The following is a 57671-nucleotide window of genomic DNA, read 5'->3' as shown; positions in this document are numbered from 1 at the left end:
GGCTACAGCGAGCCGGACGCCGGGACGGACCTCGCCGCGCTCAAGTGCAAGGCCGTCCGCGAGGGCGACGAGGAGACCGGCACGTACGTGGTCAACGGGCAGAAGATCTGGACCACGAACGGCGACACCGCCGACTGGGTCTGGCTCGCCGTCCGCACCGACCCGGACGCCCCCGCGCACAAGGGCATCACCATGCTCCTCGTGCCGACCGCCGACCCCGGCTACTCCTGCACCCTGATCAACACGCTCGCCTCGCACGACACCACCGCCAGCTACTACGAGGACATCCGGGTCCCCGCGAGCCGCCGCGTCGGCCAGGAGAACAAGGGCTGGCGCCTGATCACCAACCAGCTCAACCACGAGCGCGTCACCCTGGCCGCCCACGGCACCATGGCCATCCGGGCCCTGCACGACGTCCAGCGCTGGGCCGCCGAGACCAAGCTCGCCGACGGCCGCCGCGTCATCGACCTCTCCTGGGTCCGCGGCCGCCTCGCCCGCACCCACGCCCGTCTTGACGCGATGAAGCTGCTCAACTGGCAGATGGTCAACGCGGTCCAGGACGGCACCCTGACCCCGCAGGACGCATCGGCCGTCAAGGTGTACGGATCCGAGGCCCGCAGGGACGCGTACGCCTGGCTGATGGAGGTCGTCGGCGCGGCCGGCTCCCTCAAGGACGGCTCCGCGGGCGCGGTCCTGCACGGCGAACTCGAACGCGGCTACCGCAGCGCGGTCATCTTCACCTTCGGCGGGGGCAACAACGAGATCCAGCGCGAGATCATCTCCTGGATCGGCCTGGGCATGCCCCGAGTCCGCCGCTGAACGTCTGTGACTCGCCGTTGTCGTCACCGGAGACGCGTGCGAACGCCCGGTGGAGTCAGGCGCCCCCGTCCCCCGCCTGAACGCGTTGCTTCGGCGGTCGTGCGTCGGCGCGTTGCGAGTCCCGCGCGAGCGCGCTGACCGGTGCGACACCGTCGAGTCCAGGCCGAGGACGCCCTTGAACCAGATCACCGGTGAACGGGACCACCGGCCGCCTGGACCTCGGCCGCGGCTTCGTTCCGGCCGGCGAGATCGCCAACCCGGTGGGGGTCGACCGCCGCCCCTGACCCGGTACGCACCTCTGCTCCGGGCCGCCGCACCTCGGTAGGCTGGAACGGAGGCGACACGGGAGGTATCGGCATGACCGCGACCCCGGGGACCGCACCGACCCCCTCCGACCCGGAGCCCGAGCCCGAGCCCGAGCCGGCGCCCCGCCCCGACCCCGGGCTCTACGGGCCCGCGTCCGTCACCTGGCAGTGCCACGGCGACCCGATCATGTGGATCGCCGGACTCCGCGCGCTCTACCTCCAGGCCCTGCACCCCCGCGCCGTCCGCGGAGTCGTGGAGAACAGCGACTTCCGCTCCGACGCCTGGGGCCGGCTGCTGCGCACCGCCGACTTCGTCGGCACCGTCACCTACGGCACCACCGAGGCCGCCGAGCGCGCCGGGGACCGCGTCCGCCGGATCCACCGGGCGCTGTCCGCGACCGACCCCGCCACCGGCGAGCGGTTCCCCGTCGACGACCCCGAACTGCTGCTCTGGGTGCACTGCGCGCAGATCGACAGCTTCCTGCACGTCCTGCGCCGCTCCGGAGTGCCCCTCACCCCCGCCCAGGCCGACCGCTACGTGGACGAGAACCGGGTGGGCGCCCGCCTGGTCGGACTCGACCCGGCGCACGTCCCGGCCGACACGGCGGCCCTCGCCGCGTACTTCGAGAAGGTCCGCCCCGAGCTCGCCGCCGGACCCGACGCCCGCGCCGTGATCGCCTTCCTGCGGAGCCCGCCCACCCCTGCCCTCCTGGTCCCTGGCCGAAACCTGCTGTGGCGCCCGATCGCGGAACTGGCCTACGGTTCCCTCCCCGGCTACGCGCACCGGCTCTACGGGCGCGCGGCGCCACCGGCGCCCGTCATCACCCGTCGCCTGCGCCTCACCGGTACCCTGCTGCGCAGCATTCCCGCAGGTCTGCGGTGGCAGCTGCCTCCAGGTCACATCTTGAAAGCGATGCGCCGCATGGGCCCCGGGAGCCGCCCCTCGGCGTACACACTGCGTACACCAGCGGCCATACTGGACCGGCCGGGGAGGGCATAGGACGGAGTACGACAACGGGGGCGGCTTTAAGACATGGCGGAGTCCAGGCTGATCCAGGGCCGGTACCGGTCACTCGATCTGATCGGGCGCGGCGGCATGGGCGAGGTGTGGCGCGCCCGGGACGAGTCGCTGGGCCGGCAGGTCGCCGTCAAATGCCTCAAGCCTCTCGGGCCCGAGCAGGACAACCACTTCACCCAGGTCCTGCGCGAACGCTTCCGGCGCGAGGCCCGCGTGGCCGCCTCCCTCCAGCACCGCGGCGTCACGGTCGTCCACGACTTCGGCGACGACAGCGCCGCGGGCGGCCCCCTCTACCTCGTCATGGAACTCCTCGACGGCCGCAACCTCAGCCAGCTCCTGGACGACAACGAGACGCGCCCGCTCCCCGTGGACGTCGTCGTCGACACGGCCGAACAGCTCGCCGCCGCCCTCGGCTACACCCACGACCAGGGCGTCGTCCACCGCGACCTGAAACCGGCCAACATCATGCGGCTCACCGACGGCACGGTGAAGATCTGCGACTTCGGCATCGCCCGCCTCGCCCACGACATCGGCTTCACCGCCAAACTCACCGGCGGCGCCATGGCCATGGGCACCCCGCACTACATGTCGCCCGAGCAGATCGCGGGCGGCGAGGTCGACCACCGCAGCGACCTCTACTCGCTCGGCTGCGTCCTGTACGAGATCGCCACCGGCGCCCCGCCCTTCGACCTCGGCGACTCCTGGTCGGTGCTGGTCGGCCACCGCGACACCGCGCCCGTACCGCTGCGCGAGCACCGCCCCGAGCTGCCCGAGTACTTCGAGCAGGTGGTCCTGGACCTGCTCGCCAAGCGCCCCGAGGACCGCCCCGGCGACGCCCGCCACCTCCACCGGCGGCTCGTCGAGGGCCGGCTCGGCCCCGCCGGCCTGCCCGGAGCCGGGGCGGCGCCCCTGCCCGCCTGGGCCGAGGGGATGACCGCCGGCCGCAAGGCGGGCCTCGACGCCCGGCCCGCGAGCGGCGCCTGGGCCGTGCTCACCGGCGCCTGGACCGCCGGGCGCCCCAGCGGCGAGCACCGGATCCTGCGCCCCGCCGCGTCCGAAGACCCGCGGCTCACCGCGCCGTACGGGGTCCCGTACATGCGCCCGGGAGCGTCCGGCTCCGACGGCACGGGCCTCGACGGTGCCGGTCCCGACGCGCTCACGGCCGGCCACACCCGGGCGTTCGCCCTCAGCCGCGCGGGTCGGCCCGAAGAGGCCCTGGCCGTGTACGAGGCCGTCGTCGAGGGGCGCACCCGGGTGCTCGGCGCCGACCACCCCGACACCCTCGCGGCGCGCCAGGAGGCGGCGTACGAACTGGGCCGGCTCGGACGCCACCGCGAGGCCAACGACATCTACCGCGCGGTGCTCGCCGCCCGGGAGCGCGCCATGGGCCCGCTCCATCCCGACACGCTGCGCTGCCGCCACAACCTCGCCTGCGAACTCGGGGCGCTGGGCCGCTTCGCCGACGCCCACCGCACCGCAGCCGAGGTCGCCGCCGACCGGGCGGCCGTACTGGGCGCCGAGCACGCGGACACGCTGCTGACCCGGTACGAGGTCGCGTACGCCCTGGGCCGCCAGGGCCGCTGGCAGGAGGCCCTGGACGGGTTCCGCCATGTCGCCGCCGTACGGGAACGGGTGCTCGGCCGGGACCATCCGGACACCCTCGCCGCCCGCTACGAGGCCGGCATCGCGCTCGGCCGCACCGGCCACGCCGCCCAGGCCCTGGACCTGTTCCGGGGCCTGGTCCGCGACCGCACCCGTGCGTACGGGGCCGCGGACCCCGAGACGCTCCGCGCCCGGCACGTCCTCGGCGTCAACCTGGGCCGGCTGGAGCGCTGGGAGGAGGCGGTGGCCGAAGCCCGGCAGGTGGCCGCCGCGCGGGCCAAGGCGCTCGGCGCCGAACACCCCGACACCCTCGTCAGCCGGCGCGAACTCGCCGTCGGGCTGGGCCGGCTGGGCCGCTGGGACGAGGCGCTGCCCGTCTACCGGGAGCTCTCCGGCATCCGCGAGCGCTCCCTCGGCGACGACCATCCGGACACGGTGGCGGCCCACGCCGACGAGGCGCACTGTCTGGAGCGGCTCGGCGAGGTGTGTTACCAAGAGCCATGACGAGCTTCGGGCACGATGTATACGACGACGTGATCGTGGGCGGCGGGCACAACGGACTGGTGGCCGCCGCGTACCTGGCCCGGGCGGGCCGTTCGGTGCTGGTCCTGGAACGCCTCGGGAACACCGGCGGCGCCGCGATCTCCACCCGCCCCTTCGTCGGAGTCGACGCCCGGCTCTCGCGCTACTCGTACCTCGTCTCCCTGCTCCCGGCGAAGATCGTGCGCGACCTGGGGCTGAAGTTCGCCGTGCGCAAGCGCGCGGTGTCCTCGTACACGCCCGTCGAGCGCGACGGGCGGCCCGGCGGGCTCCTCGTCGGCGGCGGGGAGTCCCGCACCCGGGAGTCGTTCGCGCGGCTGACCGGCTCGGAGCGGGAGTACGAGAGCTGGCGCGCCTTCTACGGGCGGACCGGGCGGCTCGCGGAGAAGGTGTTCCCGACGCTGACCGAGCCGCTGCCCACGCGGGCGGAGCTGCGGACCCGGATCGACGACGAGGCGGCCTGGCGGATGCTGTTCGAGGAGCCCCTCGGGCGGGCCGTCGAGGAGCACTTCGCCGACGACCTGGTGCGGGGCGTCGTGCTCACCGACGCCCTGATCGGTACGTTCGCCGACGCGCACGACGCCTCGCTCGTACAGAACCGCTGCTTCCTCTACCACGTCATCGGCGGCGGCACGGGGGACTGGGACGTTCCGGTCGGCGGCATGGGCGCGCTCACCGATGCGCTGGCGGCGGCCGCCCGGGCGGCCGGGGCCGAGATCGCGACCGGGCACGAGGTGCTGCGGATCGAGACGGACGGACGGGCGCCGGCCGAGGTGACGTTCCGTACGGCGACGGGGGAGGGCCGGGTCGTCGCCCGGACGGTGCTGGTCAACGCCTCGCCGCGGGCCTTGGGCGAACTGCTGGGCGAGGCGGAGCCGGCGCCCCCGGTCGAGGGCGCGCAGCTCAAGGTCAACATGCTGCTGCGTCGGCTGCCGCGGCTGCGGGACACCTCGGTGGACCCGCGCGAGGCCTTCGGCGGCACGTTCCACATCGCCGAGGGGTACGCGGAGCTGGCGCGGGCCTACGCCGAGGCGGCCACCGGGGAACTGCCGTCCGTACCGCCCTCGGAGGTCTACTGCCACTCGCTGACCGACCCCTCGATCCTCGGACCGGAGCTCGTGGCGCAGGGGTACCAGACGCTCACCCTGTTCGGCCTGCACACCCCGGCCCGGCTGTTCGAGAAGGACAACCAGGGGGCGCGCGAGGTGCTGCTGACCGGCACGCTGGCACAGCTGGACGCGCACCTGGCCGAGCCGATCACCGACTGCCTGGCCTTCGACGCGGACGGGAGGCCGTGCATCGAGGCGAAGACCCCTCTGGACCTCGAGCGCGAACTGCGGCTGCCGGGCGGGCACATCTTCCACCGGGACCTGTCGTGGCCGTACGGGGACGATCAGCCCGGGGCGGGCCGGTGGGGCGTGGGGACCCCTTACGCCAACGTCCTGCTGTGCGGCGCGGGCGCCGTGCGCGGAGGGGGAGTCAGCGGGGTCCCCGGCCACAATGCGGCGATGGCCGTCCTGGGGCACTGACCGCCGTTACGCGGCGAGTCCGACGGGCTCGATGACGACGACCGGGATCTCGCGGTCGGTCTTGCCCTGGTACTCGTCGTACGCGGGCCAGTGCTTGACCATCACCGGCCAGTACGCGGCGCGCTCCTCGGGGGTCGCCGTGCGGGCCGTGCCCTGCAGGACCTTCGGGCCGACCTGGATGCGGACCTCGGGGTGGGCCGTCAGGTTCTTGTACCAGAGCGGGTGCTCGGGGTCGCCGCCCTTGGAGGCGACGACGAGGTAGCGGCCGTCGGCCTCGCCGTAGATGAGCGGGGTGCGCACGGCGTCGCCGGAGACCCGGCCCACGGTGGTGAGCAGCAGGGTCTGGGTGCCGTTCCACTGGTGGCCCTCGGCGCCGTTGGACGCGACGTACTGCTTGACGTGATCGAGCTGCCAGGTGCCCTGCTTGGGGTCCTTGGGGTGGTCCCAGTCGATGTCGCTGGTCGCCATGTGCCTGTACCTGCCTTCGCTGTCGAGCTGTCGGAGGGGAGTTGAACAGGGAGTCGAACAGGGAGTTGAGCACTCAACGGAACTCAACGAGTGCCAACGGCGGCGGGCACGGTTTTATGCCCCCGGCGCCGGTGCCGGTGCCGGCGCCGGGCCGGGAGGCGCTCGGGGGAGTGTCGTCAAAGTGGCGCCGACCTGACGGGACTTCGACGGCACGGCCTAAGCTCGAGCCATGATCGCCGAACTTCAGTGTGTGGTGCTGGACTGCCCCGATCCGCTGCGACTCGCCGAGTTCTACCGGGAGGTGGTGGGCGGGACCGTCAACCGGCCGGACCCGCGCTGGTCGGTCGACGAGCACTGGGCGACGCTGCACGTCCCGTCGGGTCAGGTGCTCGCGTTCCAGCGGGTGGCGGGCCACCGGCCGCCGCGCTGGCCGGACCCCGCGCATCCGCAGCAGTTCCACCTGGACTTCGCCGTGCCGGACCTGGACCGGGCACAGGAGCAGGTGCTGGCCGTCGGAGCCACCCTCCTGGACGCCCGCACCGGCGCCGTCCCCGACGACTGGCGCGTGTACGCGGACCCGGCCGGCCACCCGTTCTGCCTGGTCCGCGAGGGCTGACACGCGCACGCTGCCGCCCCGGGCGCTGCCGTACGCCGGGGCCGGCTCAGTCCGCCGAGCGGGTCCAGCCCGTGGCCCGGATGCGGGACGCGTCGGCCGGGCGGTCTTCCGCGAAGAGGAGCCGGGCCGGTTCCGCCACCCGTACGACGTCCACGTACACCCCGCGGCCCACGTAGCGGCCGGTCGCGGCGTGCCGGAAGCGCAGGTGGACCGGGCGCTCAGCCCAGGCGGTGAGGGGGGCCTCCAGGCGGTGCCAGATGCGGCCGGACCAGCCGCCGGCGCTGCCCTGCGGCCACTGCTCGGGAGCGCCGCCCGTCGACCTCAGCGTGCTGAACGGCAGCGGCTCCCAGCTCCGCCCGTCGGCCGAGGCCTCCAGGTGGAAGGCCCCCTCGCCGGGCACGGTGTCCCACCACACGGCGCAGCGCAGCCGGGCCGCGGCCGTGGCCGGGGTCAGCGGCGGCAGGGTGAGGGTGCCGGAGCCTCCCGTCTCCATGCCGGAGTACCAGGCCGGGCCGCCGTGCTTCGTACGGACCGGGACGGCGCGCGCGAAGCGGTTGCCGACCGCGACGCGCGGTGCGCTGCCCGCCCGCCAGGTGCGGACGGGGTGGACGGAGTTGCCGAGCAGGATGAGGAAGGAGTCGGTGGAGGGGTCCAGGACCAGGGAGGTGCCGGTGAAGCCGGTGTGGCCGGCGGAGTGCGGGGTGGCCATGGCGCCCATGTACCAGTGCTGGTAGAGCTCGAAGCCGAGGCCGTGGTCATCGCCCGGGAAGGCGGTGTTGAAGTCGGTGAAGAGCAGCTCGACGGAGGCGGGGCGCAGGATGCGCCTGCCCGCGTAGACGCCCCCGTCGAGGAGGGTGCGGGCGAGGACGGCCAGGTCCCAGGCGGTGCCGAAGACGCCGGCGTGGCCGGCGACGCCGCCGAGGGCGTACGCGTTCTCGTCGTGGACCTCGCCCCAGACCAGTCCGCGGTCCAGGCCGGACCAGGGGGGCCGCTGCACTTCGGTGGCGGCGATGGTGCGGCGCCAGGAGAGCGGCGGGTTGTAACGAGTGCGGTGCATCCCGAGCGGAGCGGTGATCTCGTCGTGGAGCAGGAGATCCAAAGGGTGACCGGTGATCCGTTCAAGGAGCAGCTGTAGTGCGATCAGGTTGAGGTCCGAGTACCGGTACACCGTCCCGGGCGTGTCCTGCGGGCGCACTGCGCACAGCATTCTCAACTGCCCCGCGCGGTGCGGCTGCTGGTAGAAGGGGGCCCACGAGCGCAGCCCCGAGGTGTGCGTCAGCAACTGGCGTACGGTGATCAGCTCTTTGCCGCCGCCGGTGAACTCGGGCAGGTAGTGGTCCACCGGAGCCTCCAGCTCCAACCGCCCGCGCTCCATCTGCTGCACGGCCAGGAGCGAGGTGAACAGCTTGGTCAGTGACGCCAGGTCGAAGACGGTGTCCTCGGCCATCGGGATGCGCTGCGCCGCCGGGAACTCCCGGGCCCGGTCGGTGCGGCCGTCGTAGTCCGCGTACCGCACGGCCTCGCCCATCGCGCGGTGCAGGGCGACCGTGCGGCCCCGGCCGGCGAGGACCACGGCCCCGGCGTAGTAGGGGTGCTCGGGGGAGGGGCCGAGGAACCGGCGGGCCTCGTCGGCCGCCGCCTCCAGGTGCCTCTCGATCAGTCCCGCCTGCCGTGCTGACCCGTACCGGAGGCGCAGCCCCTGCAGGGCCCGCCGCTCGGCCGGATTGCCCGCGGCCCCCGCGGGCCCGGGCAGCGCGGCGTGCAGGAGCAGCACCCCGCCCAGCGCCAACAGCCGCCCTCCGAGCCGCCGCCGGCTCAGCACCGCACCGGCGGGGTTTCCGCGGCGCGCTTCCCCGTCCCCCGTGTGCTCCTCCACCACCGGCCTCCTGTTCGCCGAACCGCCCTCCCGAAGTATCTGCCCGCAGGCGCGGCGGGCCCCGCACCGACCGGCCCGCAAAGAATCTGACGAGCCATCAGAAAACCTCTTCCCTCGGCCGCCGAGCTGCGGCATGCTGCCGCCCATGGAGACGGAGCTGAGCAAGAAACTGGGAGTCGAGCACGCCATCTTCGGCTTCACGCCCTTCCCGGCGGTCGCCGCTGCCATCACCCGCGCCGGCGGCTTCGGCGTCCTCGGCGCCGTCCGCTACACCGCCCCCGACGACCTCAGACGCGACCTCGACTGGATGCAGGAGCACACCGACGGCAAGCCGTACGGCCTCGACGTCGTGATGCCCGCCAAGAAGGCCGTCGACGGCATCAGCGAGGCCGACATCGAGGCGATGATCCCCGCGGGGCACCGCGAGTTCGTCCGCGACACCCTCGCCAAGCACCACGTGCCCGAGCTCGACGAGGGCGAGGCCTCCGGCTGGCGGATCACCGGATGGATGGAACAGGTCGCCCGCAACCAGCTCGACGTCGCCTTCGACTACCCCGTCAAACTCCTGGCGAACGCCCTCGGTTCCCCGCCCGCCGACGTCATCGCGCGCGCCCACGACCACGGGGTCCTCGTCGCCGCCCTCGCCGGCAGCGCCAAGCACGCCCGCCGCCACGCCGAAGCCGGCATCGACATCGTCGTCGCCCAGGGCTACGAGGCCGGCGGCCACACCGGCGACATCGCCACGATGGTCCTGGTCCCCGAGATCGCCGAGGCCGTCGCCCCGCTCCCCGTCCTCGCCGCGGGCGGCATCGGCAGCGGCGAGCAGATCGCCGCCGGCCTGGCCCTCGGCGCCCAGGGCGCCTGGCTCGGCTCCCTCTGGCTCACGACCACCGAGGCCGACCTGCACTCCCGCGCCCTCACCGAGAAGCTGCTGGCCGCCGGCTCCGGCGACACCGTGCGCTCCCGTGCCCTCACCGGCAAGCCCGCCCGCCAGCTCCGTACCGAGTGGACCGACGCCTGGGACGACCCGGCCGGCCCCGGCGCCCTCCCGATGCCGCTCCAGGGCCTGCTCGTCGCCGAGGCCGTCTCCCGCATCCAGAAGTACGAGGTCCGGCCGCTGCTCGGCACCCCCGTCGGCCAGATCGTCGGCCGGATGAACTCCGAACGCAGCGTCCAGGCCGTCTTCGACGACCTCACCGGCGGCTTCGAGCGCGCCATCGACCGCATCAACCGCATCGCCGGCCGGGCTTGAGAGGTGTGACCAGCATGAGTGCCACGAGCGACCAGCCTCCGAACGGATTCTGGGCCCAGGCGGCCGCGGACCCCGGGCGCACGGTACTGATCACCCCCGAGGGCGAGGAGTGGAGCGCCGGCCGGCTGCACGCCGACGTCAACCGCCTCGTCCACGGACTGCGCGCCGCCGGTATGGAGAAGGGCGACGTCTTCGCCGTCGTCCTCCCCAACGGCGTCGAGTTCCTCACCGCCTACCTCGCCGCCTCCCAGGCCGGCTTCTACCTGGTCCCGGTCAACCACCACCTCGTCGGCCCCGAGATCGCCTGGATCGTCTCCGACTCCGGCGCCAAGGTCCTCATCGCCCACGAGCGCTTCGCCGAAGCCGCCACCGCCGCGGCCGACGAAGCCGGCCTTCCCGCGAGCCACCGCTACGCCGTCGGAGCGGTCGCGGGCTTCCACCCGTACGCCCGGCTCCTGGACGGACAGCCCGCCACACCGCCCGAGGGGCGCACCCTCGGCTGGGTCATGAACTACACCTCCGGCACCACCGGGCGCCCGCGGGGCATCCGCCGCCCGCTGCCGGGCAAGCTCCCGGAGGAGACGTACCTCGGAGGTTTCCTCGCCATCTTCGGCATCCGGCCCTTCGACGGAAACGTCCACCTGGTCTGCTCGCCGCTCTACCACACCGCCGTCCTCCAATTCGCGGGCGCCGCCCTGCACATCGGGCACCCGCTGGTACTGATGGACCGCTGGACCCCGCAGGAGATGCTGCGGCTCATCGACGGCCACGCCTGCACGCACACCCATATGGTCCCGACCCAGTTCCACCGGCTCCTCGCGCTCCCTCAGGAAACGAAGGACGCGTACGACGTCTCCTCGATGCGGCACGCGATCCACGGGGCCGCGCCCTGCCCGGACCACGTCAAGCGGGCGATGATCGACTGGTGGGGCACCTGTGTGGAGGAGTACTACGCGGCCAGCGAGGGCGGCGGCGCGTTCGCCACCGCCGAGGACTGGCTGAAGAAGCCGGGAACGGTCGGCAAGGCCTGGCCGATCAGCGAGCTCGCCGTCTTCGACGACGACGGCAACCGGCTGGGGCCCGGCGAACTCGGCACCGTCTACCTGAAGATGAACACGGGCGGCTTCAGCTACCACAAGGACGAGGGCAAGACGAAGAAGAACCGCATCGGCGACTTCTTCACGGTGGGCGACCTCGGGCTGATCGACGAGGACGGGTACCTCTTCCTGCGCGACCGCAAGATCGACATGATCATCTCGGGCGGGGTGAACATCTACCCCGCGGAGATCGAGTCGGCCCTGCTCACCCACCCGGCGGTCGCGGACGCCGCCGCCTTCGGGATCCCGCACGCCGACTGGGGCGAGGAGGTCAAGGCGGTCGTCGAACCGGCCGAGGGCTTCGTCGCCGGGGACGCCCTCGCCGCGGAGATCCTGCACCATTGCGAGCGGCAGCTCGCCGGTTTCAAACGGCCGAAGTCGGTCGACTTCATCGAGACGATGCCCCGCGATCCGAACGGCAAGCTGTACAAGAGGCGGCTGCGCGATCCGTACTGGGAGGGCCGCGAGCGCGCGATGTGAGCGCCCGCGCGCGGCGCACGGTATCCGGGTCCTGGTATCCGAGCCCGGGAACCCGGGCGTCGGGAGCCCAGCCCCGGGAGCCCAGCCCCGGGATCCCACCCCCGGGATCCCACCCCCGGGATCCAAGCCCCGGGATCCGAGCTCCGGGTTCCGGTCCGCCACGCCCGACATTCCGTGAGAAGTGCCACGTCAGCGCCCCGGACGCGTCCCCTGAGCCGCATTCGGGGGACAGTTCTGGCAAGTTGGCTGATATGAGTACGGCACCCCGCAGAATGACCCTGACCGACTGGACCGTCGTGGTTCCCGTGGTGGCGCTCCTCGCGGTCGTCTTCAGCTGGGGACGCGATCTGCCCGGATACGCCGTGGGCCTGGTCGCCCTGTGCCTGGGGGGTGCGGTGGTGGCGGCCGTGCACCACGCCGAGGTCGTTGCACACCGGGTGGGCGAGCCGTTCGGCTCGCTCGTCCTGGCCGTCGCCGTCACCGTCATCGAAGTGGCCCTCATCGTCACCCTGATGGCCGACGGCGGCGACAAGACCGCCTCCCTCGCCCGGGACACCGTCTTCGCCGCCGTCATGATCACCTGCAACGGCATCGTCGGCCTGTCCCTGCTCGTCGGCGCCCTGCGCAACCGGGTCGCCGTCTTCAACGCCGAGGGGTCGGGGGCGGCCCTGGCCACCGTGGCGACCCTGGCCGTCCTCAGCCTGGTCCTGCCGACGTTCACCACCAGCAAGCCGGGGCCGGAGTTCTCCTCCGCCCAGCTGGCGTTCGCCGCCGTCACCTCGCTCGCCCTGTACGGTCTGTTCATCGCGGTCCAGACGGTCCGCCACCGGGACTACTTCCTGCCCGTGGCCACCGGGGCCGGTACGGGGAACGCGGCCGGGGCCGCTGCCGCGGCACCCGGCGGCGGCGAGGGGGACGGGGACGCGGACGGCGACGGGGAGCACGCCGCGCCGCCCACCTCCCGCGCGGCGCTGGTCAGCCTCGGCCTGCTGCTGATCGCGCTCGTCGCCGTGGTCGGCGACGCCAAGGCCGTCTCGCCCACCATCGAGGCGGGCGTCGCCAGCGCGGGCCTCCCCAACGCCGTCGTCGGTGTCATCATCGCCCTGCTCGTCCTGGCCCCCGAGACGCTCGCCGCCGTCCGCGCCGCCCGCCGCGACCGCGTCCAGACCAGCCTCAACCTGGCCTACGGCTCCGCCATCGCGAGCATCGGACTCACCATCCCCGCCATCGCCCTGGCCACCATCTGGCTGTCGGGCCCGCTCCTGCTGGGCCTCGGGCCGATCCACATGGTGCTGCTCGCCCTGACCGTCGTGGTCAGCGCCCTCACCATCGCGCCCGGCCGGGCCACGCTGCTCCAGGGCGGCGTGCACCTCGTCCTGCTGGCGGCGTACCTGTTCCTCGCCGTCAGCCCCTGAGCCTGCGGGCGGGGCCGAACGGTCCGGCCCCGCCCGGGAAGGCTCAGGTCAGCGCCGCTCGCGCGGCCAGACCACCTTCAGCTTCGGCGAGGTGAGGATGTCCCGCTCGCAGAAGCGCGAGGTCACCCACCGCTCCTGGGAGAACAGCCGGGTCTGGTCGGCGTAGTACGGCGAGCCCGGGTCCGACGACTGGCCGTACGTCAGCAGCGTGCGCGCCACCGGGCAGCGGCCGCCGTCCCAGCCGACCGCCTGGATGTGGCTGGAGCCGTGCACGACCTCCGGGTAGCCGCCGGCCGCCGCGTTCCACGGCGCCTCGATCTTGTTCCACACGCCCAGTGCCTCGGTGCCGCCCGGCACCGGCAGCTTCTGCCCGCCGCGCACCACGAACTGGTGCTCGCCGAGCGGCGCGTCCGGCGCGATTCCGGCGGCCCGCAGTTCCGCGACCGCGTCCGCGAGCGCCCGTCCGATCCCGGGCGCCGCCTGGTTGAGCGTACGGGGGGTGCGTACGGGGTCGGCCGCCGAGAACGGGACCAGCCACAGGTCCTTGGCCGGCGTGCTCGCGGTCAGCTTGCGCCAGAACCGGTCGAAGAGCAGCGCGCCGCGGCTGCCGGTGTCGGCCCGGTGGTCCCAGCCCGCGAGCACCGGACAGGCCGCCGAGACGTCCACCGGCCGCCCGTCGCTCGCGGTGGCCGCGCCGCCGGGCAGGGCGGCGCAGGCCTTCGCCGCGTCGGCCGCCGCCAGATCGCCGGCCGGTACCCGGTTCGCGAACTGCTGCTTCTGCAGGTCCGCCACGGTCAGCCCGCCCTTGGCGGCCATCGCCGAGACGTCCTCCACCGCGCCCCGGGTCCGCAGCGAGCGCGGGGTGCCGAGGCTGCCCCAGATCCGCTCGTAGCCGGTCACCGGAGTCTCGGCATTGGCCAGCCAGGCGCTGTCGTTGGAGTTCTCGGCGTACGGGGCGTCGCGCAGCGTCGGCGCCTTCCCCGGTCCGAACACCCCCGGCTGCACCGCGTCCGGGTCCGAGCCGAGCGCGCAGTCGCCGCGCGCACCGTCGAGGACGGCGAGCCCGGACGCCGGGTACGTGGCCCTGCCGAGCGGGGTGGAGCAGCGGGCGGCGAGCTCGTCGGTGATCCGGGGGAGCACCTGGGACTGGGTGAACAGCGTGCCGCCGGCCGAGTCCGCGGCGACCGTGTTGACCCAGGGCAGGCCCTGGGTGCGCCGGAGCGCGTCCTGGATCCCGGCGACGGAGCGGGCCTTGCCCATGGCGAGGGCGGTGTCGGAGCCGCGCAGGTTGGCCGCGTTCGGGTCGTTCAGCGCGTACGCCGTCCCGGCCGTCCAGGGCAGCGGCAGGCCCGGACCGAGGCCGGTGACCACGGGCCCGTAGCGGGTCCACCACTGGGTGCGGCCGACCGGGGCGCCGCCCGACACCTGGACGGTCACCTGGCGCTGCGTCATCTTCTCCGGCTTGCCGTCGACCAGGTAGACGGTGGGGTCGGCCGGGTCCAGGGTGAGCTGGTGCAGGTTGACGGGGGTGCCGGTGGCCACGGTGTGGCTCCAGGCCACCTTCTCGTTGAACCCGATGTTCACGACGGGCGTGCCCAGCAGGGAGCCGCCGGAGACGTTCAGCTCGCCGGGTATGGTCTGCTGCGACTGCCAGAACCGGCGGCCGCCCTTCCAGGGGTAGTGCGGGTTCCCGAGCAGCAGGCCGCTGCCGTTCGCGGTGGTGGAGCCGCTGAAGGCCACCGCGTTGGAGCCCATGTCGTAGCGGCCGGTGTCGAAGAAGGCCCGGGCGGCCTCGGCGGCGGCCGCGGGGTCGACGGCCGGGGCGGTCGCCGGGCCCGCTGCGAGGGGGGCCGCCCGGCCCGGCGGCTGCGCCGCCGCGATGTCGTCGACGGCGCGCCCCTGGCCGCCGATCACCGAGATGGCGAAGGCGCGGGCGGCCACGTCGAGGGCGGTGACGGGGTGCACCCAGGCGGCGCCCTTGCAGGCCGGGTCCGTGATCTTGTTCTGGGCCAGCCAGGCGTTGTACCCGGCGGCCCAGCCGCGCATCAGCTCCTTGAGGTCCCGGCTGGGACCGGCCGGGGCGGGCGCGGCGAGGAGCTTCTCGACGGTCCCGGACTCCCGGACCCCCTTGAAGTACAGGTCGCTGGTGAGGTTCCTGCTCGCGGAGGACAGCGAGCCGTCGGTCGCCGCGTCGGCGCCGAACCAGCGCGAGCGCTCGCCGGCCACGGTCACGAACCCGTCGGCGAGCACACAGGCCTGGTCGGCGGCCTGGGCCCAGCCGCTGCCGAAGCCGAGGTGCGCGTAGTCCCGGGCCAGGATGTGCGGGATGCCGTTCTCGGTGTAGCGGATGACGGCGGACAGGCCGCCGCCGGAGGGCGCGCGGTCGGCGCCGGCCGTCGGGGCGGACGCGGCCGTGGCGTGCGGGGCCGCTGCGGCGGCGGCGAGCAGAGCGGCGCCGACGAGCGCGGCGCGCCGGAGCAGCGGGCGGGTGCGGAGATGCAACGTGCCTCCCAAGTAGCCTGCGGATGGGCGGGGTTGCCCGCGGTACAGGCGGTGCTTGTGTGCCCCCACACTCATGCAGGCGACCTGATGCTCTGTCAACATCCCGTTTGGTATCCCGGCTGTCCGGGTCATTGACCCCGGGTGCGCTCGGAGACGAGGATCACGCCATGACGGCAGCGCGGGCGGTGCGGCAGAACACGGTCGACGGGCTGGTGCGCGACAGCGCACTGCGGGTCCCCGACCGGCCGGCGGTCCGCTACCGCGAACGGACGTGGACGTACGCGGAGCTCGACGCAGCCGTCTCCACCGGAGCCGCCGTCCTGCGGGAGCGGTACGGACTGGCCGACGGCGACCGGGTCGCGACGTTCGCCCACAACTCCGACGCCTACCTGCTCGCCTTCCTCGCCTGCGCCCGCGCCGGGCTCACGCACGTCCCGGTCAACCAGAACCTCACCGGCGAGGACCTCGCGTACATCCTGGACGACTGCACGAGCGCGCTGGTCCTCGCCGATCCGGACCTGGCCGCGCGGATCCCCGAGGGCCATGCCGTACGGCCGCTGCGCGACGCGCCCGGCTCGTTCCTGGGGGAACTCGCCGACCCGCTGCCGTTCGTGCCGGACCGCGACCCGTACGCCGTGGTGCAGCTGCTCTACACCTCGGGGACCACCGCGCTGCCCAAGGGCGCGATGATGACGCACAAGGCACTGGTCCACGAGTACGAGAGCGCGATCGAGGCGCTGGACCTGGACGAGGCCGACCGGCCGCTGCACTCCCTGCCGCTCTACCACTCGGCGCAGACGCACGTGTTCCTGCTGCCCTACCTGGCGGTGGGCGCGCAGAACACGATCCTGGACGCGCCGGTCGCCGAGGAGGTCTTCGCCCTGGTGGAGTCGGGACGGGCGGACAGCCTGTTCGCGCCGCCCACGGTGTGGATCGGGCTGGCCGGCCACCCGGACTTCGGGCGCCGCGAACTGGGCGGACTGCGCAAGGCGTACTACGGCGCCTCGATCATGCCGGTGCCCGTGCTGGAGCGGCTGCGGGCCCGGCTGCCCGGGCTCCGCTTCTACAACTGCTTCGGGCAGAGCGAGATCGGCCCGCTGGCCACCGTCCTGGGACCGGAAGAGCACGAGGGGCGGATGGACTCCTGCGGGCGGCCGGTCCGCCACGTCGAGGCGAAGGTCGTCGACGAGGACGGCGCGGACGTGCCGGACGGCACGGCGGGCGAGGTGGTGTACCGCTCGCCCCAGCTCTGCCTGGGGTACTGGAACGCCCCGGAGGCGACGAAGAAGGCCTTCCGGGACGGCTGGTTCCGCTCCGGGGACCTCGCGGTACGGGACGCGGAGGGGTACTTCACGGTCGTCGACCGGGTGAAGGACGTCATCAACTCGGGCGGCGTGCTGGTGGCCTCGCGGCAGGTCGAGGACGCGCTGTACACCCACCCGGGGGTGGCCGAGGCGGCGGTGGTGGGCCTGCCCGACGAGCGGTGGATCGAGGCGGTCACGGCGGTCGTGGTGCCGCGCGGGGAGGTGACGGAGGCGGAGCTGCTGGCGTACGCGCGGGAGAAGCTCGCCCACTTCAAGGCCCCGAAGCGGGTGCTGTTCGTGGACGCCCTCCCGCGCAACGCGAGCGGCAAGATCCTCAAGCGCGAACTCCGCGACCGCTTCGGGCAGGAGGACCGGTAGGGCCGGTGTACCGGTAGGGCCCCGGTGGACCGGTAGCGCGGTAGGCCCGGCCGGGGCCTCATCCGGTCGGCAGGCCGCTGTCCCGGAGGCGGCGGAGGGTGAGGCGTTCGTGGGCCAGGCGCCCGACCAGGGCGCCGCCGTAGACCACGAAACCGACGCCGACCAGCCAGGACTGGACGACCAGCAGCGTGCCGAAGGGGCCGTAGGTGACGGCGTTGGAGGCGATCAGCGGGGAGAACACCAGCTGGGAGAAGAGCCGCAGGCCGAGCAGGCCCAGGCTGGTCGCCACCGCCCCCGGCAGCAGCGCCCGCCAGCGGACCCGGCCGCCGAGCAGCAGCCGCTGGGAGCCCCAGAAGAAGAGGATGGTGCCGAGCAGGTCGCCGGTGGTGCCGAGGACCGTGCCGACGGCGTCGTTCGACGGCGCGGGGATCTCGACGAGCAGACCGAGGTAGCAGACCAGCAGGGCCAGCCAGACGACGTGCCGCCACATGGTGTGCCAGCGGGCGGTCGGCAGGTCCCAGACCTTCTCGTACCCGGTCTGCACGGCCGAGCCGAAGGTCAGGCCGAAGACGGCGAGGGCCGCGAGCCCGAACGCGGTGGTCCGCTCAAGCGCCAGGTCCGCGGCGCCGAACAGCATCTCGACCCGGGACCGCGAGGACTCGGTGACCCCGAGGGCCTGGCCGAGCCAGCGGCCGAATCCGGAGCCGCTGCCGGGGGCGGCGGCCGCGACGACCACCAGCAGCGGCACCAGGGTCAGGAAGCCGAGGGCGGCGAAGCCCATGGCCCGGTGCATGAGCTCCATCTCCCGCCCCCGGCTCCACGCCAGCCCGGCCGGGGAGGCCTGGAGCCGGTCGTGGAGCTGGCGGAGGATCGAGGTCACGCCTCATGGACTACCCGGACGGACCCGCCGGCTCTCGGAGGCACCCCGGAAGTGGGCCCGAAGGGGTGGTTTCGGGGCCCGGCCGAGGTCGCGCCGGACGGCCTCCCTCCTCCCCTCTCCTCCCTTCCCCTCCCCGCACGACCCGGTCGGCTACCGCGGCTCGCGGAGGTCCGTCAGGCGCTTGATCTTGCCCGCCGAGCGCTCCAGGGTCTCCGGGTCCACCACCTCGACGGCCACCGAGACCCCGATGCCGTCCTTGACCGCGCGGACCACGGAGGAGGCCGCGGACTGCCGCTGGGCGGCATCAGCCTCCCGGCGTGCCTCCACCCGTACGGTCAGGGCGTCCATCCGGCCCTCCCGGGTCAGCCGCAGCTGGAAATGCGGGGCGAGACCGGGGGTACGGAGCAGGATCTCCTCGATCTGCGTCGGGTAGAGGTTGACCCCGCGCAGGATGATCATGTCGTCGCTGCGGCCGGTCACCTTCTCCATCCGCCGGAACGCCGGCCGGGCCGTACCGGGCAGCAGCCGGGTCAGGTCCCGGGTCCGGTAGCGGATGACCGGCATGGCCTCCTTGGTGAGCGAGGTGAACACCAGCTCTCCGGAGGAGCCCTCCGGCAGCACCTCGCCGGTGAACGGGTCCACGACCTCCGGATAGAAGTGGTCCTCCCAGATGTGCAGGCCGTCCTTGGTCTCGACGCACTCCTGCGCCACGCCCGGGCCCATCACCTCGGACAGGCCGTAGATGTCCACCGCGTCGATGTCGAGCCGCTGCTCGATCTCGCGGCGCATCTCCTCCGTCCACGGCTCCGCGCCGAATATCCCCGTGCGGAGCGAGGTGCTGCGCGGGTCGACGCCCTGGCGCTCCATCTCGTCCAGCAGCGTGAGCATGTACGAGGGGGTCACCATGATGACCTCCGGCCGGAAGTCCTGGATCAGCCGGACCTGCCGGTCGGTCATCCCGCCGGACGCGGGGACGACCGTACAGCCGAGCCGCTCCGCGCCGTAGTGCGCGCCGAGGCCGCCGGTGAACAGGCCGTACCCGTACGCGATGTGCACCAGCTGGCCCGGTCTGCCGCCCGCCGCCCGGATGGACCGGGCGACCACGTCCGCCCAGGTGGAGAGGTCCCCGTCGGTGTACCCGACGACGGTGGGGCGGCCTGTGGTGCCGCTGGAGGCGTGGATGCGGCGCACCTCGGAGCGCGGCACGGCGAACATGCCGAAGGGGTACTGCTCGCGCAGGTCGGCCTTGGTGGTGAAGGGGAAGAGGGCGAGATCGGAGAGGGAACGGCAGTCGTCGGGGTGCACACCGGCCTTGTCGAAGGCCTGCCGGTAGTGCGGCACGCGCTCGTAGGCAAGGCTCAAGGTGGCGCGCAGCCGCCGCAGCTGGAGCGCGGCCAGCTCATCGCCGCTCAGCCGCTCGCCGTCGTCGTGGAGATCCGCTTGCGCCGTCATGCCGTCACCTCGTCTTGAACCGTGAACCGGAGCTTCGCTTCGAGTCAACCGACCGATCATTCGGTAGATTGCCCCAGCCCGGCGGCTAAAGCAATGACTCGAACGAGTGATCGCATGACGGGGTGGGTCCATGTCGACCGCCGGGTGACGCCCTCGCATACGGGCGCTGGGACGAGGCGGCGCGCCCCCGCGTCGGGGTGGGCGACCGTGAGGAGAACGGGGCGGCGGCCGCCGCCTACGGCCTCCGTGCCTCCGGCCGCCGCGGCGGCCCCGCGGAGCGCACGCCGGGGGCGGGACCCGATGAGCCCCGCCCCCCGCCCCCGCCCGCCTGGACCCCTCGGGTCAGCTCGCCGCGTCCGCCTCCTCCGCCACCGACTTCGCCCAGCGGTAGTCCGCCTTGCCGCTCGGCGAGCGCTGGATGGCGGGCGTCACGACCAGTTGGCGCGGGATCTTGTACCCCGCCAGCCTGGTCCGGCAGTGCCGCTGTATCTCGTCCAGGCTCGGCTCGGGCGCGCCGGTCCGCAGCTGCACGACCGCCGCCACGTGACTGCCCCACTTCGCGTCCGGCACCCCGGCGACCAGTGCGTCGTACACGTCCGGATGGGACTTCAGCGCCTGCTCGACCTCCTCCGGGTAGACCTTTTCGCCGCCCGTGTTGATGCACTGCGAGCCGCGCCCGAGGACCGTGACGATGCCCTCCTCGTCCACCGTCGCCATGTCCCCGAGCAGCACCCACCGCTCGGAGCCCTTCCGGAAGAAGGTCTCGGCGGTCTTCGCCGCGTCGTTGTAGTAGCCGAGCGGGACGTGGCCGCGCTGTGCGAGCCGCCCCGGTACGCCCACCGGCACCGGCTCGTGCGTCACCGGGTCCACCACCTGCGTACGGTCGTTGACCACGAGCCGGAAGCCCCTCTCGGGGCCGGAGTCGTCGGCGGCCCTGCCGTTCGACCCGGACTCCGAGGACCCGAAGTTGTTCAGCAGCAGCACGTTCGGCACCAGCCGCCGGAACTCGGCCCGCACCGTCTCGGACATGATCGCCCCGGACGAGGAGACGCTGAACAGCGAGGAGAGGTCGGTCCCCTTGAGCGGCCCCTTGAGGGCGTCGATGAGCGGCCGGAGCATCGCGTCGCCCACCAGGGAGACGCTCGACACCTTCTCCTTCTCGATCGTACGGAGCACCTCCTCCGGCGCGTACTTGCGGTGGATGACCACCCGCTGGCCGTAGTTGAAGGCGATGAACGAGGTCAGCGTCGAGGTGCCGTGCATCAGCGGGGGAGCCGGGAAGAAGGTCAGCCCGGCGCCCTTCAACGCGACCCGCTCGGCGAGCTCCTCGGGCCGCTTCACCGGCTCGCCCGAGGGCTCGCCGCCGAAGAGCCCCGCGAAGAACAGGTCCTCCGCGCGCCACATGACGCCCTTGGGCATACCGGTCGTGCCGCCCGTGTAGATGATGAAGAGGTCGTCGGGGGAGCGGGGTGCGAAGCCGCGCGCGGGCGAGCCGGCCGCCTCCGCGTCCGCGTAGGCGACCGGCGCGATCGAGGGCTCCGGCGCGCCCTCGGGGGCGGACCCGACCCGGATCAGGTGGCGCAGTTTCGGCGTCTGCGGGAGGGCGGCGGCCACGCGCCCGGTGAACTCGCCCTCGAAGACGAGCGCGGCGAGGTCGGCGTCGTTGTAGAGGTAGACCAGCTCCTCCTCCACGTACCGGTAGTTGACGTTCACCGGCACGAGTCGGGCCTTGAGGCAGGCCAGGACGGTCTGGAGGTACTCGATGCCGTTGTAGAGGTGCAGCCCCAGGTGCTCGCCGGCCCGCAGGCCGCTGTCCAGCAGGTGGTGCGCGATGCGGTTCGCCGCGGCGTCCAGCTCCGCGTACGTGAGGCGGCGCTCCGCGCCGGTGCCGGGGTGGTCCACGTACACAAGGGCCTCGCGGTCCGGAACCACGTCGACGACCGACTCGAACAGGTCGGCAAGGTTGTACTCCACCGTTCCTCCTCACCCCCGAGGTTTCCCGTTGCCGGGCCGTGGCTGTTGCCCGCGGCGGTCATTAGAGCGCCGCTCAGCCCAAGTGGGAAGGGCGTGGTCCAAAGAAAACTGACTGGGCGTCAGAAAACTATTGAACTGCACCCGGCCCTCCTGCAACCTGTTCTAGGTCTTGAGACGGGAGGACGGCAATGGGTGGGACCGAACACCTGACCGTGGAGCGCCACGGCGCCACGCTGGTGCTCACCATGAACCGGCCGGAGGCGAAGAACGCGCTTTCGCTGCCGCTGCTGGTGGGGCTGTACGACGGCTGGCTGGAGGCGGACGCCGACGAGACGATCCGCTCGGTGGTCCTGACGGGGGCGGGCGGGGACTTCTGCGCGGGGATGGACCTCAAGGCGCTGGCCGGGAAGGGGATGGCGGGAGACCAGTACCGGGACCGGCTCAAGGCCGACCCCGACCTGCACTGGAAGGCGATGCTCCGCCACCACCGGCCGCGCAAGCCCGTGATCGCGGCCGTGGAGGGGTACTGCGTGGCCGGCGGGACCGAGATCCTGCAGGGCACGGACATCCGGGTCGCGGGCGCGGGCGCCACCTTCGGGCTCTTCGAGGTCAAGCGGGGCCTGTTCCCGATCGGCGGCTCGACGGTGCGCCTGCCCCGGCAGATCCCGCGCACGCACGCCCTGGAGATGCTGCTGACCGGCCGCCCGTACTCGGCGCAGGAGGCGGCGCGGATCGGACTGGTCGGGCAGGTCGTCCCCGAGGGGACCGCCCTGGCCAAGGCCCTGGAGATCGCCGAGCAGGTCAACGCGTGCGGGCCGCTGGCCGTCGAGGCCGTGAAGGCCTCGGTCTACGAGACCGCCGGACTGACGGAGACGGAGGGCCTGGCCTCGGAGCTGCTGCGCGGCTGGCCGGTCTTCGACACCGCGGACGCCAAGGAGGGGGCGCGGGCCTTCGCCGAGAAGCGGCCCGCCGTGTACCGGCGGGAGTAGCCGCCCGCCGGCCGTCCGGAAGCGGCCCACTGCGTGATCCCCGCCCCCAGCCGTTCGGAACATCAGAACATCGGAGAGACAGCCATGACACCCGCCGCGTCCCCGCCAGAGGTGCTGCGCGCGCCCCTCGTCGTCGAGTTCCCCTTCACCCGCTCCCTCGGGCCCGTCCAGAGCGCCTTCCTCACCGGGCTGCGCGAGCGCGTCGTCCTCGGCGTCAAGACCGCCGAAGGCAAGGTGGTGGTCCCGCCCGTCGAGTACGACCCCGTCACCGCCGAGGAGATCCGCGAACTCGTCGAGGTCGGCACCACCGGAACCGTCACCACCTGGGCCTGGAACGGCTCCCCGCGCCCGAACCAGCCCCTGGGCACCCCCTTCGCCTGGGTCCTGGTCCGCCTCGACGGCGCCGACACCGCGATCCTGCACGCCCTCGACGCCCCCGGCCCCGACGCCGTCCGCACCGGCATGCGGGTACGGATCCGCTGGGCGGACGAGCGCGGCGGAGCCATCACCGACATCGCCTGCTTCGAACCCCACGACGGACCGGAAGGCGCGGAAGCCGCGCAAGCAGCCCCGCACGACGGGCAGTTCGCCGACGCCGTCACCGGCATCGTCGCCTCCGCCCGCCTCGACTACACCTACAGCCCCGGCCGCGCCCAGACCGCGTACATCAACGCGCTCGCCGAGCGGCGGACCGTCGGCGAGCGCTGCCCCTCCTGCCACAAGGTGTACGTCCCGCCGCGCGGCGCCTGCCCCACCTGCGGGGTGGCCACCACCGAACAGGTCGAGGTCGGCCCGGCCGGCACCGTCACGACGTACTGCATCGTCAACATCAAGGCGAAGAACCTGGACATCGAGGTCCCGTACGTCTACGCCCACATCGCCCTCGACGGCGCCGACCTCGCCCTGCACGGCCGGATCGGCGGCATCCCGTACGACCAGGTCCGCATGGGCCTGCGCGTCGAACCCGTGTGGACCGAGGGCGGACGCCACCCCGACCACTACCGCCCCACCGGCGAGCCGGACGCCGACTACGACGCGTACAAGGAGCTCATCTGATGCCCACGACGAGCAGGTACGCGCGGGACGTGGCCGTCGTGGCCTTCGCGCAGAGCGACCACCTGCGCCGCAGCGACGAACTCAGCGAAGTCGAGATGGTCATGCCGGTCCTGCACCGGGTGCTCGCCCAGACCGGCCTGAAGGCCGGCGAGATCGGCTTCACCTGCTCCGGATCCAGCGACTACCTCGCCGGCCGGGCCTTCTCCTTCACCATGACCCTCGACGGGGTCGGCGCCTGGCCGCCGATCTCCGAATCGCACGTCGAGATGGACGGCGCCTGGGCCCTGTACGAGGCCTGGGTCAAGATCCAGACCGGTGAGGCCGACACCGCGCTGGTCTACTCGTACGGGAAGTCCTCCCCGGGATCCGTACGGGACGTCCTGACCCGGCAGCTCGACCCCTACTACCTGGCACCGCTGTGGCCCGACTCGGTGGCCCTGGCCGCCCTGCAGGCCCAGGCGCTGATCGACGCGGGCGAGACCGACGAGGGCGCCCTCGCGGCCATCGGCGCCCGCAGCCGGGCCGCCGCCGAGGCCAACCCGCACGCCCAGCTCCGCGGCGCCGTCCCGCAGGGCGACTACCAGGTCCGCCCGCTGCGTACGGGCGACTGCCCGCCCATCGGCGACGGCGCGGCCGCCGTCGTCCTCGCCGCGGGGGACACCGCGCGGCGGCTGTGCGCACGCCCCGCCTGGATCACCGGCATCGACCACCGCATCGAGGCGCACGGCCCGGGCCTGCGCGACCTCACCGACTCCCCGTCCACCCGGACGGCCGCCGAGCACGCGGGCGTGTTCGAGGCCCCGGTGGACACCGCAGAACTGCACGCGCCGTTCTCCTCCCAGGAGGTCGTGCTCCGCAAGGCGCTGGGACTCGGCGGGGACGACATCGTCGTCAACCCCTCCGGCGGGGCGCTCGCCGCGAACCCGGTCATGGCCGCCGGCCTCATCCGGATCGGCGAGGCAGCCGCCCGGATCCACCGCGGCGAGTCCGACCGGGCCGTCGCGCACGCCACCTCCGGCCCCTGCCTCCAGCAGAACCTGGTCGCCGTCCTCGAAGGGGAACCCGCATGACGCGTACCGGAAAGGAGCCGGTCGCCGTCGTCGGCATCGGCCAGACCAAGCACGTCGCCGCCCGCCACGACGTCTCCATCGCGGGGCTCGTGCGCGAGGCCGCGGTGCGCGCCCTCGCCGACGCCGAGCTGACCTGGGCGGACATCGACGCCGTCGTCATCGGCAAGGCCCCCGACTTCTTCGAGGGCGTGATGATGCCGGAGCTGTACCTGGCGGACGCCCTCGGGGCGGTCGGCAAGCCCATGCTCCGCGTCCACACGGCCGGTTCGGTCGGCGGCTCCACCGCGCTGGTCGCCTCCAACCTCGTCGCCGCCCGGGTCCACCGCACCGTCCTGACCGTGGCGTTCGAGAAGCAGTCCGAGTCCAACGCCATGTGGGGCCTGTCGCTGCCCGTTCCGTTCCAGCAGCCGCTGCTGGCGGGGGCGGGCGGGTTCTTCGCCCCGCACGTGCGCGCGTACATGCGGCGCACCGGCGCGCCGGACACGGTCGGCTCGCTCGTCGCGTACAAGGACCGCCGCAACGCGCTGAAGAACCCGTACGCGCACCTGCACGAGCACGACATCACCCTGGAGAAGGTCCAGGCCTCGCCGATGCTCTGGGACCCGATCCGGTACTCAGAGACCTGCCCCTCCTCGGACGGGGCCTGCGCGATGGTCCTCACCGACCGTGCGGGCGCGGCCCGTTCGCCGCGGCGGCCGGCCTGGGTGCACGGCGGGGCGATGCGCAGCGAGCCGACGCTCTTCGCGGGCAAGGACTTCGTGTCTCCGCAGGCGGGCAAGGACTGCGCGGCCGACGTCTACCGGCAGGCCGGGATCAGCGATCCGCGGCGGGAGATCGACGCCGTGGAGATGTACGTGCCGTTCTCCTGGTACGAGCCGATGTGGCTGGAGAACCTCGGCTTCGCGGCGGAGGGGGAGGGCTGGAAGCTCACCGAGGCGGGGGTCACCGAACTCGACGGCGACCTCCCGGTGAACCCGTCGGGCGGGGTGCTGTCCACCAATCCGATCGGCGCCTCGGGCATGATCCGCTTCGCGGAGGCGGCGCTCCAGGTCCGCGGCCAGGCCGGCGAGCACCAGGTCCCGCAAGCCCGCCGGGCCATGGGCCACGCGTACGGCGGCGGGGCGCAGTTCTTCGCGATGTGGCTGGTGGGAGCCGAACCGCCGGCCTCCTGAACGGACTCGGACCTCGAAGGCGGCCGCGGGGCGTGGTGCCGGACCGGCCACGGGTGACTCACGGTGGCCTGTGCGGCACCCGCTGCGATGGTTACTCTGGCCCCCGGACGACGTACCGGGAGTACCGGGAGGAGCACGCACGTGGCCGAGAGCATGACTTCACAGCCTCTGGCAGCCGGCTGGGGCAAGCCGGACCTCGATCTCAGCGGGGCGGACTGGCAGTCGAGCAGCCGGGGAGCGGGCGACGTCCAGATCGCCTTCGTCGAGGGGTTCATCGCGATGCGCAACAGCGAGCGCCCCGAGAGCCCCTCGCTGATCTTCGCGCCCGACGAGTGGCGCAAGTTCGTACTGGGCGCGAGGGGCGGCGAGTTCGACCTGACGTAGCCGGCGGCCGGTGCCCCGGAGCCCGCGCCGGCCGCGGGCCCGCGGGCCCGGCTCCCGAACCCCCTTGCACCACGCGGGGCACTACTGGACCATGGGGGCCATGACGATCATCCGCCGAAAGGGCGATGCCGCGTAGACGGCCCGGCGCGCTGCGCGCCGAACGAGGACGGTACGCAGACCGCCGGCCGCCTGCCTGGGCCTGGCAACTGGCCTCCGTGGACCGGCTGCCGCCGCCGCAGCGGCCGCGGTCCACTGGGCCCTGCCCGACCGGGGCGAAGAGCTCGCGGACCTGCTGACCCGGTACCGGGCCTTCCTGCGCCGCCCCGGCAGCGTCCTGCTGCCGGTCCCGTCCTCGTGCCCGGCCTGCCCCGGCTGCGCGCGTGACGACGTCGCCGTCGTCCGGGACGAACTGGCCGACCTCCACCGCAGCCTGCCGCCCGCCGCCCGCACCGCGCTGGGCCGCGTCCTGCACGGACTGGACGCGGAGTTCCGCCGGCGCACCCTCCCCGAACCGGACCCGCCCGCCGGCCGGTGGGCCGACTGGAGCGGCCGCCCCCGCGCCTGGTGGCACCGCCGGATCTACGAGAGCGGGGGCCGGGAGTTCTCTTGAGGCGGTGGCTGGGGCGGTGGCGGCGTCGGCGGCTGTGGCTGCGTCGGCGGCGTCCGCGGGAGCCGTTCCCCACCACGGGCGGCCACGCCGCCGCCAGCACCAGCAGCCACACCAGTTGTACGGCCGCGGCCCCCGCGGGCCACCGCCCCCGCCACCAGTACGACGGCCAGCGGCGGCCCCACCAGCAGCAGGACCTCCCGTGTCCTGCGGCCCGAGCCGACCGCCGCCACCCCCGCGCCCCCCAGGTACACCGCGCTACTCCCGCAGAGCAGCCACCGCACCGCCCCCGGAACCGGGTGGTCCGTGTACTCCACCGCGTCGCCGAGCGCCGCCGCCGGCGCCGCCGCCGAGCCCGCGACGAAGCAGTGCAGCGGCAGGACCAGCCGTACTGGAAGGACGTCCCACGCCAGCAGCGGCACCCCGTCCGCCCCGTGCCGCAGCGACAGCGGCCACAGCAGGAGCAGCAGCAGGAACGCGCCGATACCGGCCCGTACAGCGCCGCGTCCCACTCGGCCACCTAGGCGGCGGCCACCACCTGGGCCACCGCCTCGCCCAGCACGATCAGCTGGAACAGGCCCAGCCGCTCCCCGAGATGCGGCGCGTCCATCGGCGCCGCCACCGGCTTGGGCGACGCCCGCAGCCGGCGCGCCGCCTTCCGCGCGTACCGCTCGTCCACCCGGGCGGCCAGGCGCGCGCCTGGACACCGAGAACATGACGGCCAGGTCGATGGCCAGTCCCAGCGCCCACGCGGCCGGGCCGGTGCCGGGTGCGCTGACGGAGCGGTGCGCGCGGTTCGCGCGGCAGCCGGAGGCGCTGCCTGGGCTCCACCCGGAGGTCCCGGCGGCACGCGCGCCGTGGCCGTGGTCGGGCCGGCGGCGCGCGCTGACGGAGCGGTGCGCGCGGCAGCCGGAGGCGCTGCCTCGGCTCCCGGAACACGGGTTGCCATCGGTTCCGGCGGTGCACCGGCCGGGCGGTGGACCCGGAGCTCGTGGTGGACGGGGTCCGGCAGGTCCGCTGCTCGGAGCCGCCCCCCACCCCGCCCCTTCCCGGAACCGGTCGCCAGCCCGGCCCCCGGACCCCCGGGCCTGCAACGCCGCCAAGTCCGGCCCGCCGGGGCGCATGAGGCGTGAACCGGCGGTGGTAGCGGGGTCAGAGGGTCCGGGGCGGAGCCCGGGAAACGGAGAAGGGGCGGGGCGGGGCAGCGGCTCCGCGCAGCGGTACCCCCGCCCGGGCCGGCGTGCGCGCCCCCGGCCCGGGGGAGCCGCCGGGGCGCGGCCCCGGCAGCCTGGCATCGGAGCGACGGCTCCGTACTCGGCAGTGGCGCCGGGAGACGGCGGGTGCCGGTGAGCTGCCGAGAGCCCGGAGACCCGGGCCCGACCCCGGGGGCCGAGAGCCCGGCCGGCCCTGGAGCGGACCGCAGGCGACCAGGGGCCCGGGGTGCTCGGTGGGCCGGGCCGGCCCCGGCCGTCGGCACAGGCGCGAGGCCGCGGCCCCGGGGAGCGGTGCGGCGCCCCCGACGGGCGGCGCGGGGGCAGGGGCGGCCCGCCGAGGTGGCCCCCCACCGGGGTGCGGGTCCGGAGCGGGAGCGGCGCCCCCCGAGGGGCGGACCCCGGGCCGGCGCCCACCGGGGTGTGGGGCGGCCCCCCACGGGGGACGCAGAGCCCAGGGTGGCGGCGGCAACCCGAGGGGCGGATTCCGGACAGGGATGGTGGGCCCCCGGGTGCCGTCCGGAGGCAGGGGCGGCCCCCCACGGGGGTGCGGGCCTGGAGCGGGAGCGGCGCCCCCCCCCGAGGGGCGGACCCCGGGGCGGCGGCGCCCACGCGGGTGTGGGGCGGGGTCGGGGCCGGAAATGCGGGGCGGGCACGTACCATGGCGGCATGTCCTTCCTCCGCCGCAACCGCGCCGCCACACCCGCCGGCCCGGACTTCGACGTCCTGGCCATGGACCCGGGGGACTGGCCGGGCAATCTCGGGGCCGGGCTGCTGCCCGCGCCCGACGGCAGCTGCCAGGGCGTCTTTCTCCGCTACGACCTGTTCGGCGGACGCGGCCCCGCAATGATCATCGGCAACCTCCCCGAGGGCTCCCCGGCCCGGGAGCTCACCGACGGCCAGGTCCCCTTCGAGGTGGCCCAGCTCCTCGACGCCCTGGAGAACGACGAGGACGTCGAGGTCACCGGCATCGAGGACTGCCCCGTCATGCAGGGCGACAACCTCCTCATCGTCCGCAAGGTCAAGCTCTCCGAGGGCCGGATCAGCTGCGTGCAGTTCGACCGCAGCGACAACGTCCTGGTCACCATCGCCAGCTGGGACCGGCCCATCACCGACGACCTGTACGCACTGCTCAAGCCGCTCCCCGCCGAGCTCTTCCAGCAGGGCTGAGCAGCCGCAACCGGCGGCGCTACGCGTCCGCGACGTCGTTCGCCGCCACGTAGCCGAACGTCATCGCCGGGCCGATCGTCGACCCCGCCCCCGCGTAACTGTGACCCATCACCGCCGCGCTCGCGTTGCCCGCCGCCCACAGCCCCCGGATCACCGATCCGTCCGGGCGCAGCGCGCGGGCCCGCGCGTCCGTGACGATCCCGCCCTTCGTGCCCAGGTCACCCGGCACGATCTTGAAGGCGTAGAACGGCGGCGCCCAGATCGGGGCCAGGCACGAGTTCGGCTGGACCCCGGGGTCCGTGTAGTAGTGGTCGTACGCCGTGTCCCCCCGGTGGAAATCGGGGTCGGTGCCGTTCCACGCCTGGGCGTTGAAACGGTTCAGGGTCGCCCGCAGGGCCCCCGCCGGGACCCCGATCTGACCCGCCAGCGCGTCCCAGGTCCACGCCTTCTTCGCCGCGCCCGCCTCGTACCACGCGTCCGGGAAGACGATCGTCGGCAGGATGTCCTTGAACAGGTACTTGTTGCGGTAGTTCTGATCCACGATCAGCCAGGCCGGGATGTGCGAGCCCGTCGCCCCCCGGTCCTTCTCGTACATCACGTGCACCACATCGCTGTACGGAGCCGCCTCGTTGACGAACCGCGCACCCGCCCGGTTCACGATCAGCCCGCCGGGCAGCGTGCGTTCCGCCAGGCAGAAGTACGGCTCCCCGGGCAGCGGGATCGACGGCCCCCACCACGCGTCCTCCATCAGCGCCAGCGCCGCCCCGGCCCGCTGCCCCGCCCGGATACCGTCGCCCGTGTTCTCCTTGGCGCCGACCGACCACTGGGTTCCGATGGGCTGCTGCTGGTACTGCGCCCGCATCTCCGCGTTGTGCTCGAAGCCGCCCGAGCCGACGATCACGCCCTTGCGGGCCCGTACGACTCCCCGTACGCCGTCCCTCTCCACCACCACACCCGTGACGGCGCCCCCCTCCTGCACCAGGTCGACCAGCGGGCTGTTCAGCCACACCGGAACCCCGGCCTGCAACAGCCCGGCCCGCAGCCCGGCCGCGAGCGCCTGGCCCATCGTCAGCGGCCTCTGCCCGCACAGCGCGGCCTTGGTGCCGCGCGCCAGGCACTCCGTGGACACGGCGAGGCCCCTGGCGTTCACGGCCGCCAGGTTCAGCCACTTGTAGTCCTGACTGAAGACCACCATCCCGGCCGGCACCGGCAGGTACGCCGGGTTGAGCCGGGCCAGTTCGGCGCCCAGGATGTTGCCGTCGATCTGGTCGGGCTCGATGGAGCGGCCGTTCGGCAGACCGCCCGGGAGGTTCGGGTAGTAGTCGCTGTACCCGTCCATGTACCGGAAGCGCAGCGGACTGTTGGCCATCACGAAGTCCAGCATCCGGGGGCCGTTGGCGAGGAAGGCCGCCTGCCGATCCGCCGGCGATCCGTCGCCGACGACCGCCGCCAGGTACGCCGCCGCCTTCTGCGGGGTGTCCGGCACGCCCGCCGCGAGGATCACCGAGTTGTTCGGCAGCCAGATCCCGGCCCCGGAGCGCGCCGCCGAACCTCCGAACGTCGGCGCCTTCTCGACCACCAGCACGCTCAGGCCCCGCTTGGCGGCGGTCAGCGCGGCGGTCATCCCGGAGGCCCCGGACCCGACCACGACCACGTCGTACTCGCCGAGCGGACCCCCGGTACCGGCCCCGCCGGCGGCCCGCGCGGCGGCCGACGGCAGCACCGCTGCGGTGAGCACCCCCGCCCCGGCCCCGGCGAGGACCGTACGGCGGGAAGGAGGGGTGGGGCATGCGGACTCGGCGCTTGCGGACATGGGCGGGCTCCAGCGGAGTGGAAGGGCGGGGCGGTCGGCGGCTCCAGCATTTCTGATGCTGAGTCAGAAAAGGTGTTCGGGGGATCATGTGATGTCAAGGCATGTGCAGGGGTGGCGGGACGACCGCGAACGCACGAAATCCCGTGGTACGCACACCTGGTGCGTACGGCACGGGATTTTCGTACGGGGTCGGGCCGCCGGGGTCAGCGGGTCCCGACCGCCGCGCGGACCGCCCTGCGGGCCATGCCGCAGTCGTCGTGCAGACGGCGCAGCAGCAGCCGCTGCTCCTCGCCGGAGGACAGCGAGCCCGCCGGCAGCGGGTGACTCGGCGCGGTCGCCAGCATGGAGCGCTGGACCGCCGTCTCACACATCCGGATCTCCCGCGTCAGCACCAGCATCAGGTTGACCAGGAACGCGTCCCGCGAGGCCGGACCGGCCGACTGGGCGAGCCGGCTGATCTGGCTGCGGGCGGCCGGGGCGTCGCCCAGCACCGTCCACAGCGTGGCCAGGTCGTAGCCGGGCAGGTACCAGCCCGCGTGCTCCCAGTCGAGCAGCACCGGCCCCGCCGGGGACAGCAGCAGGTTCGACAGGAGCGCGTCACCGTGGTTGAACTGCCGCTGGACACCGGCCAGTTTCAGTCCGCACAGCAGCTTCTGGAGGTCACCCAGATCCCGGTCGGTGAGCAGTCCCAGCTCGTGGTACCGCGCCACCCGCTGCCCGTAGTTCAGCGGGTCCCCGAAGAGATCGGTCGGCGGACGCCACTGGTTCACCCGGCACACCGCGCCCAGCGCGGCCCGTACGTCGGCCCGCGGCGGGGCCTCCACGGGGTGCCTCTGCAAAGCCGCGACCCGGCCCGCCATCCGTTCGACCACCAGCGTGCAGTTCTCGGGATCCGCGGCGATCAGCCGCGGTACCCGGACCGGCGGGCGGTGCCGGACGAACGCCCGGTACGACGCTATTTCGTGCCGGTACCGCTCGCGCCATTCCGGCGAGTGGTCCAGTAAAACCTTGGCGACCGCGGTCATCCGGCCCGTCGTCCCGACCAGGAGGACCGACCGGCCGCTGCGTCGCAGCACCTGGACCGGCGCGAACTCCGGACAGATCCGCTGCACCGAGGCCAGCGCGGTGCGCAGCTGCGCACCCTGCGGCCCCGAGAGGTCGATTCTTCCGCTGAGCGGCTGCGATCCGGCCCCCGGCATCCGCCGCGCCCGTACGGCGCCCTGCGCCGGTACCGCCTGGCGGCCGGGGTCGATGTAGGGGCCGCCGCCCGCCTGGAGCGTGCGGTGCGGCCGGACCGGGGCGGACACGGAGGACGTTGCTGCGTACATGGCGTTACGGATCCCTTCGTGCGCCGACGAGTTGCGTACGCCGCCCCGCCGGTCCCCTGCTTCACCCTGGGGAGTTCCGCCCGGAGACCGGGTCGGGGAGGCGCATTCCTACCTGACACCCGGCCGTGGGTGGCGGACCACGAAGCGTGCCCTGGCGAAGGCTGGCGAATATGCACGGGGCCTCTGACGGCGGGCTACTGTCAAATCAGCCGAGAACCTGGGGGCTTGACGTGAGCAAAGGACCAAACACCCGCCTGAACGACTTGTTCGGCCTGGCCGGCTGGTCGAAGGGTGAGTTGGCGAGGATGGTCAACCGGCAGGCGGCGGCCATGGGCCACCACCAACTGGCCACCGACACCTCGCGGGTACGGCGCTGGATCGACATGGGGGAGACCCCGCGCGAACCGGTGCCGACCGTACTGGCAGCCCTGTTCACCGAGCGGCTCGGTCGTGTCGTGACCATCGAGGACCTCGGGTTCGTACGGCAGCGGCGCACCACCAAACGGCAGCCGGACGGGGCGAAGGACAACCCCGACGGAATGCCCTGGGCGCCCGAACGCACAGCCGCGGTCCTCACCGAATTCACGGGAATGGACCTCATGCTCAACCGTCGCGGTCTGATGGGCGCGGGTGTCGCGCTCACCGCCGGCTCCGCCCTCACCCATGCCATGAACGAGTGGCTCCACACCGATCCCGCCCCCGCCAAGGCCCCGCAGAACTTCGGCGACTCCTACCAGGCCGATCCGATCGGCTACGACCGCTACGAAGCCGCCCCCATCGGCTCCCAGGAGATCGAGGCGCTGGAGCGCTCCGTGGAGGTGTTCCGCGCCTGGGACGCCTCGCGAGGGGGCGGGCTGCAGCGCAAAGCCGTGGTCGGCCAGCTCAACGAGGTCGGCGGCATGCTCGCGTACCACCACCCCGACCACCTCCAGCGGCGGCTGTGGGGGGTGGCGGCCAACCTGGCGGTGCTGGCGGGCTGGATGTCCCACGACGTCGGTCTCGAACCCACCGCGCAGAAGTACTTCGTCATCGCCGCGCACGCGGCACGCGAGGGCGGGGACCGGCCGCGGGCCGGCGAAGCGCTGTCCCGGGCCGCCCGCCAGATGGTCCACCTGGGCAAACCCCACGAGGCCCTGGACCTGATGAAGCTGGCCCAGTCAGGCTCGGGCGAGCAGACCCTGCCCCGTACCCGCGCCATGCTGCACACCATCGAGGCCTGGGCGCAGGCGGCGATGGGCAAGGGCCAGGCCATGCGCCGCACCCTCGGCGAAGCCGAGGACCTGTTCGTCTCGGACAAGGGCGACGTCCCTGCGCCGTCGTGGATGCAGAACTTCGACGAGGCGGACCTGCACGGCATGCAGGCCCTGGCCTTCCGCACCCTCGCCGATCACGATCCCTCGGTCGCGCCGATCGCACAGCGGCACGCCCGGGAGGCGCTGCGGCTGCGGTCCGGCGGCCACCAGCGCTCGCAGATCTTCGACTACATCTCCATGGCGTCGGCCTGCTTCATCGCCGACGACCCGGAGCAGGCCGACCGTTACGCCCGGCTCGCGCTGGTCTCGATGAACGAGACCTCCTCACACCGGACCTGGGACCGGCTGCGCGAGATGTACCGGCTGACCGGGCAGTACGCCGGCTACGCGCGGATCGAGGACCTGCGTGCCGAGATCGAACTGGCCCTGCCGAGCAGCCCGTCGCAGCGCACGGTCTAGTCCCCGTGACGGCGCTCCGCACGACGTCTGTCCGCACGAGACCTGTACCTGTACGGAGACGAGAACGGCCGCGCCTCGCGGCGCGGCCCTGAAGCGGTCGTCGGCCCTTCGCGGGGCGGTCAGCCCCCGACCCTGGCCACCAGAACGCAGGCGTCGTCCTCGCGTTCACCCACACCGAACTCCTCGACCACCATCCGCACGCAGTCCTGCGCCGACCGCGCGCCCGCGAACCGCGGCGCGAAGGCCAGCAGCCGCTCGGTGCCGTCCGCCCGGCCGAACTCGATGCTGCGCGGCGTCAGTGCGTCCGTGTGCAGGACGAGCACGTCGCCCGGTTCCAGCCGCTCCTCGGCCTGCCCGTACGCCGCCCCGGAGGTCGCGCCCAGCAGTACGCCCTCCGGCGGCTGCAGGGCGCGGCCCGAGCCGCCGCGGAACAGCAGCGGGGCGGGATGGCCGGCCTGCGCCCAGGACAGCACACGGCGGGCGGGATCGTAGCGGCAGCACACCGCCGAGCCGAGCGCCGGCTGAACGGAGGCCTCCAGGAGCTGGTTGAGCCAGCCCATCAGCGGGCCGGGCTCGATCCCGGCCATGGCCATCCCGCGCAGGGCGCCGAGCATCATCGCCATCCCGGATGTGGCCGTCACCCCGTGCCCGGTCAGGTCGCCCACGGTCAGCAGCGAGCGGCCGTCGGGCAGTTCGAGCGCGTCGTACCAGTCCCCGCCGATCAGCGTGCTCGTCGCCGCGGGCAGGTAGTGCGCGGCGACGTCGAGCGCGCCGGTGGTGTGGTGCGGGAACCGCAGGGAGCCGCGCCACGGGGGGAGCACGGCTTCCTGCAGCTCGACCGCCAGCCGGTGCTCGGTCTGCGCGATCTCCCGCCGGCGCTGCAGCGAGTCACGGGACTCGCGTACGGCGCGCTGGCTTCGGCGCAGCTCACTCACGTCCCGGAGGACGGCCCACATGGAGGCCGTGCAGCCGTCGGAGTCGAGTACCGGCTCGCCCCGCATGTGCAGCGTCCGGACCCGGCCGTCGGCCCGGACGATGCGGAATTCGCCGTCGATCGGCTTCCCGTCGACCAGACAGGCCGTCACCATCGAGGTGAGCAGCGGCTGGTCCTCGGAGAAGAGGGTGGAGCCGAGTTCGTCGAGGGGGAGCGGTCCCGCCTCGGGCGAGCGGCCGAAGATCCGGAACAGCTCCTCGGACCAGTGGACTTCGTCGGTGAGCAGGTTCCACTCGGCGCTGCCGACGCGGGTCTGCTGCGCCTCGGGCCCCGCCGCGTCGTCCTCCGGAGCGCCCTCGGCGAGCCCGTCGAGTTCGGGGGCGGCCGGCAGGCCCTCCTTGAGCTGGCCCAAGTGCTCGCCCAGGTCGTCGAGCTGGTGGACGGCCAGATCGCACAACGCGCGCTGCCAGAGGCCCTGCACGTCGTCTTCGTCGACGACGGTGTCGCGGCGCACCGCGTCCACCTCGCCGCGGAGCCGCCGGGTCTGCGAGATCAGTGCGTCCACCGACCCTGGCTCGGGCGGCTGCGCGGGACGGTCCGCGAAGAGGTGGGACGGCATGAGAACTCCGATACAGGCGGCGCGGTACGGCCATGTCTGAAGGAAGGCCCGGTTACGACTGTTGCACAGGCCGCGAGTACCCGTAAGGCGTTTGGCAACATCCGTAAGGGCCTTGCTTCAGGCATATGCCAAGGGCCTCCCGGCTCCCCTTTCGCGTGTACGAACGTTTCCGGTCAGCCCTTCCGGAGCCCGCCTGCGGTCTCCCGCGTCACACGGCGATCGGCACCGGGTGGATCTCGCTGGCCGGGTGGCCGGTGCGCTCGTGGATCCGCATCACCGCGTCGGCCGAGGGCGCCTCGGACAGGCAGTACACCGTGCCGGAGACGGGGTCGGCCCAGGCGCGCTCGAAGTGCACCTTCTCCTCGTGCTCGATCGCCAGGTCCGCCTTGTGGGCGGCCATCAGCTCGGATTCCGTAATGCCCTTCATGCCGTGGTGGACATCCATGTACATCGTCACCGCCGCACACCTCCTCATATTTTCGGCGCGTACGGCCTTCTCTCCTCCCATGGTCCTCCCGCGGCCGGAAATCGGCCGTCCGGAGGGCGCGGATCGATCGTACGGACGATGCGTACGACGCTTCCGGGCGGCGGAATCCGTACATGAGCCGCATCGACACCCCGGTGGGGGTACCCCCGAACGAAGGACCCCCGGCCGCGCGCGGGCCGGACGGCAGTTCGCTTCCCAGATCATCCCGTGATCGCTACGCTACGTGCCGGTAACGAGCCGGTGGAGGTTCGCGTACGCGGATCCGCGCAGGGTGGGGACAGAACATGACCGGGCAGAGCCGCCGCTCCTTCCTCACCCACCTCGTGGCGGCACCGACCCTCGCCCTCGTCACCCGGGCCGGGGCCGACGCCCTGGCCCCGCAGCCCGCCCACGCCGTGGTCCCGAGCCTGCCCGCCCCCGCCGATCTGGTGGATCTCGGCGACCTGTTCATCCTCGCCGGCGCGCCCACCTCCGCCTTGTCGGCGCTCTCCGTGGAGGCGGACGGAAGCATCCGCTTCCGACTGCCCCGCGAGGAGGTCGGCCAGGGACTGACCACCGCCGTCGCCATGCTCGTCGCGGAGGAGCTCGACGCTCCGCTGGCCGCCGTCCGCGTGGAACTGGACGACGCGCGGCCCGAGCTGCTGTTCAACCAGCTCACCGGGAGCTCCAACTCCATCCGCTCCCTCTACGGTCCGGTCCGTCAGACCGCCGCCACCGCCCGGGCCCGCCTCGTCGCCGCGGCCGCCCGCCGCTGGAACCTCGCCGCCTCCTCGCTGACCACCGCGGACGGCGTCGTACGGGCGCCCGACGGCCGCACCGCCGCGTACGGCGCCCTCGCCGCGGCCGCCGCCGACCCCGGCCTGGTCGTCCTCGGCGCCACCCCCAAGAAGGCGGCGGAGCACTCCCTCGTCGGCCGCCCCACCGGCCGGATCGACGCCCGGGACATGGTCACCGGCGCCCAGCGGTACACCCTCGACCTCGACGTACCCGGCGCCAAGCCCTGCGTGGTGCGCCGCCCGCCCAGCCTCGGCGGCAGCGTCAAGGGCGTCGCCAACCTCGCCGCCGTCCGGGCCATGCCCGGCGTCCTGCACGTGGTCACCATCGCGACCGGGGTCGCCGTCGTCGCCGAGACCTTCGGCCAGGCCCTCGACGCCAAGGCCGCCCTCCAGGTCACCTGGGGCCCCGGCCCCGCAGACCGGCTCTCCGACGAGCAGATCCGCGCCCAGCTGCGCGCCGCCACCCCGCCGCTGCTGGTGCCGCCGCTGCTCACCCCGTACGTGGACGCCGAGTTCGACTTCGCCTTCGTCAGCCACGCACCCATGGAGACCAACTCCGCAGTGGCCGACGTACGGGAGGACCGCGCCGAGATCTGGTCCGGGCTGAAGTCCCCGATCGTGGCCCGCGAGACCATCGCCGCCGATCTCGGCCTGCCGCTCGACAAGGTCACCGTGCACGTGGTCCAGGCCGGCGGCTCCTTCGGACGGCGGCTCTTCTTCGACGCCGCGCTGGAGGCCGCCCGGGTGTCGAAGGCCTGCCGCCGTCCCGTCAGGCTGATGTGGACCCGCGTCGACGACACCCGGCACGGCAGGATGCGCCCCGCCACCCACCACAAGATCCGCGCCACCCATCTGCTGGGCGAGGTGCTCTCGTTCGAGCACCGGGTGGCCGCCGCCGAGACCGACTTCCGGCACGGGCTCGGCGAGATCATCACCGCCACCGCCGCCAGCCTGCCCCTCGGCATCGGCAACGCCACCCTCGCACAGACCCTGTTCCACACCACGATCAAGTCCCCCTACCACTTCGGGCTCACCACCCACGGGCTCAGCGAGGTGCCCACCGGCATCCCGACCGGGTCCTGGCGCTCGGTGTACTCCGCCAACACCCGGGGCGCCGAGGAGATCGTGGTCGACGAACTCGCCGCGAGGACCGGCAAGGACCCGTACCGTTTCCGGCGCACCTTCCTGAAGACCGACGCCCAGCGCGCCGTGCTCGACAAGGCGGCGACGGAAGGGGAGTGGGGGCGGCCCATGCCGGCGGGCTGCGCACAGGGCATCGCCTTCCACGAGGAGTACAAGTCCCGTACGGCCTGCCTGGTGGAGATCGACGCCCGGGACCCGGAGCACGTCCGGGTCACCAAGGCCGTCATCGCGGTCGACGTGGGCCTGCCCGTCAACCCGCGCGGACTGGAGGCCCAGATGATCGGCGGTCTCACCGACGCGATCTCCACCACCCTGAAGGCCGGACTGCACCTGGACAAGGGGCTGCCGCTGGAGGGCAGCTACAGCCAGTTCCACTGGGCGCGCCAGCGCGACACCCCGCAGGACGTACGCGTCTTCGTGCTGCCGGCCACCGGCGACGAGCCGGGCGGCGCGGGCGAGCTCGGCGTCCCCGCGGCGGTCGGCGCGATCGCCAATGCGTGGGCCAGGGCCACCGGTGCGAAGCCGCGCAGCTTCCCCCTCGACTTCGACGTCGACTTCACCCCGTACCCCCGCTAGCCGGTAGCCCAGTTCAGGAGAGTCCGCCGTGCCCTCGCACACCTTCACCGTCAACGGGCAGAGCGTCACCGTGGACGCGCCCGACGACATGCCCCTGCTGTGGGTGCTCCGCGACATGCTGGGCGTACGCGGCCCCAAGTACGGCTGCGGCGTGGACGTCTGCAAGGCCTGCACCAGCCATCTCGACGGGTCGGACGTCCGCCCGTGCGTGGTGCCCGTTTCCGCGTGCGCCGGCAGGACGGTGACCACCATCGAGGGGCTGGCGGACGGGGACGTCCTGCATCCCGTGCAGGAGGCCTGGCTCGAACAGGACGTCGCCCAGTGCGGCTTCTGCCAGCCCGGCCAGATCATGGCCGCCGTCGCGCTGCTGAAGCGCACCGGCACGCCCACGGACGAGGACATCGACGCGATCGCCAACATCTGCCGCTGCGGCACCTACTTCCGTATCCGGGAGGCCATCCGCAGCGCGGCCGCCCGGATGTGAGCCGCCCGGCCGTCCGCCGCGGCCGTGAGCGAGGGGGGCCCCGGCGACTCCCCCGTCGATGCCGGGGCCCGACCGCTCGGGGTCAAAGCTAGGCGCCCGGCCGGCGGCCCGCAGGGTCCGCCCTGCACAGTGACGGGCCGGGACGGGTATCACCGAGCACAGTGATGCGCCGGGTGGTCGACCGCGACGGCGCGACCCGGCCCGAACGGAGCCTCTCATTTCGCACCCGCCCATCCCGCATCCGCCCGCGGCGGCGCCCCCGCCCGCGGACCGCTCCCGCAGCCGGTCCGAGGACATCCTCAAGGTGCACCGGCTCGCCCACTCCGGCGGCTCGGCCGCCCTGTTGGAGTGGCTCGCCGCCCGGCTGGGCGGCTGGACCGGCGTGGTGGACGCCGACGCAGCCGCAGGTCCCGAGCTCGCCGTCCGCGGGGCCGCCGAGCTGAGGGCCCGCGGCGTGCGTTCGGCCGTCCTGCACGGCGAGCGCTCGGCGGCGCTGCTGTTCGCGCTGGACGGGGGCCGCGCCCTGGCCGCCGTACTCGACCTGCCGCACCCTCCGCAGGCGCCCGCACTGCTCGCGGACTCCGCCGCGGCGCTGGCCCTCGTCCTGCGCGCCGAGGAGGCCGAGCGGCGCGAGGAACGGGCCGAGCTCGCCGAATCGCGGGCCCGAGAGGCCGTTCTGCACCTGCTGATGAACGGCCGGCTCTCCACCGCCCACCAGATCGCCGAGGCGCTCACGCCCTCGCTGCCGGATCCGCTGCGGATGTACGTCGTGGAATGCCGGGCCGGGCAACGGGGCGAGGTGGCCCGGCTCTGCGAGGAGCTGACCGGCGGCCGGGCCTGGATCGTGCGCTGCCCGGTGTACGTACGCCACCTCCTGGTCCTGGTCCCGGCCGATCCCGCGGCGGTCCCGGCCGAGCACGATCCGCTGTCCGAGGCGCTGGTGGGCGCGGCCCGCGACCGTGTGGTCGGGGTCAGCGGGCACCTGCGGCTGCGCGAGGCACCGGCCGCGTACACCCAGGCCTTCCACGCCCTGGCCGTGGCGCGCGGCAGGCCCGGGCGGCACGCCCGCTTCGGCCCCGGGCCCGAGCCCGAGCTGGCCGCCCACGCCGCCGGAACCGGCTGGGCCGAGACGCTGCTCGCCCCCCTGCACACCTACGAGCCCCGGCGTCCCCAGGACCCCGGCCCGCAGGAGCTGCGGGCGACGGCCCACGCGTGGCTGAACTTCGGCCCGCACGCGACGCGGCTGCTGAAGATCCACCGCAACACCCTGGCCACCCGGCTGCGGCTGATCGAGTCGGTGCTCGGCAGGGACCTCGCGCGACTGCCCGAGCAGGCTGAACTCTCGTTCGCGCTGCGCCTGACCCCGGGCGGGCCGAGCGCCTCCCCGGGCGGCGCGGCCGGAGCCCCGGCCGATCTGGACGGCGTACTGAGCCACCCCGACCTGGCGGCCTGGGCCCGCGCGCACCTGGCGCCACTGACGGGGCACGAGGCCCCGCCCGGCGCCCGCGAGACCGTACGGGCCTGGCTGCGGCACGACGCGCACCTGGTCCCGGCGGCCGCCGCGCTCGGTATCTCGGTGCCGGGCACGCGCAAGCGGCTGACCCGGATCGAAGCCCTGCTGGAGCGTTCGCTGCTCCGGTCGCCGAGCGCGCGCCACGACCTGTGGCTGGCCCACCGGGCCGAGGAACTGGCCGGGTTCGACGGGTCCGCGGCATGACACAGTCCTGATAAGGGGCAAGTGGCATGAAATATGCACGATCATGCCTGAATGAGGCGTATCAATCTGAAGCGCGTGCTGGTGGGTGAACCGCTCGACACCGCACGGTTGGGCGAGACCCTGCTGCCCAAACGGCTCGCGCTCCCGATCTTCTGCAGCGACCCGCTCTCCTCCGTGGCCTACGCCACCGAGGAGATCCTGCTGATCCTCGCCCTCGGCGGCGTGGCGCTGCTCCACCTCGCCTGGTACGCGGCCGCCGCCATCGTCTTCCTGATGATCGTGGTCGTCGCCTCCTACCGGCAGACCTGCCACGCCTATCCGGGCGGCGGCGGTGCCTACATCGTCAGCTCGGAGAACCTCGGCCAGACCGCCGCCCTGACGGCCGCCAGTGCGCTGCTCGTCGACTACGTCATGACCGTCGCCGTCTCCGTGGTCTCCGGCGTGGACGCCATCACCTCCGCGATCCCCTCGCTCAGCGACCACGAAGTCGTCCTGTCGGTGGGGTTCGTGTTGCTGCTGATGCTGATGAACCTGCGCGGCGTACGGGAGTCGGGACGCATCTTCGCCATTCCGACCTACGGCTTCGTCCTCGTCATCTACGTCATGTTCGCCGTGGCGGCCGTCCGGATCGCGACCGGGGACACCATCCGTGCCGAGTCGGCCGGCCTCCCGATCACCGCGGAGGGCACGTTCACCGGGCTGGGCCTGGTGTTCCTCGCGATGCGGGCCTTCGCCTCGGGCTGTACGGCGCTGACCGGCGTCGAGGCGATCAGCAACGGCGTGCCCGCCTTCCAGAAGCCCAAGAGCCGCAATGCCGCCAACACCCTGGCCGCGATGGGCATTCTGTCGGTGACCATGTTCTCCGGCATCACCGTCCTCGCGATGGTCTACGAGGTGCACGTCGCCGCCGACCCGACGGAACTGGGCCTGCCGGCCGGCACGCCGATGTCCACCGCGCTCGCCCAGATCGGCCGCGCCACCTTCGGGAACTGGCACTTCCTCTTCTACCTGCTCCAGGCCGTCACCGCGGGCGTGCTGATCCTCGCCGCGAACACGGCCTTCAACGGCTTCCCGATGCTCGCCTCGATCCTGGCCAAGGACCGCTACGCGCCGCGCCAGCTGTTCAACCGCGGCGACCGGCTCGTCTACTCCAACGGCATCGTGCTGCTCGCGCTCACCGCAGTCACCCTCATCGTCGCCTTCGACGCCGAGCTGACCCGCCTCATCCAGCTCTACATCATCGGCGTCTTCGTCTCGTTCACCCTCTCCCAGACGGGCATGGTCCGGCACTGGCGGCGGGAGCTCGCCTCCCCGGCCACGCCCAGGGCGGAGCGGATCCACATCCACCGGAGGCTGGCGATCAACGCGGTCGGGGCCGGGCTGACCGCATTGGTCCTGATCATCGTCCTGACCACCAAGTTCACGCACGGCGCCTGGCTGGTCGTCATCGCGATGCCGCTGCTCTTCCTGGGCATGAAGGCGGTCCGCCGGCACTACGACCGGGTCTCGGCCCAGGTCGCCGTCGCCGCCGGGGTCACACCGCGCAAACCCTCCCGCCACCACGTGCTGGTGCTCGTCTCCAACGTGCACGCCCCGACGCTGAAGGCACTCGGCTACGCACAGGCGCTGCGGCCGGACACCCTGACCGCCGTCACCGTCGCCGCCGACGAGGAGGACGCGCGGCGGCTGCGCGAGGCCTGGGCGGAGCACGACCCGGGCGTACCGCTGAAGATCCTGCACTCCCCGTACCGCGAGGTCGTCGGGCCGGTGCTCGCGCACGTGCAGGAGCTGGCGGCCGCCGAGGGGACGGACATCCTGTCCGTGGTGATCCCCGAGTACGTGGTGGGGCACTGGTGGGAGCAGCCCCTGCACAACCAGAACGCATTGCGGCTGAAGGCGAGGCTGCTGTTCACGCCCGGGGTCGCGGTGATCGACGTACCGTACCTGCTGGAGTCGGCCCGGCCGGCCGGGCCGGTGGGGCCGGCGGGGTAGCGGGCGCGTTCGCGCGCTGCAGCACCGCCGCATGGGCCAGTGCCAGCTCCACCACGTGCACCGGGTCGGAGAGCGAGCGGCCGGTCAGCTGTTCCAGGCGGCGCAGCCGGTTCGAGACGGTGTTGCGGTGGCAGTACAGCTGCTGTGCGGCGTACGTCGTCGAGCCCTGGCAGGTCAGCCAGGTGCCCAGCGTGGTCAGCAGCACCCGGCGGTCCTCCGCGGGCAGCGCCAGCACCGGGCCGAGCACCACCTGCCGCAGCCGGCCCGCGAGTTCGGCCTGGGACGCGACCAGCGCGGTCGGCAGCCGCTCGTCCAGCAGGGCCGTGCACGGACCGCCGGACGCGGGGGCGGTGCGCAGCGCGAGCGCGGCCAGCCGGTGCGCCCGCGCCAGGTCTCCGGGGCCCTCCACCACCGGGCTGACCCCGGCCCGGGCTCCGAGCGGGCCGAGCAGTCCCCGTACGGACTCCAGGGGATGGTGGCCCAGCTCCACCAGGCCGGTCTCCCCGTCGGCGCGTATGCGCCACAGCACGCGCAGGCCGTCGGGGGCGCCCGTGCCGCCGGATTCGCCCACGCCGCCGGATTCGCCCGGGCTTCCGGGCGCGCCCGGGCCGCCCGGAGCGAGTACGACGACCGCGAAGCGGCCCCGCTCGGGGAGGCCGAGCCGGTCCGCCGCCTCCGTGGCGGCCGGGCCGTCCGGCGGGCCCGTACCGTCGAGCAGTGCGTCGAGCAGGGCCGCCCGGCGCTCCCGGTCGCGGTCGCGGCGCGCGGCCTCCGTACTGCGGTAGGCGTCGGCCGCCGCGTCCGTCAGCTGGTCCAGTACGTCCCACAGCACGGCCGCGGCCGGCAGCAGCCGGGGCAGCGCCGCCGGGTCGTGCGCGGCCACCGCCTCGTTGAGGGTCTGCCACACCATGCGGCCGCCGCGCCGGTAGGTGCGCAGCAACGAGGCGAGCGGCAGACCGTGTTCGACCAGGAGCGTTCCGGTGGCGCGGGCGCCCGCGAGCTCCACGGGCAGCCCGCGGAAGCCGCGGTCCAGGCCCTCGACGGACTGCCGGAGGCCGAGGCGGATCCGCTCGCGCAGCTCGGCCCGGCCGAGCAGGGCGGCGCAGGCGGGATCCTCGGCCAGCGTCCGGTCGGCGAGCCGGTCCGCCGTCACGGTGATCCGGCGGGACAGGTCCTCGCGTATCTCCTCGATGATCCGCTCCATGACGGGCAGGGTGACACGGGGGAGGGGGCGGTGGGGAGGGCCGGGACCGGCACGGACTCGAACCATTCGCTTTTGCGTGAGCAGGGGCGGCCGCGGGGCGGGGCGTGGTGATCTTATGTCCGGATGTGCGCGAGTCAGCTGGGATTGCGGGCCGCGAGCGACTTTCATGGGGGTGCCAGGACTCGTACCGGAGCAGGGGGAGTATTCATGGTCACCGACGACGGTCAGAAGGACAGCGAGAGCGCACCCACCCTGATCGGTTCCGTACAGCGGGCGCTGCGCCTTCTGGAGGCGATGTACGCCGAGGGCGGTGCGACGGCGAAACGGCTCGCGCGGCTCACCGGGATTCCGCTGCCCACCGTGTACCACCTGTTGCGCACCCTCAGCCACGAGGGATACGTGGAGCGCGAGGGCGGTGCCTTCCGGCTCGCGGAGCATCTTCCGCTTGCTTCGTGAGCCCCTGGCCGAGCCCCCCGGTGCTCCCCGTGCGCCCCGTGCTCCCTCTCGCGTGGTCGACAGGCGTGATCAACATTCGTGATCAGAAGTCGACGGGTTCCGGCCATGCAGCCGCGTGGTTCTGTGCATGTTCCCGCGGAAAATGCCAGAAGCCCCTTCCGTGCGGTGGAACGTGAGTAAGTTCCCTCCTGTCGCGCCGTAGACCGTGCACCTCGCACGTCTGGCCGGGAGGGGAGCCCGCGTGCCCGGGATCGACGAATGCCTGCTCGAAGCCATGGCCCTGCCTGGTGCGCGGGGGGCCGCGCTGGTCGACTGGAGCAGCGGACTGGCCCTCGGCACCGCCGGGGACTCGCCGGTCGGCGACCACGAGACCACCGCCGCCGAGACCGCCGAGCTGGCCCGGGCTGCCGCCGAGTACGAGTCCTTCGCCCAGCCGGCGCCCGATTCCGGCTCGGGACCCGACCTGGGCCAGGCGGCCCCGGGCCTGCCCGTAGAGGACCTCATCGTCACCACCCGCACTGGCTACCACGTCCTCCGCTTCGTCGAAACCAGCTTCGACAGCAGCGTCTTCCTCCACCTGTGGCTGGACCGCGCCGACGGCAATCTCGCCCTCGCCCGGCACCGACTCCGCATCCTCGCCGAGGGGCTGGTGCTCAGATGACCGCCGCCCAGGTGGGCGGCCTCGCCGCCGTCTCGCCCCTCCTGACCCGGCTCGCCGCGGAGCGCGCCACCGGCGCCCTGCTCCGCGACCGCGGCACCCTCTTCCTGGAGGACGGCCGCATCGTGCACGCCGAGAGCCCGGCCACCCCCGGCCTCGACGTCCTCCTCACCACCGGCGGCGGCCTCGCCCCCGAGCGCTGGCGCGAGGCCGTGGACCGGGCCGGCGCCCGCCGCCAGGTCGCCCGCTTCCTCGTGGACAGCGGCGGCCTCGCCGGCGGCGAACTGGAGATCTGCCACCTCGCCGCCATCTTCGACGCCGCCTTCTTCGCCCTGTCCCCGGGCACCGGGCCCTCCCGGTTCCGCCGCGGGGCCACCCACTGGATCGGCTCCGTCCGCTCGGTCGCGGCCGCCGCCGTCGAACGGGAGACCCGGCGCCGGCGGGAGCTGCTCGACGCGGTGTGGCCGTACCCGCTGCTCGACACCTCCCCCGTGGTGCCCCGGGCCGCCGCCCCCGGCCAGACCGTCACCCCCCGCCAACGGGGCCTGCTGGCCGGGGCGGACGGCGTACGGACCCCGGCCGACCTCGCGTGGCTGCTGGGCCGCCCGGCCTTCCACACGCTGCTCGACGTACGGCGCCTCGCGGCGGCCGGGCTCGTTGAGACGCCGCACGCGCCGGTGCCGGCAGCGGTCGAAACACCCCTGCCCGACTGGATAACCCAGACCCAATCCCCGGACGTGGCGCTGCTCCGCCGGTTACGCGACGCACTGGAGGCAAGCCTGTGAGGCTCCCGCTGCGACCGGCACTGCGCTCCGAGCGCGCCGACCGCTCCGAGCGGAGGCAGCCCGAAAGGAGAAAGGCCGACATGAGCACGGCGATGGTGCCCCCCGAGGCCGAAGCCGAGATACTCGCCGAGCTCCGCAGGCTGCGCGCCCGGGTCCCCCAGCTCACCGGCGCCCTCGCCGGCAGCGCCGACGGCCTGGTCCTCGCGCAGGACAGCGCCGCCACCGGGGCGGAGTCCGTCGCGGCACTGACGGCCGCCGCCCTCGGCGTGGCCCAGCGGCTGAGCGACACCACCGGCCAGGGCGGATTCCGCGAACTCCTCATACGCGGAGAGCACGGATACGTGGCCACCTACGCGGCGGGGGACGCCGCCGTCCTCACCCTGATCGCGGAACCCCGCGTCAACGTCGGCCGGCTCCACCTGGAGGCCCGCCGCTCCAGCCTCCGCATAGCCGAGCTCATCGACCACGTCCTCGGGCGCCGCGGCCCCGAAGTCCCGCACGTCCATGTCGGTACAGACCGGGCGTAGTCAGTGCAGACCGGGCGCGAAGGCCCACCGGACAACCGTCTGAAATTCGCCAGAACACAGAGAAAGAAGAGGAGCCACTCATGGCCAACGTGGAGACCGCTCTCAAGGAAACCCTCGCCACCATCGACGGGGCGATCGGCGCCGCCCTGGTCGACTACGGCAGCGGCATGGCCCTCGGCACCATCGGCGGCGGCAAGGACCTCGACCTCACGGTGGCCGCGGCCGGCAACACCGATGTGGTCCGCGCCAAGGTCCGCACGATGGAGATGCTCGGCCTCAAGGACGAGATCGAGGACATCCTGATCACCCTCGGCACCCAGTACCACCTCATCCGGCTGCTGAAGAGCCGCGACTCCAAGGGGTTCTTCCTCTACCTCGCGCTCGACCGGGGCCGGGCCAACCTCGCGATGGCCCGGCACCAGCTCAAGAAGATCGAGGCGGAGCTCGAAATCTGAGCAGACGTTCGGTCCGAGCCCGACGCCGAGGTGGCGGGCGGCTGAATTCTTTGCCGTCCGCCCCGGGAGCCGCGGGGCTTATGTCCAGGATGGGGCGACTTTATCATCCCGTTACCGAGTAGGATGCTCTCACCACCTGATCATCGAAATAGCTTGAAACGCTGGAGAACCCGCCACCCATGCCCCCGCGCCTGAGCATCGTCGTCCCCGTCTACAACGTCGAGCTCTATCTCGACGAGTGCCTGGAGTCCATTGCCGCCCAGACGTTCGCCGACTTCGAGTGCGTACTCGTCGACGACGGGTCCACCGACACCAGCGCCGTCATCGCCAAGGCCTTCGCCGCGCGGGACAAGCGTTTCCGGGTCGTCATGCAGGAGAACGCCGGACTCGGCGCCGCCCGCAACGTGGGAGCCCGCCACGCCTCCAAGGACAGCGAGTACCTGGCCTTCGTCGACAGCGACGACACGATGCCGGACTACGCGTACGAGCGCCTGATCGCCGCGCTCGACGAGACCGGTTCGGACTTCGCCGGCGGCAACGTGAAGCGTTTCCGCTCCGTCGGCATGCAGCAGTCCTGGGGCCACCGGGCCGCCTTCGCCAAGACGCAGCTGAAGACCCACATCTCCAAGTTCCCGGCGCTGGTCACCGACCGCACCGCGTGGAACAAGGTCTACCGGCGCAGCTTCTGGGACGAGCACGGCTTCCAGTACCCCGAGGGCATCCTCTACGAGGACGCCCCCGTCAGCATCCCCGCGCACTACTTCGCGTCCAGCGTCGACATCATCAGCGACTGCGTCTACCACTGGCGCGTGCGCGAGACCGGTGAGCGCTCCATCACCCAGCGCTCCACCGACCCGGTCTCCCTGATCGACCGCGTCACCTCCGTCCGCCTGGTCCGCGAGGCCCTCAAGGCCAAGGAGGGCGCCAAGTACGCCCGCTACCTGCGCGACTACGACTACAACGTGCTGAGCGAGGAGCTCCCGCTCATCTACAAGTACGTCGGTGAGGGCGGAGCCGACTTCCGCGCCGCCTTCGTCAAGGAGGTCGGCGGCCTCGTCCGCGAGATCGGCACCGGCCCCTGGTCCGACCTGACCGTCGCCGACCGCCTCAAGGCGTACCTGGCCCGCGAAGGCCGCGTCGAGGACTTCATCGCCCTCACGAAGCACCAGAGCGACTACTCGTACAGCGTCCCCGTCAAGGGGCTGGCCCGCCCGCAGGCGGACTACCCCTTCCTGCACGGCCGTCCGCCGGTACCCGCCAAGATCCTCACCCTCGGCCCGCGCGAGCGCCGCGTCGTCAGCCGCCTCGAACAGGCCGTCTGGAGCGACGGAAAGCTCCTGCTGCGCGGCTACGCGCTGCCCGGCCACCTCGGCGCGGAGAGCCGCCTCGGCTCGCGCAAGATGCTCGTCTTCCGCGAGGGGGGCAAGCGCCGCCGTACCGTCGTCAGCGCCCGTACGGTCGCCTCCCCGATGGCCACCGTCAACGCCGCGCACCTCGCGCTGCGGCACGCCGACTGGGCCGGTTTCACCGCCGTCGTCGACCCCACCGCCTTCCAGTCGGGCGGCAAGTGGAACGACGGCATATGGACCACCTCCATCGCCGTCACCGGCGCCGGCGGCCTGCACCGCGCCCGCCTCAAGGGCGGCGAGTCCGACTCCGGCCAGAACCCGCCCGCCCACTGGGTGACCCCGGACGTCCGCATCGTCCCGAACGCCACCGGCGCCCTCACCATCCAGATCGAGACCGTCCGGGCCCGCGCCCTCGACGTCCGCCGGGCCGGCGAGGACGCGATCGAGGTGGCCGGTGAGCTGGCCGCCGAGATCGGCGCCGGCGCCACTCTGCGCGCCGAGCACGTCTCCACCGCCGCCGTCCTCACCTTCCCGATCGAGACCGCCGCCGCGAGCGGCTCCGGCGGCGCAGGCCGGATCCCGTTCACCGTCCGCGTACCGCTGGCCGAGCTGGCCGCCGTACCGGACGCGGTGTGCGAGCCCGGCGAGTGGACCCCCGAGCCGTGGAGCCTGACCGTGGTCGGCGCCGACGGCTCCGAGCACCGCCTCGCGCACGACGAGCGCGGCGGATTCGACGGCCTGGTCGTGCCCATGCCCGGCGGGAACGCCGACCGCGCCCTCTTCGCCAAGCGCGGCAACACCGGGCACCTGACCCTCTCCGTGCAGCCCTCGCCGCCGCTCGTCGAATCGGTCACGGGACAGGACGGCACCCTCACGATCAAGGGCCGGTTCGTCGCGCCCTCCGACGAGCCGTACGAGCTGGTCCTGCACGACGCGCACGGCACCGAGTTCAGCTACCCCGTCACCCGGGACGGCGACCGCTTCGAATCCACCTTCGAGCCCGTCCTCCCCGAGGCCTACGCCGGCCGCACCACGCTGCCGAAGGGCCGCTGGTGGCCCACCCTGCGCCCGCTCGCCCAGGGCGGCACCACCGCGGGCCTGCTCGGCGTCGACCGCGGCGCCCCGGTGCAGCTCGCGCCCACCGCCCTGCACGCCGGACCGCACGCGATCACCGTCCAGGGCCGCCGGATGCGCGTCGAGGCCCGCTTCTACGACCGCATGGTGCTCGTCGCCGACCCGCTGCTCAGCCCGCACGACCGCACCCGGTACGCCCAGCGCGTCACCCGGTACGAGACCTACCCGGCGCAGCGCGCCCTGCCGGTCAAGGACATCGTCGTCTACGACACCCACCAGGGGAACGGCGCGGGCGACTCGCCCCGCGCCATCCACGAGGAGCTGCTGCGCCGCGGCGAGAAGCTGGACCACGTCTGGCTCGTCCGCGACGGCCGCGCCGAGGTCCCCGCGACCGCCCGCGCCGTGCAGTACGACAGCACCGAGGCCTGGGAGGTCCTGGCCCGGGCCCGCTACTACGTCGTGAACGACAGCGTGCCGCAGCGCTTCCAGCGCCGCGCCGGCCAGATCGTCGTCCAGACCTGGCACGGCACGCCGATCAAGGAGATCGGCCACGACTTCATCCACGACTACTACACGAGCCCCGAGATCCTGGAGGCCCTGGAGCACGACAGCGCCCAGTGGTCGCTGCTCGCCTCCCCGAGCTCGTACGCGACGCCGCTGCTCAAGCGCGCCCTCGGCTACCAGGGCGAGGTCATCGAGTCCGGCAGCCCGCGCACGGACGCGCTCGTCAAGCCCGACGCGCAGCGGATCGCCGAGGTCCGCCGCCGGCTCGGCCTGCCCGAGGGCAAGAAGGTCGTCCTCTACATGCCGACCTGGCGCGAGAACCGCGAGGGCTGGTCGGGCGGCTACAAGCTCGACCTCCAGATCGACCTGGACGCGGCGCGGCGCGAGCTCGGCGAGGACCACGTCCTGCTGATCCGCGGCCACCACCACGTGACCGAGCAGGTACGGGACGGCGTGCGCGACGGGTTCGTCGTCGACGTGTCCCGCTGGCCCGACGCGACGGACCTGCTGCTCGTCGCCGACGTCCTGATCTCGGACTACTCCTCGGCGCTGTTCGACTTCGCGCTCACCGACCGGCCGATCCTGCTCTTCACGTACGACCTGGAGCACTACCGGACCACGCTGCGCGGCTTCAACTTCGACCTGGAGGCGAAGGCCCCCGGCCCGCTGCTGGCGGACTCGGCGAGCCTGATCGAGGCCGTGCGGGGCGCGGACGCGGTCGGGGCGGAGTTCAAGGAGGCGCGGGCCGCGTTCCGCGCCGAGTTCTGCGACCTGGACGACGGCCGCGCTGCCGAGCGCGTCGTCGACCGGATGCTCTCCATGGCGGCCAAGCCGGCGGTGTAAGCCGTCGGAGTGCATTCAGGAGGAGTTGCAGACCGCCCCGGGCCCACCGATGAATTTCGGGCCCGGGGCCGGTCTGTATAGGAGCGAGACGGTGCCCCACCGCACGGACTCGACCACCACCCCCCTGGAGGCAGTCATGAGCAGCAGCAACGGATTCACCACGTGTCTGTGGTTCGACGGCAACGCGGCGGACGCCGCCGACTACTACGTGTCCGTCTTCAAGGACGGGAAGATCGGGCGGACCGGCTACTACAACGAGGCGGGACCGGGCGCGGCCGGTGACGTGATGGTCGTCGAGTTCGAGATCAACGGCCAGAAGTTCATCGGCCTCAACGGCGGCCCGCAGTTCCCCTTCACCGAGGCGATCTCGTTCCAGATCCACTGCGCCGACGAGTCGGAGTCGGACTACTACTACGACGAGCTGACGAAGGACGGCGGCCAGGAATCCGCGTGCGGCTGGGTCAAGGACAAGTTCGGGGTGTCCTGGCAGGTCATCCCGCCCGGCGCCATCGACCTGATCACCGACCCGGACCCGGGCCGGGCCACCCGCGCCACCGCGGCCATGATGAAGATGAAGAAGCTGGACGTGGCGGAGATGCGCAGGGCGGCCGACGCCGGCTAGGCCTCGTCGCCGCCTGCGGCGATACGGGTCAGCAGGGCCGGGAGGGCGGTCCCGATCGGCTCGCGGACCACTTCGTCGGCGAGGGAGTCGTACGGGGTCTCCTCGGCGTTCACGATGATCAGGCGGGCCCCCGCCTCGGCGGCCATCCCGGCCAGCGAGGCGGCGGGCTGCACCTGGAGCGTCGTACCGACGGCGATGAACACGTGAGCGCCCTTGGCCACGGCCACGGCCTGCGCCAGCACCTGGGGGTCGAGCCGCTCGCCGAACATCACGGTCGCCGTCTTGAGGATCCCGCCGCAGACCAGACAGGCGGGATCCGGCTCCCCGGCGGCGACCCGGGCCAGCGCCTCGTCCATCCCCGACCGGGCGTGGCAGGCCGTGCAGACCACCGCCCGGGCGGTCCCGTGCAGCTCGAACACCTTCCGCGGCGGCATCCCGGCGAGCTGGTGCAGCCCGTCCACGTTCTGTGTGATCACCCGTACCGGGGTGCCGGTGCGCTCCAGCTCGGCCACGGCCAGATGCGCGGCGTTCGGCTGCGCGCCGAGGGCCCCGACCTCGGCGCGCATCCGCCAGGAGCGGCGCCGGATCTCCGGATCCGCCATGTAGTACGCGTACGTCACCAGCTTCTCGGCCTCGGGATCCCGGCGCCACAGACCCTGCGGCCCCCGGTAGTCCGGAATGCCGGAGTCGGTGGACATCCCGGCCCCACTGAACACTGCGACGAGTGGCTTCCCCATGTCCCCGACCCTACGTAGGGGCGGTCCGGACCCGCGACCGTTTTAAGGGGAGGGGGCCGGACGGGGGGTTCCGGCGTTCCAGCGGTGAATCCCGCCCCCCACAGGAGTGAGATCCGCGGCCCACCCCTGCCCGTGAAGACGCCCGGTGGTTACACATGCCGCATGAAGACCACCCCGTACGGCCTCGGCGCCCTGCTGCTGACCCTGCTCGCGCTGCCGGCCCAGACCCCCGCCTTCGCCGCCGCCGACCCCACCCCGGTCGGTGCCCGCCACCGGCACACCGCCCTCGAGATCAGTACCTTCCTCACCTCCTTCTACGGGCACCACGGCCCCTCCGCGCACGACCGCGCCCAGCGCGTCTCGCAGCAGCTCAAGGAGAAGCAGGCGCACACCCCGGGCTCCGACGTGCTGCTCTGCGCCCAGAAGGAGCCCCGGAACGAACCCCGGGACATCGTGGTCGGCCCGGTCACCGTCGCCCAGTCGGCCGGGGTCGGCTGGGCCACCGTCACCACCCACTGGGGGGCCGGCCAGCGCGACACCTTCACCGCGTACGTGAGGCTCGACTCCCGGCCGATCAAGCTCGACGACGTGATCTGCGCCGGCTGACCCCCGTACTCCGTCTGGTACAACACCGGACATGACGGGATTCGAGATCAGCGGCGCGAGCGCCGCCGACATGGAACTGATCCGCCGCTGGGCCGACGAGGAGGGGTGGAACCCGGGGGACTCCGACCGCTTCGCGTTCGCGGTCGCCGATCCGGCCGGCTTCCTCGTCGGCCGGATCGCCGGTGAGCCGGTGGCCTGCATCTCGGCCGTGCGGTACGGGTCCGCCTTCGGTTTCATCGGCTTCTACATCGCCCGCCCCGCCTTCCGCGGACAGGGCTACGGGATCAGGCTGTGGCAGGCCGGGATGGAGCGGCTGGACGGGCGGCTCATCGGCCTGGACGGCGTGGTCGACCAGCAGGACAACTACCGCAAGTCCGGGTTCCGTTCCGCCTGGAACAACGTCCGCTACGAGGGCGTCCCGCAGTCGAACGGCTCGGGTGGCGGTGGCGGTGTCGGTGGCGCCGGGGTCGAGGTGGTCGACGCCGCGTCGCTGCCCTTCGGGGAGCTCGCCGCCTACGACCGCCGGTTCTTCCCCGAGTCGCGCGACGCCTTCCTGTCCGCCTGGACCGGGCTGCCGGGCCGCACCGCACTCGCCGCCGTCCGCGACGGCCGGATCGAGGGTCTCGGGGTGATCCGCCCCTGCAGCGGGGCCTCCAGGATCGGCCCGCTGTACGCCTCCACCCCGGCCGTCGCGGCCGCGCTGCTGCACCGGCTGGCGGAGCACACGCGGGACGGGGCGGTCGCCGTGGACGTGCCCGACGCCAATCCGGCGGCCACCGCCCTGCTGGCCAGCCTGGGGCTGGCCCCCTCGTTCGAGGCCGCCCGCATGTACACCGGGTCGGCGCCGGAGGTGGAACTGGCCGGGCTGTACGGGGTGACGAGCCTCGAACTGGGCTGACGGCCGCGGGGCGGCGCGGGACGGGGAGGAGCTCCGGGCGGCGTGCCCCCGCGGATGCCGGGGGGCCGTGTGCCGTGTGCCGGGCGGCGGTCGCACGACGCCGCCCGGCCGGTCGCGTCGTGCCGGGTCAGAAGCCGAAGAGCGCGCCGCGGGTGTGCCGCAGGCCGCACGGGTTGCCGAAGGTGTACGAGTAGTTCAGCCGGCGGCCCTGCCACACCCCGTCCGCGGTCACCGTCATCGGGTTCCACTCCCGGGTACAGTCGACGCCCGGTCCGGGCGCGGCGACTGCGTCCAACTGGCGCGAGTTCGCCCTCAGTTCGGCACACGCGGAGGCCGGGGACGGGTGCGTCCCGCCGGGGGTCGGCGCGCAGACGAGCGTCACCGCGCGCATCACCGTGCCGTGCGCGGCGTCCTCCCCGGCCGTGATGCTCAGGACGAGGGCGGAGGGCGCGTACAGGCTCTCCGCACCGGACGGTGCGGCGTCGGCAGCTCCGGGCCAGGCCAGGGCCGTGAGAGCGGTGAGCGCCATGGCGGCGGAACCGAGGCCGAGACCCTTTGCGATGGACCGCATTTCGAACTCCCTTTGAGTGGTTGTTTCGGATAGCGGACAGGAGTCTTGCCGACACGGACCGTGAACGCCCGTTCGTACCCCCATTTCTCGTCACCGATCGTAAGCGAATGTATGCAGACCGCAGCGGTGCGACGGGTGCTGACCTGTGGGGGAGCCGACCGCCGAAACGGCCGAACACACGCGCTGAAACATTCGCGGGCGGGCGTCCGGGGCGGGTCCGGGCCGGTTCCGGCCCCGCCCCGGGGGCGCCGTCCGGGCCGGTTCCGGCCCCGCCCCGAGGGCGCCGTCCGGGCCGCGTCGGGCGGCCGACGCTCCTTTGACGACACCCCCTAGCGGGCCGTCGCGATGCGAGGGGCGTAGAGGTCGATCAGCCGGGTGCGGGTCTGCTGGAGCCGCAGCGCGAGCACGCGCCCGACCCAGTGCCCGATGGCGGAGCCGAAGGCGGGATCGGCGTCCATCAGCATGCGTACGGAGGTCGCGTCGAACTCGTACGAGCGCACCGGGGTCATCGCCTCGGCGCTCAGCTGCCACGTGAACGGCGGGAAGAGCCAGGACCAGCCGACGAGTTCCCCGGGGCCGAGGTTCTCGACGGGGGCGGGCCGGCGTGCGGGCAGCGGGATCTGGAGCGTCACCGTGCCGGACCGCACGATCCAGAAGGACTCGGCGCGCGCGCCCTCCTCGAAGATCCTCGCGCCCTCGGGGAAATTGACCTCGCGGGCCTGGGACATCAGCCGCCCGCGGTATTCGGCGGAGAGGACGGCGGCGATTCGGATGGGGGAAGGTGTGCTCACGACGGCCTCCGATCAGGGCCCCCCGATACCCCCAGTGTGACCGACACCCGGACGAATCCGGGTGCGGCGCATCACCCGGTTGTTCGAGTACCCGCACGGGCGGCCGCGCACACGGGTGCCGCGGCCACGGCGGCCGATTCCCCGAAGTCGGCCGGTGGCGCGCTGCGAGGGGTCATTCCTCGGCGTTGGCCTCCAGGCAGGCCAGCTCCATCGCGTCGAGGACCGCCTCGTGGCTGCGCCGGCTCAGCTCGGCGACGTTCTCGATCTGCGCCGTGGCCCAGGCCGCCAGGGTCATCACCAGGACGCGCAGCCCGTCGGTGCCGTGCTCGGCCAGGATCGCGTCGGCGACGACCATCGCGTCCTCGGGCACCTGCTCGGGCGGCTCCAGCCCGGCGAGCCCGCGCAGCATCGTGAGGGTCCGGCGGGAGATCTCCGGCGTCATCCTCGCCAGCCGCATGTCCTCTTCTTCGTCCATCCGCCCCACCCTCCCGTACGGTCCCGTCCCCCCAGGGCACGGTAGGCGCTGACGGCCCCGCGCGGGGCCGTTTCGCCAGGGTGAGCACACACGGGGAACCGGCCCGCCCCCCGGCCCGGCCGGGAGGGCGGCCCGAGCCGACGGGTACGGGCGGCGGTGCGAAAGTCGGTGCCCGCGTGGGTTCCATGGTCGGCGACCGGCCGGTAACTTGGCCGCGGCCTCCGTCCGTTGCCCGATTCCCGCAGGAGCGACATGAAGAGCCTCATCCGTGCGCTGTGCGGCCCCCTCCTGCTCCTCGCGGGGGTCGTGCCGGCGGTGGCCGGACCGACGCCCGCCGCAGCCGCGCCGGTCGCGCCCGCGTCCCCGGCCGAGGCGTGGGCCCCGCCGCTGTCCACCCGCGGCCGTTACATCGTCGACGCGCAGGGCAACCGCTTCCGGCTCCGCTCCGGCAACTGGGACGGTGCCCAAGGCTCCTGGAACGGCAGCGGCGACCGCAACGACCCCGCCACCCACCACGCCGGCCAGAACTCCAACGGCATCCCGATCGGCCTGGACCGGGTGCCGCTGCCCACCCTGCTGGCCGACTTCCGGACCCTCGGCCTCAACAGCATCCGGCTGCCCTTCTCCAACGAGATGCTCCGCACCACCGCCCCCGTGCCGGACGCGGCCGTCGCCGCCAACCCCGAGTTGCGCGGCCGAACCCCGCTCCAGGTCTACGACGCCGTCGTCGCCGCGCTCACCGACGCGGGCTTCGCCGTCATCCTCAACAACCACACCGTCACCACCCGCTGGTGCTGCGGACTGGACGGCAACGAGCGCTGGAACAGCGGCCGGACCACCGCCCAGTGGGCCGACGACTGGGTCTTCCTGGCCCGCCGCTACCGCGACAACCCGCGCGTGGTCGGCGCCGACCTGTACAACGAGGTCCGCCGCGACACCTTCGACGACCCCAACTGGGGGCTCGGCGACGGACACGACTGGCAGGCCGCCGCCCAGGAGGCGGGCGACCGGATCCTCACCGAGGCCAATCCGAACCTGCTCATCGTGGTCGAGGGCATCAACTGGACCGGCATCCCCCTGGACGGCCTCCCGCACGGCCGCCCCACCCTGACCCCCGTACGCACCCTGTCCCACACCCTCGTCGTCTCCGGCAAGCTCGTGTACTCGGCCCACTTCTACGGCTACACCGGCCCCGGGCACAGCGGCGCGACGGGCCTGGGCGAGACCCACGACCTCCGCTACCAGGACATGAGCCGGGCCCAGCTCGAACAGACCCTCTACGACCAGGCCTTCTACGTCTCCGCCGAAACCGGCACCCACTTCACCGCGCCCGTCTGGGTCAGCGAGTTCGGCATCGGCGCCGACGAGACGGGCGCCGCCCCGCGCGCCTGGTTCCAGAACCTGACCGGATATCTGACCGCCGCCGACGCCGACTTCGCGTACTGGCCACTCGTCGGCTGGAGCACCACGGCCCAGGGCACTCCGGGCGGAGACTCCTGGGCGGTGCTCCGCTACGACTCCGCCGGCCACCGGACCGGCGTGCTCGACGCGGCCGACTGGCGCACCCAGCCGTGGACGGCCCTCGCCGGCACCGCCGGGCGCACCGGCCGGATCCCCGCCACCCCCGCCTGGTACCAGCTCACCACCGACCACCGCGACCACAACGCCTCGCTTCTCACACGTGCCGCCGGCGACTGGGACAGCGGGGCCCGCAAGGCGGTCTGCCCCGACGGCTCCCGGCTGGCGGGACTCGGGCACACGGCCGGCCGCGGCCTGTGCAGCACCTCCGACCTGCGGGCCTCCACGGGCGGCCACACGGTGGTCCGGGACGAGGCGTACGTCCCCCAGGGCGGTGACTGGGCCACCGGCTATACGAAGCTCCAGTGCCCGACGGGCCAGTTCCTGATCGGCTACAGCCTGCGCGGCGAGCGGGTCTCGGCCGCCCTGTGCGCGCCGGGCCGGACCGCCCTCGCGGCGGGCGGCCGCACGCTCTGGTTCGACCGGGGGGACAACCGTCCGTCCGGCGCCCCCGGCGGCGAATACGCGTACGGCGACTACAAGGGCCAGTGCCTGCCCTCCGAGTACGCGGCCGGCATCGCGTTCACCACCCGCGCGGCCTCCCGCCCGGGCCCGGCGGCCCTCCTGTGCCGTCCGCTGCCGCCCGCCTGACCCTTCCGTCCGCGAGGCCGGCGGCGTCAGCGACCGCCGTCGGCAACGGCAACGGCGCCGGCCAGCAGGTCCGCGACCGTTTCCGCGTTCGACGCGCCGGATCAGCCGGTCAACAGGCTGATCACCGCTTCCTCCGTGAGCGGCCGGCCGAGCCCCGCGCCCGGGGCGGCGTTCACCCAGGCCGCCATCCGCTCGGTGTC

46 protein-coding genes and 1 pseudogene (1 of these 47 running past the window's edge) are annotated in these 57671 nt (G+C 73.3%); 30 read left to right on the top strand and 17 right to left on the bottom strand.

Features of this window, described 5'->3' with window-relative positions; all coding sequences use genetic code 11:
* The 4 genes from ACIBAD_RS01495 to ACIBAD_RS01480 form a co-directional block, all read left to right on the top strand.
* Positions 1-819 carry the 3' portion of an acyl-CoA dehydrogenase family protein gene (locus ACIBAD_RS01495; RefSeq protein WP_134074064.1) on the top strand. The gene continues 372 nt to the left of window position 1, outside the view, so only the last 819 of its 1191 coding nucleotides appear in the window; its start codon lies beyond the left edge, outside the window; the stop codon is at positions 817-819.
* A gap of 357 nt (positions 820-1176) precedes the next feature.
* Positions 1177-2124, top strand: coding sequence for an oxygenase MpaB family protein (locus ACIBAD_RS01490; RefSeq protein ID WP_398903608.1), 948 nt, complete (start codon positions 1177-1179; stop codon positions 2122-2124).
* A 33-nt stretch (positions 2125-2157) separates the two neighbouring features.
* A complete protein-coding gene (locus tag ACIBAD_RS01485; RefSeq protein WP_398903606.1) occupies positions 2158-4248 on the top strand; it encodes a tetratricopeptide repeat protein in 2091 nt (696 codons plus the stop codon).
* Entirely contained in the window at positions 4245-5813 is a 1569-nt protein-coding gene (locus ACIBAD_RS01480) for a phytoene desaturase family protein (RefSeq protein WP_398903604.1), read from the top strand. Before ACIBAD_RS01485 ends, ACIBAD_RS01480 begins: the two co-directional genes overlap by 4 nt.
* Positions 5814-5819: 6 nt before the next feature.
* Here ACIBAD_RS01480 and ACIBAD_RS01475 read toward each other — a convergent pair whose 3' ends face one another.
* Entirely contained in the window at positions 5820-6281 is a 462-nt protein-coding gene (locus ACIBAD_RS01475) for a nitroreductase family deazaflavin-dependent oxidoreductase (protein WP_134068136.1), read from the bottom strand.
* A gap of 229 nt (positions 6282-6510) precedes the next feature.
* Here ACIBAD_RS01475 and ACIBAD_RS01470 point away from each other — a divergent pair, with 229 nt between their 5' ends.
* Positions 6511-6897, top strand: a complete 387-nt coding sequence (locus ACIBAD_RS01470) for a VOC family protein (RefSeq protein WP_134068135.1) — start codon at positions 6511-6513, stop codon at positions 6895-6897.
* 46 nt (positions 6898-6943) lie between these two features.
* Here the strand turns inward: ACIBAD_RS01470 and ACIBAD_RS01465 are convergent, their stop codons facing one another.
* Positions 6944-8773 carry a serine hydrolase gene (locus ACIBAD_RS01465; RefSeq protein WP_398903601.1) on the bottom strand — a complete coding sequence of 610 codons (1830 nt, stop codon included), beginning with the start codon at positions 8771-8773 and terminating at the stop codon, positions 6944-6946.
* Between the two features lie 145 nt (positions 8774-8918).
* Between ACIBAD_RS01465 and ACIBAD_RS01460 the strand changes: the two genes are divergently transcribed.
* The 3 genes from ACIBAD_RS01460 (at position 8919) to ACIBAD_RS01450 (ending at position 13017) form a co-directional block, all read left to right on the top strand.
* Entirely contained in the window at positions 8919-10025 is a 1107-nt protein-coding gene (locus ACIBAD_RS01460; protein ID WP_134068134.1) for a nitronate monooxygenase family protein, read from the top strand.
* A gap of 14 nt (positions 10026-10039) precedes the next feature.
* Positions 10040-11602, top strand: a complete 1563-nt coding sequence (locus ACIBAD_RS01455) for an acyl-CoA synthetase (RefSeq protein WP_398903599.1) — start codon at positions 10040-10042, stop codon at positions 11600-11602.
* A 251-nt stretch (positions 11603-11853) separates the two neighbouring features.
* Positions 11854-13017, top strand: coding sequence for an ionic transporter y4hA (locus tag ACIBAD_RS01450; RefSeq protein ID WP_134068132.1), 1164 nt, complete (start codon positions 11854-11856; stop codon positions 13015-13017).
* Positions 13018-13065: 48 nt separating this feature from the next.
* Here ACIBAD_RS01450 and ACIBAD_RS01445 read toward each other — a convergent pair whose 3' ends face one another.
* Positions 13066-15519, bottom strand: coding sequence for a penicillin acylase family protein (locus ACIBAD_RS01445; protein ID WP_398903596.1), 2454 nt, complete (start codon positions 15517-15519; stop codon positions 13066-13068).
* A 167-nt stretch (positions 15520-15686) separates the two neighbouring features.
* Between ACIBAD_RS01445 and ACIBAD_RS01440 the strand changes: the two genes are divergently transcribed.
* Positions 15687-17201: a fatty acyl-CoA synthetase gene (locus ACIBAD_RS01440; protein WP_134068130.1), complete on the top strand. Its 1515-nt coding sequence runs from the start codon at positions 15687-15689 to the stop codon at positions 17199-17201.
* A gap of 58 nt (positions 17202-17259) precedes the next feature.
* On the opposite strand, the gene ACIBAD_RS01435 is transcribed toward ACIBAD_RS01440, so the two are convergent.
* The 3 genes from ACIBAD_RS01435 to ACIBAD_RS01425 all read right to left on the bottom strand — a co-directional run bounded on the left by ACIBAD_RS01435 (position 17260) and on the right by ACIBAD_RS01425 (position 21507).
* Positions 17260-18081 (bottom strand): YhjD/YihY/BrkB family envelope integrity protein, encoded by an 822-nt coding sequence (locus tag ACIBAD_RS01435; RefSeq protein ID WP_398903594.1) that lies wholly within the window; start codon positions 18079-18081, stop codon positions 17260-17262.
* Between the two features lie 150 nt (positions 18082-18231).
* On the bottom strand, positions 18232-19533 hold the full coding sequence (paaK, locus tag ACIBAD_RS01430; RefSeq protein ID WP_398903592.1) for a phenylacetate--CoA ligase PaaK: 1302 nt from the start codon (positions 19531-19533) through the stop codon (positions 18232-18234).
* A 342-nt stretch (positions 19534-19875) separates the two neighbouring features.
* A complete protein-coding gene (locus ACIBAD_RS01425) occupies positions 19876-21507 on the bottom strand; it encodes an acyl-CoA synthetase (protein WP_398903590.1) in 1632 nt (543 codons plus the stop codon).
* A gap of 188 nt (positions 21508-21695) precedes the next feature.
* On the opposite strand from ACIBAD_RS01425, the gene ACIBAD_RS01420 reads away from it, so the two are divergent.
* The 5 genes from ACIBAD_RS01420 (at position 21696) to ACIBAD_RS01400 (ending at position 26178) form a co-directional block, all read left to right on the top strand.
* Positions 21696-22496: a crotonase/enoyl-CoA hydratase family protein gene (locus ACIBAD_RS01420; RefSeq protein ID WP_398903588.1), complete on the top strand. Its 801-nt coding sequence runs from the start codon at positions 21696-21698 to the stop codon at positions 22494-22496.
* A gap of 84 nt (positions 22497-22580) precedes the next feature.
* On the top strand, positions 22581-23552 hold the full coding sequence (locus ACIBAD_RS01415) for an OB-fold nucleic acid binding domain-containing protein (protein ID WP_134068125.1): 972 nt from the start codon (positions 22581-22583) through the stop codon (positions 23550-23552).
* On the top strand, positions 23552-24622 hold the full coding sequence (locus tag ACIBAD_RS01410; RefSeq protein WP_398903586.1) for a thiolase domain-containing protein: 1071 nt from the start codon (positions 23552-23554) through the stop codon (positions 24620-24622). The genes ACIBAD_RS01415 and ACIBAD_RS01410 overlap by 1 nt, the downstream gene beginning before the upstream one ends.
* Positions 24619-25794, top strand: coding sequence for a thiolase domain-containing protein (locus tag ACIBAD_RS01405; RefSeq protein ID WP_134068123.1), 1176 nt, complete (start codon positions 24619-24621; stop codon positions 25792-25794). Before ACIBAD_RS01410 ends, ACIBAD_RS01405 begins: the two co-directional genes overlap by 4 nt.
* Before the next feature lie 153 nt (positions 25795-25947).
* Entirely contained in the window at positions 25948-26178 is a 231-nt protein-coding gene (locus tag ACIBAD_RS01400) for a DUF397 domain-containing protein (protein ID WP_099896005.1), read from the top strand.
* A 579-nt stretch (positions 26179-26757) separates the two neighbouring features.
* Here the strand turns inward: ACIBAD_RS01400 and ACIBAD_RS01395 are convergent.
* Together ACIBAD_RS01395 and ACIBAD_RS01390 are read right to left on the bottom strand one after the other, a co-directional pair.
* Positions 26758-27297, bottom strand: a complete 540-nt coding sequence (locus ACIBAD_RS01395; protein ID WP_398903583.1) for a hypothetical protein — start codon at positions 27295-27297, stop codon at positions 26758-26760.
* An 8-nt stretch (positions 27298-27305) separates the two neighbouring features.
* Complete coding sequence (locus tag ACIBAD_RS01390; RefSeq protein ID WP_398903581.1) at positions 27306-27464, bottom strand: hypothetical protein; 159 nt, start codon at positions 27462-27464, stop codon at positions 27306-27308.
* Between the two features lie 1201 nt (positions 27465-28665).
* On the opposite strand from ACIBAD_RS01390, the gene ACIBAD_RS01385 reads away from it, so the two are divergent.
* Positions 28666-29166: a hypothetical protein gene (locus tag ACIBAD_RS01385; RefSeq protein ID WP_053692757.1), complete on the top strand. Its 501-nt coding sequence runs from the start codon at positions 28666-28668 to the stop codon at positions 29164-29166.
* Between the two features lie 19 nt (positions 29167-29185).
* Here the strand turns inward: ACIBAD_RS01385 and kstD are convergent, their stop codons facing one another.
* Positions 29186-30979: a 3-oxosteroid 1-dehydrogenase gene (gene kstD / locus ACIBAD_RS01380; protein ID WP_134068122.1), complete on the bottom strand. Its 1794-nt coding sequence runs from the start codon at positions 30977-30979 to the stop codon at positions 29186-29188.
* A 203-nt stretch (positions 30980-31182) separates the two neighbouring features.
* Positions 31183-32307, bottom strand: coding sequence for an aminoglycoside phosphotransferase family protein (locus ACIBAD_RS01375; protein WP_398903578.1), 1125 nt, complete (start codon positions 32305-32307; stop codon positions 31183-31185).
* A 230-nt stretch (positions 32308-32537) separates the two neighbouring features.
* On the opposite strand from ACIBAD_RS01375, the gene ACIBAD_RS01370 reads away from it, so the two are divergent.
* On the top strand, positions 32538-34019 hold the full coding sequence (locus ACIBAD_RS01370) for a hypothetical protein (protein ID WP_398903576.1): 1482 nt from the start codon (positions 32538-32540) through the stop codon (positions 34017-34019).
* Positions 34020-34138: 119 nt separating this feature from the next.
* Here the strand turns inward: ACIBAD_RS01370 and ACIBAD_RS01365 are convergent, their stop codons facing one another.
* Entirely contained in the window at positions 34139-35572 is a 1434-nt protein-coding gene (locus tag ACIBAD_RS01365; RefSeq protein ID WP_134068120.1) for a SpoIIE family protein phosphatase, read from the bottom strand.
* A gap of 208 nt (positions 35573-35780) precedes the next feature.
* The gene (locus ACIBAD_RS01360; RefSeq protein WP_134068119.1) at positions 35781-36029 is read right to left on the bottom strand and encodes an SCO4226 family nickel-binding protein; all 249 of its coding nucleotides are present in this window, start codon (positions 36027-36029) and stop codon (positions 35781-35783) included.
* A 314-nt stretch (positions 36030-36343) separates the two neighbouring features.
* Between ACIBAD_RS01360 and ACIBAD_RS01355 the strand changes: the two genes are divergently transcribed.
* The 4 genes from ACIBAD_RS01355 to ACIBAD_RS01340 all read left to right on the top strand — a co-directional run bounded on the left by ACIBAD_RS01355 (position 36344) and on the right by ACIBAD_RS01340 (position 42747).
* Positions 36344-38554, top strand: a complete 2211-nt coding sequence (locus ACIBAD_RS01355; RefSeq protein ID WP_398903573.1) for a molybdopterin cofactor-binding domain-containing protein — start codon at positions 36344-36346, stop codon at positions 38552-38554.
* A 28-nt stretch (positions 38555-38582) separates the two neighbouring features.
* Entirely contained in the window at positions 38583-39038 is a 456-nt protein-coding gene (locus ACIBAD_RS01350; RefSeq protein WP_053692762.1) for a (2Fe-2S)-binding protein, read from the top strand.
* 304 nt (positions 39039-39342) lie between these two features.
* A complete protein-coding gene (locus tag ACIBAD_RS01345) occupies positions 39343-40755 on the top strand; it encodes a helix-turn-helix domain-containing protein (protein WP_398903571.1) in 1413 nt (470 codons plus the stop codon).
* A 51-nt stretch (positions 40756-40806) separates the two neighbouring features.
* Entirely contained in the window at positions 40807-42747 is a 1941-nt protein-coding gene (locus tag ACIBAD_RS01340) for an APC family permease (RefSeq protein ID WP_398903569.1), read from the top strand.
* Here ACIBAD_RS01340 and ACIBAD_RS01335 read toward each other — a convergent pair.
* Positions 42665-43951, bottom strand: coding sequence for a helix-turn-helix domain-containing protein (locus ACIBAD_RS01335; protein WP_398903567.1), 1287 nt, complete (start codon positions 43949-43951; stop codon positions 42665-42667). The two genes, ACIBAD_RS01340 and ACIBAD_RS01335, sit on opposite strands and share 83 nt — an antisense overlap.
* Before the next feature lie 207 nt (positions 43952-44158).
* Between ACIBAD_RS01335 and ACIBAD_RS01330 the strand changes: the two are divergent.
* The 7 genes and pseudogenes from ACIBAD_RS01330 to ACIBAD_RS01300 all read left to right on the top strand — a co-directional run.
* Positions 44159-44380: pseudogene (locus ACIBAD_RS01330) on the top strand (helix-turn-helix domain-containing protein); the annotation flags it as partial.
* 268 nt (positions 44381-44648) lie between these two features.
* Entirely contained in the window at positions 44649-45068 is a 420-nt protein-coding gene (locus tag ACIBAD_RS01325) for a hypothetical protein (protein ID WP_134068113.1), read from the top strand.
* Positions 45065-45850 (top strand): transcriptional regulator, encoded by a 786-nt coding sequence (locus ACIBAD_RS01320; RefSeq protein ID WP_398903564.1) that lies wholly within the window; start codon positions 45065-45067, stop codon positions 45848-45850. The genes ACIBAD_RS01325 and ACIBAD_RS01320 overlap by 4 nt, the downstream gene beginning before the upstream one ends.
* Positions 45851-45930: 80 nt before the next feature.
* On the top strand, positions 45931-46377 hold the full coding sequence (locus ACIBAD_RS01315; protein ID WP_398903562.1) for a roadblock/LC7 domain-containing protein: 447 nt from the start codon (positions 45931-45933) through the stop codon (positions 46375-46377).
* A gap of 80 nt (positions 46378-46457) precedes the next feature.
* Positions 46458-46832 carry a hypothetical protein gene (locus ACIBAD_RS01310; RefSeq protein WP_134068110.1) on the top strand — a complete coding sequence of 125 codons (375 nt, stop codon included), beginning with the start codon at positions 46458-46460 and terminating at the stop codon, positions 46830-46832.
* A gap of 179 nt (positions 46833-47011) precedes the next feature.
* A complete protein-coding gene (locus ACIBAD_RS01305) occupies positions 47012-50602 on the top strand; it encodes a bifunctional glycosyltransferase family 2 protein/CDP-glycerol:glycerophosphate glycerophosphotransferase (protein ID WP_134068109.1) in 3591 nt (1196 codons plus the stop codon).
* Between the two features lie 136 nt (positions 50603-50738).
* Complete coding sequence (locus ACIBAD_RS01300; protein ID WP_134068108.1) at positions 50739-51224, top strand: VOC family protein; 486 nt, start codon at positions 50739-50741, stop codon at positions 51222-51224.
* On the opposite strand, the gene ACIBAD_RS01295 is transcribed toward ACIBAD_RS01300, so the two are convergent.
* The gene (locus ACIBAD_RS01295; RefSeq protein ID WP_134068107.1) at positions 51221-51961 is read right to left on the bottom strand and encodes a Sir2 family NAD-dependent protein deacetylase; all 741 of its coding nucleotides are present in this window, start codon (positions 51959-51961) and stop codon (positions 51221-51223) included. The two genes, ACIBAD_RS01300 and ACIBAD_RS01295, sit on opposite strands and share 4 nt — an antisense overlap.
* A gap of 162 nt (positions 51962-52123) precedes the next feature.
* On the opposite strand from ACIBAD_RS01295, the gene ACIBAD_RS01290 reads away from it, so the two are divergent.
* Positions 52124-52567: a hypothetical protein gene (locus tag ACIBAD_RS01290; protein ID WP_398903559.1), complete on the top strand. Its 444-nt coding sequence runs from the start codon at positions 52124-52126 to the stop codon at positions 52565-52567.
* Between the two features lie 31 nt (positions 52568-52598).
* Positions 52599-53465, top strand: a complete 867-nt coding sequence (locus ACIBAD_RS01285; protein WP_398903556.1) for a GNAT family N-acetyltransferase — start codon at positions 52599-52601, stop codon at positions 53463-53465.
* A gap of 127 nt (positions 53466-53592) precedes the next feature.
* On the opposite strand, the gene ACIBAD_RS01280 is transcribed toward ACIBAD_RS01285, so the two are convergent.
* The 3 genes from ACIBAD_RS01280 to ACIBAD_RS01270 all read right to left on the bottom strand — a co-directional run bounded on the left by ACIBAD_RS01280 (position 53593) and on the right by ACIBAD_RS01270 (position 55302).
* On the bottom strand, positions 53593-54036 hold the full coding sequence (locus tag ACIBAD_RS01280) for an SSI family serine proteinase inhibitor (RefSeq protein WP_398903554.1): 444 nt from the start codon (positions 54034-54036) through the stop codon (positions 53593-53595).
* Between the two features lie 329 nt (positions 54037-54365).
* A complete protein-coding gene (locus ACIBAD_RS01275) occupies positions 54366-54827 on the bottom strand; it encodes a cyclic nucleotide-binding domain-containing protein (RefSeq protein WP_208328883.1) in 462 nt (153 codons plus the stop codon).
* A 172-nt stretch (positions 54828-54999) separates the two neighbouring features.
* The gene (locus ACIBAD_RS01270; RefSeq protein ID WP_134068104.1) at positions 55000-55302 is read right to left on the bottom strand and encodes a hypothetical protein; all 303 of its coding nucleotides are present in this window, start codon (positions 55300-55302) and stop codon (positions 55000-55002) included.
* A gap of 252 nt (positions 55303-55554) precedes the next feature.
* On the opposite strand from ACIBAD_RS01270, the gene ACIBAD_RS01265 reads away from it, so the two are divergent.
* The gene (locus ACIBAD_RS01265) at positions 55555-57471 is read left to right on the top strand and encodes a glycoside hydrolase family 5 protein (RefSeq protein ID WP_398903550.1); all 1917 of its coding nucleotides are present in this window, start codon (positions 55555-55557) and stop codon (positions 57469-57471) included.
* Positions 57472-57671 lie beyond the last annotated feature (200 nt).

This window comes from Streptomyces sp. NPDC051109 (assembly GCF_044455885.1).
Classification (GTDB): Bacteria; Actinomycetota; Actinomycetes; order Streptomycetales; family Streptomycetaceae; genus Streptomyces.
This window is presented reverse-complemented; position numbering and strand designations above follow the sequence as displayed.

Coding starts and splice junctions, on each gene's coding strand:
- ACIBAD_RS01490 (WP_398903608.1), top strand. CDS start 1,177: ATGACCGCGACCCCGGGGACCGCACCGACCCCCTCCGACCCGGAGCCC.
- ACIBAD_RS01485 (WP_398903606.1), top strand. CDS start 2,158: ATGGCGGAGTCCAGGCTGATCCAGGGCCGGTACCGGTCACTCGATCTG.
- ACIBAD_RS01480 (WP_398903604.1), top strand. CDS start 4,245: ATGACGAGCTTCGGGCACGATGTATACGACGACGTGATCGTGGGCGGC.
- ACIBAD_RS01475 (WP_134068136.1), bottom strand. CDS start 6,281: ATGGCGACCAGCGACATCGACTGGGACCACCCCAAGGACCCCAAGCAG.
- ACIBAD_RS01470 (WP_134068135.1), top strand. CDS start 6,511: ATGATCGCCGAACTTCAGTGTGTGGTGCTGGACTGCCCCGATCCGCTG.
- ACIBAD_RS01460 (WP_134068134.1), top strand. CDS start 8,919: ATGGAGACGGAGCTGAGCAAGAAACTGGGAGTCGAGCACGCCATCTTC.
- ACIBAD_RS01455 (WP_398903599.1), top strand. CDS start 10,040: ATGAGTGCCACGAGCGACCAGCCTCCGAACGGATTCTGGGCCCAGGCG.
- ACIBAD_RS01450 (WP_134068132.1), top strand. CDS start 11,854: ATGAGTACGGCACCCCGCAGAATGACCCTGACCGACTGGACCGTCGTG.
- ACIBAD_RS01440 (WP_134068130.1), top strand. CDS start 15,687: ATGACGGCAGCGCGGGCGGTGCGGCAGAACACGGTCGACGGGCTGGTG.
- paaK (WP_398903592.1), bottom strand. CDS start 19,533: ATGACGGCGCAAGCGGATCTCCACGACGACGGCGAGCGGCTGAGCGGC.
- ACIBAD_RS01420 (WP_398903588.1), top strand. CDS start 21,696: ATGGGTGGGACCGAACACCTGACCGTGGAGCGCCACGGCGCCACGCTG.
- ACIBAD_RS01415 (WP_134068125.1), top strand. CDS start 22,581: ATGACACCCGCCGCGTCCCCGCCAGAGGTGCTGCGCGCGCCCCTCGTC.
- ACIBAD_RS01410 (WP_398903586.1), top strand. CDS start 23,552: ATGCCCACGACGAGCAGGTACGCGCGGGACGTGGCCGTCGTGGCCTTC.
- ACIBAD_RS01405 (WP_134068123.1), top strand. CDS start 24,619: ATGACGCGTACCGGAAAGGAGCCGGTCGCCGTCGTCGGCATCGGCCAG.
- ACIBAD_RS01400 (WP_099896005.1), top strand. CDS start 25,948: ATGACTTCACAGCCTCTGGCAGCCGGCTGGGGCAAGCCGGACCTCGAT.
- ACIBAD_RS01385 (WP_053692757.1), top strand. CDS start 28,666: ATGTCCTTCCTCCGCCGCAACCGCGCCGCCACACCCGCCGGCCCGGAC.
- kstD (WP_134068122.1), bottom strand. CDS start 30,979: ATGTCCGCAAGCGCCGAGTCCGCATGCCCCACCCCTCCTTCCCGCCGT.
- ACIBAD_RS01375 (WP_398903578.1), bottom strand. CDS start 32,307: ATGTACGCAGCAACGTCCTCCGTGTCCGCCCCGGTCCGGCCGCACCGC.
- ACIBAD_RS01365 (WP_134068120.1), bottom strand. CDS start 35,572: ATGCCGTCCCACCTCTTCGCGGACCGTCCCGCGCAGCCGCCCGAGCCA.
- ACIBAD_RS01355 (WP_398903573.1), top strand. CDS start 36,344: ATGACCGGGCAGAGCCGCCGCTCCTTCCTCACCCACCTCGTGGCGGCA.
- ACIBAD_RS01340 (WP_398903569.1), top strand. CDS start 40,807: ATGAGGCGTATCAATCTGAAGCGCGTGCTGGTGGGTGAACCGCTCGAC.
- ACIBAD_RS01335 (WP_398903567.1), bottom strand. CDS start 43,951: ATGGAGCGGATCATCGAGGAGATACGCGAGGACCTGTCCCGCCGGATC.
- ACIBAD_RS01320 (WP_398903564.1), top strand. CDS start 45,065: ATGACCGCCGCCCAGGTGGGCGGCCTCGCCGCCGTCTCGCCCCTCCTG.
- ACIBAD_RS01315 (WP_398903562.1), top strand. CDS start 45,931: ATGAGCACGGCGATGGTGCCCCCCGAGGCCGAAGCCGAGATACTCGCC.
- ACIBAD_RS01310 (WP_134068110.1), top strand. CDS start 46,458: ATGGCCAACGTGGAGACCGCTCTCAAGGAAACCCTCGCCACCATCGAC.
- ACIBAD_RS01305 (WP_134068109.1), top strand. CDS start 47,012: ATGCCCCCGCGCCTGAGCATCGTCGTCCCCGTCTACAACGTCGAGCTC.
- ACIBAD_RS01300 (WP_134068108.1), top strand. CDS start 50,739: ATGAGCAGCAGCAACGGATTCACCACGTGTCTGTGGTTCGACGGCAAC.
- ACIBAD_RS01295 (WP_134068107.1), bottom strand. CDS start 51,961: ATGGGGAAGCCACTCGTCGCAGTGTTCAGTGGGGCCGGGATGTCCACC.
- ACIBAD_RS01290 (WP_398903559.1), top strand. CDS start 52,124: ATGAAGACCACCCCGTACGGCCTCGGCGCCCTGCTGCTGACCCTGCTC.
- ACIBAD_RS01285 (WP_398903556.1), top strand. CDS start 52,599: ATGACGGGATTCGAGATCAGCGGCGCGAGCGCCGCCGACATGGAACTG.
- ACIBAD_RS01280 (WP_398903554.1), bottom strand. CDS start 54,036: ATGCGGTCCATCGCAAAGGGTCTCGGCCTCGGTTCCGCCGCCATGGCG.
- ACIBAD_RS01270 (WP_134068104.1), bottom strand. CDS start 55,302: ATGGACGAAGAAGAGGACATGCGGCTGGCGAGGATGACGCCGGAGATC.
- ACIBAD_RS01265 (WP_398903550.1), top strand. CDS start 55,555: ATGAAGAGCCTCATCCGTGCGCTGTGCGGCCCCCTCCTGCTCCTCGCG.